Annotated in this window: 46 protein-coding genes and 2 tRNA genes (2 of these 48 cut by a window edge); 20 read left to right on the top strand and 28 right to left on the bottom strand. The window is 69.1% G+C overall.

All coding sequences use genetic code 11. The annotated features are described in order from the left end of the window. Positions 1–497 carry the 3' portion of a DUF5324 family protein gene (locus SRB17_RS19220; protein ID WP_323375936.1) on the top strand. The gene continues 229 nt to the left of window position 1, outside the view, so 497 of the gene's 726 nt are visible here — the last part of the coding sequence; the start codon falls outside the window, past its left edge; its stop codon occupies positions 495–497. 307 nt (positions 498–804) lie between these two features. On the opposite strand, the gene SRB17_RS19215 is transcribed toward SRB17_RS19220, so the two are convergent. Further along, a tRNA-Ala gene (locus SRB17_RS19215) sits at positions 805–877 on the bottom strand. Positions 878–1,061: 184 nt separating this feature from the next. On the opposite strand from SRB17_RS19215, the gene SRB17_RS19210 reads away from it, so the two are divergent. Together SRB17_RS19210 and SRB17_RS19205 are read left to right on the top strand one after the other, a co-directional pair. After that, positions 1,062–1,610: a helix-turn-helix domain-containing protein gene (locus tag SRB17_RS19210; RefSeq protein ID WP_153540311.1), complete on the top strand. Its 549-nt coding sequence runs from the start codon at positions 1,062–1,064 to the stop codon at positions 1,608–1,610. Between the two features lie 247 nt (positions 1,611–1,857). Beyond that, positions 1,858–3,330 (top strand): serine/threonine-protein kinase, encoded by a 1,473-nt coding sequence (locus tag SRB17_RS19205; RefSeq protein WP_153540308.1) that lies wholly within the window; start codon positions 1,858–1,860, stop codon positions 3,328–3,330. A gap of 308 nt (positions 3,331–3,638) precedes the next feature. On the opposite strand, the gene SRB17_RS19200 is transcribed toward SRB17_RS19205, so the two are convergent. Both SRB17_RS19200 and SRB17_RS46400 read right to left on the bottom strand, forming a co-directional pair. Beyond that, positions 3,639–4,928, bottom strand: a complete 1,290-nt coding sequence (locus SRB17_RS19200) for a hypothetical protein (protein WP_323375935.1) — start codon at positions 4,926–4,928, stop codon at positions 3,639–3,641. A gap of 337 nt (positions 4,929–5,265) precedes the next feature. Continuing rightward, positions 5,266–5,394, bottom strand: a complete 129-nt coding sequence (locus SRB17_RS46400; protein ID WP_003999697.1) for a DLW-39 family protein — start codon at positions 5,392–5,394, stop codon at positions 5,266–5,268. A 349-nt stretch (positions 5,395–5,743) separates the two neighbouring features. Here SRB17_RS46400 and SRB17_RS19190 point away from each other — a divergent pair, with 349 nt between their 5' ends. After that, entirely contained in the window at positions 5,744–6,100 is a 357-nt protein-coding gene (locus tag SRB17_RS19190; protein ID WP_153540304.1) for a DUF6344 domain-containing protein, read from the top strand. Between the two features lie 169 nt (positions 6,101–6,269). Next, positions 6,270–7,049, top strand: a complete 780-nt coding sequence (locus SRB17_RS19185; RefSeq protein WP_323375930.1) for a glycosyltransferase family 2 protein — start codon at positions 6,270–6,272, stop codon at positions 7,047–7,049. Between the two features lie 27 nt (positions 7,050–7,076). Here SRB17_RS19185 and SRB17_RS19180 read toward each other — a convergent pair whose 3' ends face one another. Both SRB17_RS19180 and SRB17_RS19175 read right to left on the bottom strand, forming a co-directional pair. After that, the gene (locus tag SRB17_RS19180) at positions 7,077–7,265 is read right to left on the bottom strand and encodes a ferredoxin (RefSeq protein WP_153540299.1); all 189 of its coding nucleotides are present in this window, start codon (positions 7,263–7,265) and stop codon (positions 7,077–7,079) included. Positions 7,266–7,371: 106 nt separating this feature from the next. Next, entirely contained in the window at positions 7,372–7,854 is a 483-nt protein-coding gene (locus tag SRB17_RS19175) for a hypothetical protein (RefSeq protein WP_153540297.1), read from the bottom strand. A 733-nt stretch (positions 7,855–8,587) separates the two neighbouring features. On the opposite strand from SRB17_RS19175, the gene SRB17_RS19170 reads away from it, so the two are divergent. Continuing rightward, the gene (locus SRB17_RS19170; protein WP_153540295.1) at positions 8,588–12,670 is read left to right on the top strand and encodes a WD40 repeat domain-containing protein; all 4,083 of its coding nucleotides are present in this window, start codon (positions 8,588–8,590) and stop codon (positions 12,668–12,670) included. Positions 12,671–12,853: 183 nt separating this feature from the next. On the opposite strand, the gene SRB17_RS19165 is transcribed toward SRB17_RS19170, so the two are convergent. The 9 genes from SRB17_RS19165 to dnaA all read right to left on the bottom strand — a co-directional run bounded on the left by SRB17_RS19165 (position 12,854) and on the right by dnaA (position 25,913). Further along, positions 12,854–12,930 (bottom strand) — tRNA-Ile (locus SRB17_RS19165). Positions 12,931–13,042: 112 nt separating this feature from the next. Continuing rightward, on the bottom strand, positions 13,043–13,777 hold the full coding sequence (locus SRB17_RS19160; protein ID WP_323375928.1) for a DUF3566 domain-containing protein: 735 nt from the start codon (positions 13,775–13,777) through the stop codon (positions 13,043–13,045). A gap of 18 nt (positions 13,778–13,795) precedes the next feature. Next, on the bottom strand, positions 13,796–16,387 hold the full coding sequence (gene gyrA, locus SRB17_RS19155) for a DNA gyrase subunit A (RefSeq protein WP_153540293.1): 2,592 nt from the start codon (positions 16,385–16,387) through the stop codon (positions 13,796–13,798). A 42-nt stretch (positions 16,388–16,429) separates the two neighbouring features. After that, positions 16,430–18,526: a DNA topoisomerase (ATP-hydrolyzing) subunit B gene (gene gyrB, locus SRB17_RS19150; RefSeq protein WP_323375926.1), complete on the bottom strand. Its 2,097-nt coding sequence runs from the start codon at positions 18,524–18,526 to the stop codon at positions 16,430–16,432. A 391-nt stretch (positions 18,527–18,917) separates the two neighbouring features. After that, a complete protein-coding gene (locus tag SRB17_RS19145; protein WP_153540291.1) occupies positions 18,918–19,490 on the bottom strand; it encodes a DUF721 domain-containing protein in 573 nt (190 codons plus the stop codon). After that, positions 19,487–20,608: a DNA replication/repair protein RecF gene (recF, locus tag SRB17_RS19140; protein WP_153540289.1), complete on the bottom strand. Its 1,122-nt coding sequence runs from the start codon at positions 20,606–20,608 to the stop codon at positions 19,487–19,489. Before recF ends, SRB17_RS19145 begins: the two co-directional genes overlap by 4 nt. Positions 20,609–20,712: 104 nt before the next feature. Continuing rightward, complete coding sequence (gene gnd, locus SRB17_RS19135) at positions 20,713–21,588, bottom strand: phosphogluconate dehydrogenase (NAD(+)-dependent, decarboxylating) (protein ID WP_153540287.1); 876 nt, start codon at positions 21,586–21,588, stop codon at positions 20,713–20,715. Positions 21,589–21,809: 221 nt separating this feature from the next. Next, the gene (dnaN, locus tag SRB17_RS19130) at positions 21,810–22,940 is read right to left on the bottom strand and encodes a DNA polymerase III subunit beta (RefSeq protein ID WP_323375925.1); all 1,131 of its coding nucleotides are present in this window, start codon (positions 22,938–22,940) and stop codon (positions 21,810–21,812) included. A gap of 978 nt (positions 22,941–23,918) precedes the next feature. Then, positions 23,919–25,913: a chromosomal replication initiator protein DnaA gene (gene dnaA, locus SRB17_RS19125; protein ID WP_323375923.1), complete on the bottom strand. Its 1,995-nt coding sequence runs from the start codon at positions 25,911–25,913 to the stop codon at positions 23,919–23,921. 396 nt (positions 25,914–26,309) lie between these two features. On the opposite strand from dnaA, the gene rpmH reads away from it, so the two are divergent. The 9 genes from rpmH (at position 26,310) to SRB17_RS19080 (ending at position 33,328) form a co-directional block, all read left to right on the top strand. Next, positions 26,310–26,447: a 50S ribosomal protein L34 gene (gene rpmH, locus SRB17_RS19120; protein ID WP_003956500.1), complete on the top strand. Its 138-nt coding sequence runs from the start codon at positions 26,310–26,312 to the stop codon at positions 26,445–26,447. 21 nt (positions 26,448–26,468) lie between these two features. Beyond that, positions 26,469–26,840 carry a ribonuclease P protein component gene (gene rnpA / locus SRB17_RS19115; protein WP_323375921.1) on the top strand — a complete coding sequence of 124 codons (372 nt, stop codon included), beginning with the start codon at positions 26,469–26,471 and terminating at the stop codon, positions 26,838–26,840. Continuing rightward, positions 26,837–27,211 (top strand): membrane protein insertion efficiency factor YidD, encoded by a 375-nt coding sequence (yidD, locus tag SRB17_RS19110; RefSeq protein WP_153540285.1) that lies wholly within the window; start codon positions 26,837–26,839, stop codon positions 27,209–27,211. The genes rnpA and yidD overlap by 4 nt, the downstream gene beginning before the upstream one ends. A 3-nt stretch (positions 27,212–27,214) precedes the next feature. Then, positions 27,215–28,507 carry a membrane protein insertase YidC gene (gene yidC / locus SRB17_RS19105; protein WP_323375919.1) on the top strand — a complete coding sequence of 431 codons (1,293 nt, stop codon included), beginning with the start codon at positions 27,215–27,217 and terminating at the stop codon, positions 28,505–28,507. 15 nt (positions 28,508–28,522) lie between these two features. Continuing rightward, positions 28,523–29,032, top strand: coding sequence for a protein jag (locus SRB17_RS19100; RefSeq protein WP_323375918.1), 510 nt, complete (start codon positions 28,523–28,525; stop codon positions 29,030–29,032). A 116-nt stretch (positions 29,033–29,148) separates the two neighbouring features. After that, on the top strand, positions 29,149–29,865 hold the full coding sequence (gene rsmG, locus SRB17_RS19095) for a 16S rRNA (guanine(527)-N(7))-methyltransferase RsmG (RefSeq protein WP_323375917.1): 717 nt from the start codon (positions 29,149–29,151) through the stop codon (positions 29,863–29,865). A gap of 356 nt (positions 29,866–30,221) precedes the next feature. Then, the gene (locus SRB17_RS19090; protein ID WP_079071013.1) at positions 30,222–31,295 is read left to right on the top strand and encodes a ParA family protein; all 1,074 of its coding nucleotides are present in this window, start codon (positions 30,222–30,224) and stop codon (positions 31,293–31,295) included. After that, on the top strand, positions 31,292–32,389 hold the full coding sequence (locus SRB17_RS19085; protein ID WP_323375915.1) for a ParB/RepB/Spo0J family partition protein: 1,098 nt from the start codon (positions 31,292–31,294) through the stop codon (positions 32,387–32,389). The genes SRB17_RS19090 and SRB17_RS19085 overlap by 4 nt, the downstream gene beginning before the upstream one ends. A 321-nt stretch (positions 32,390–32,710) precedes the next feature. After that, a complete protein-coding gene (locus SRB17_RS19080) occupies positions 32,711–33,328 on the top strand; it encodes a GNAT family N-acetyltransferase (protein ID WP_153540281.1) in 618 nt (205 codons plus the stop codon). A gap of 128 nt (positions 33,329–33,456) precedes the next feature. Here SRB17_RS19080 and trxA read toward each other — a convergent pair whose 3' ends face one another. From trxA to SRB17_RS19045, 7 genes are all read right to left on the bottom strand, one after another. Next, the gene (trxA, locus tag SRB17_RS19075; protein ID WP_323375914.1) at positions 33,457–33,789 is read right to left on the bottom strand and encodes a thioredoxin; all 333 of its coding nucleotides are present in this window, start codon (positions 33,787–33,789) and stop codon (positions 33,457–33,459) included. Between the two features lie 47 nt (positions 33,790–33,836). Then, the gene (gene trxB / locus SRB17_RS19070) at positions 33,837–34,808 is read right to left on the bottom strand and encodes a thioredoxin-disulfide reductase (RefSeq protein WP_031164347.1); all 972 of its coding nucleotides are present in this window, start codon (positions 34,806–34,808) and stop codon (positions 33,837–33,839) included. A 216-nt stretch (positions 34,809–35,024) separates the two neighbouring features. Beyond that, positions 35,025–35,954 carry a hypothetical protein gene (locus tag SRB17_RS19065; protein ID WP_323375912.1) on the bottom strand — a complete coding sequence of 310 codons (930 nt, stop codon included), beginning with the start codon at positions 35,952–35,954 and terminating at the stop codon, positions 35,025–35,027. After that, complete coding sequence (sigM, locus tag SRB17_RS19060; protein WP_323375911.1) at positions 35,951–36,676, bottom strand: RNA polymerase sigma factor SigM; 726 nt, start codon at positions 36,674–36,676, stop codon at positions 35,951–35,953. The genes SRB17_RS19065 and sigM overlap by 4 nt, the downstream gene beginning before the upstream one ends. A gap of 315 nt (positions 36,677–36,991) precedes the next feature. Beyond that, positions 36,992–38,692 (bottom strand): protein kinase family protein, encoded by a 1,701-nt coding sequence (locus SRB17_RS19055; protein ID WP_323375910.1) that lies wholly within the window; start codon positions 38,690–38,692, stop codon positions 36,992–36,994. Between the two features lie 118 nt (positions 38,693–38,810). Continuing rightward, positions 38,811–41,171 (bottom strand): murein biosynthesis integral membrane protein MurJ, encoded by a 2,361-nt coding sequence (gene murJ / locus SRB17_RS19050; RefSeq protein WP_153540277.1) that lies wholly within the window; start codon positions 41,169–41,171, stop codon positions 38,811–38,813. A 45-nt stretch (positions 41,172–41,216) separates the two neighbouring features. Then, the gene (locus SRB17_RS19045) at positions 41,217–43,598 is read right to left on the bottom strand and encodes a DUF6049 family protein (RefSeq protein ID WP_323375908.1); all 2,382 of its coding nucleotides are present in this window, start codon (positions 43,596–43,598) and stop codon (positions 41,217–41,219) included. A gap of 277 nt (positions 43,599–43,875) precedes the next feature. On the opposite strand from SRB17_RS19045, the gene SRB17_RS19040 reads away from it, so the two are divergent. After that, positions 43,876–45,342 carry a CCA tRNA nucleotidyltransferase gene (locus tag SRB17_RS19040; RefSeq protein ID WP_323375906.1) on the top strand — a complete coding sequence of 489 codons (1,467 nt, stop codon included), beginning with the start codon at positions 43,876–43,878 and terminating at the stop codon, positions 45,340–45,342. Positions 45,343–45,453: 111 nt separating this feature from the next. Here SRB17_RS19040 and SRB17_RS19035 read toward each other — a convergent pair whose 3' ends face one another. The 4 genes from SRB17_RS19035 to SRB17_RS19020 all read right to left on the bottom strand — a co-directional run bounded on the left by SRB17_RS19035 (position 45,454) and on the right by SRB17_RS19020 (position 49,335). After that, complete coding sequence (locus SRB17_RS19035) at positions 45,454–45,795, bottom strand: hypothetical protein (RefSeq protein ID WP_194294057.1); 342 nt, start codon at positions 45,793–45,795, stop codon at positions 45,454–45,456. 277 nt (positions 45,796–46,072) lie between these two features. After that, on the bottom strand, positions 46,073–47,335 hold the full coding sequence (locus tag SRB17_RS19030) for an MFS transporter (protein ID WP_153540275.1): 1,263 nt from the start codon (positions 47,333–47,335) through the stop codon (positions 46,073–46,075). A gap of 196 nt (positions 47,336–47,531) precedes the next feature. Further along, positions 47,532–48,614: an inositol-3-phosphate synthase gene (locus tag SRB17_RS19025; RefSeq protein WP_153540273.1), complete on the bottom strand. Its 1,083-nt coding sequence runs from the start codon at positions 48,612–48,614 to the stop codon at positions 47,532–47,534. A gap of 43 nt (positions 48,615–48,657) precedes the next feature. Then, a complete protein-coding gene (locus tag SRB17_RS19020; protein ID WP_153540270.1) occupies positions 48,658–49,335 on the bottom strand; it encodes a PadR family transcriptional regulator in 678 nt (225 codons plus the stop codon). Between the two features lie 395 nt (positions 49,336–49,730). Between SRB17_RS19020 and SRB17_RS19015 the strand changes: the two genes are divergently transcribed. After that, positions 49,731–52,430, top strand: coding sequence for a transglycosylase domain-containing protein (locus SRB17_RS19015; protein WP_153540268.1), 2,700 nt, complete (start codon positions 49,731–49,733; stop codon positions 52,428–52,430). A gap of 129 nt (positions 52,431–52,559) precedes the next feature. Continuing rightward, positions 52,560–54,104 carry a glycosyltransferase family 87 protein gene (locus SRB17_RS19010; protein ID WP_194294056.1) on the top strand — a complete coding sequence of 515 codons (1,545 nt, stop codon included), beginning with the start codon at positions 52,560–52,562 and terminating at the stop codon, positions 54,102–54,104. Positions 54,105–54,185: 81 nt separating this feature from the next. Here the strand turns inward: SRB17_RS19010 and SRB17_RS19005 are convergent, their stop codons facing one another. From SRB17_RS19005 to SRB17_RS18995, 3 genes are all read right to left on the bottom strand, one after another. Continuing rightward, entirely contained in the window at positions 54,186–55,217 is a 1,032-nt protein-coding gene (locus SRB17_RS19005; RefSeq protein ID WP_153540264.1) for an alanine racemase, read from the bottom strand. Between the two features lie 83 nt (positions 55,218–55,300). Further along, a complete protein-coding gene (gene femX / locus SRB17_RS19000) occupies positions 55,301–56,422 on the bottom strand; it encodes a peptidoglycan bridge formation glycyltransferase FemX (RefSeq protein WP_153540262.1) in 1,122 nt (373 codons plus the stop codon). Between the two features lie 103 nt (positions 56,423–56,525). Continuing rightward, on the bottom strand, positions 56,526–56,837 hold the full coding sequence (locus tag SRB17_RS18995; protein ID WP_153540260.1) for a hypothetical protein: 312 nt from the start codon (positions 56,835–56,837) through the stop codon (positions 56,526–56,528). A gap of 272 nt (positions 56,838–57,109) precedes the next feature. Between SRB17_RS18995 and rpsF the strand changes: the two genes are divergently transcribed. Together rpsF and SRB17_RS18985 are read left to right on the top strand one after the other, a co-directional pair. After that, positions 57,110–57,400: a 30S ribosomal protein S6 gene (gene rpsF, locus SRB17_RS18990; RefSeq protein WP_043502363.1), complete on the top strand. Its 291-nt coding sequence runs from the start codon at positions 57,110–57,112 to the stop codon at positions 57,398–57,400. Positions 57,401–57,478: 78 nt separating this feature from the next. Next, positions 57,479–57,671: the beginning of a single-stranded DNA-binding protein gene (locus SRB17_RS18985; protein WP_153540258.1), read on the top strand. It continues 398 nt past the right edge of the window; 193 of the gene's 591 nt are visible here — the first part of the coding sequence; the start codon lies at positions 57,479–57,481; its stop codon lies beyond the right edge, outside the window.

Below are 57,671 nucleotides of genomic sequence, written 5' to 3'. Positions count from 1 at the left end.
TGCCGCCGAAGGTGGATCTGGCGGCGCAGGAGGCCGCCGTCCGGGCCCGCAAGGCTGCACGGCAGGCCGCCGAGTACTCGCGTCAGGCGGCCGAGTACTCGCGACCGAGGATCGAGCAGGCCGTGGCCGCCACCGCTCCGGTCCGTGAGGAGGCCGCCGCGCGTGGCGCAGCCGCCCTGGCCGCCCTGCGTGGTCAGGTCTCGGCTGAGGAGATCCAGAAGCTGGCCCGCCGGCACGAGCGTCGGTGCAGGGCCGGCCGGGCCGTGAAGGGGCTGGCACTGCTGACTCTGCTGGCCGGCGGTGCCTTCGCCGCCTGGAAGTGGTGGGACAAGCAGGCCAATCCTGACTGGCTGGTCGAACCGCCTGCCGCTACGGAAGTACCGGAGTCGGGCGGCCGGATCAGTTCGGTGGACGGCAGCGGCGCGTCGGCCCTGGACCCCGAGGTCCAGGCGAAGCAGGCCGAGGACGACGCCGCGAACCAGGACGACCAGCAGTAGTACCGGACGCAATCACATCACGTCGGCCGTCAAACAGGCCGTGGGTCAGTCGAGTTGATACTCGTCTGACCCACGGTCTGTTTCACGTGAAACCGCCGCCCGATGGCTGGCAGCCCGTGTGGCAACCGGACTTCGTCCTCGGTGACTCGCTTGTCCGCCGCGGCCGCCGACCCGGATCCTCGGCCGTTCGGGCAGCGGGCCCGCTTCCCGTGTGTCACCGCCTCAACACAGTGAGTACAGTCGGCGGCCCAGAGTTGAAAAAAGCCTCCCAGGCCTGTGTTTCCGCAGGTCGGGAGGCATTTCCGGGTGGAGCCTAGGGGAGTCGAACCCCTGACATCCGCCATGCAAAGACGGCGCTCTACCAACTGAGCTAAGGCCCCGGGATGCAGCGGCCGGCCGGAGATCTCGCGTTCCGGTGGGCGCCGCAGACCAGAGTACCGGGTCACCCCCGGTATCCCGCAAAAAGATTGGGGGTCCCCGTGCATGACCACGCTCCGTAAGATGCTCGACGTGGTTCGCTACAGCGAACCGCGCGGTCTTTAGGGGAAGCGATGGGGAGACGCAATGGACGCCGCACAGCAGGAAGCCACCGCGAGAGCGCGGGAGCTGCAGCGGAACTGGTACGGGGAGCCGTTGGGGGCGCTCTTCCGTAAGCTCATCGACGATCTCGGGCTCAACCAGGCCCGTCTCGCGGCGGTGCTGGGACTGTCCGCTCCGATGCTCTCGCAGCTGATGAGCGGCCAGCGCGCGAAGATCGGCAATCCCGCTGTGGTCCAGCGGGTGCAGCTGCTGCAGGAGCTGGCGGCGCAGGCCGCGGACGGCAGTGTGAGCGCCGCCGAGGCGACCGAGCGCATGGACGAGATCAAGAAGTCGCAGGGGGGCTCTGTGCTCAACAACACCACCCAGACCACGAGCGGTTCGGGGGCGCCGACGGTCAAGCGGGTGGTCCGCGAGATCCAGTCGCTGCTGCGGTCGGTGGCCGCCGCGGGCGACATCATCGACGCTGCGGACAGCCTCGCGCCGGCGCATCCCGAGCTGGCGGAGTTCCTCCGCGTCTACGGCGCCGGCCGCACCTCGGACGCCGTCGCGCACTACCAGTCCCACCAGAACTAGGGTCCACGGCCCGGTCCACGGAGGGGGTCCGGGGGCCGGGCCGGCGCCGAGTCCGGTGCGGGGGGACTGGGCACGAGACGGTCCATGGGGGCGGGCCGGTCCTCGAACGGGGAGCGGGGGCGTATCGCTCGTCACGGGGGAAATCAGTCACTCATCACAGGGGTGACCAGGGGGAGACCGGGGGAACGGGGGGAAGCAAGGGGCTAGGGGACCGGCGCTGGTTCCGGGGGAGGAGCGATGGGCTGCCATGGGTGAGGTGTTCGCCGGCCGGTACGAGCTGGCCGACCCGATCGGACGCGGGGGCGTGGGCGCAGTGTGGCGTGCCTGGGACCACCGCCGACGGCGCTATGTGGCCGCCAAGGTGCTTCAGCAGCGTGACGCCCACTCCCTGCTGCGCTTCGTACGGGAGCAGGCCCTGCGGATCGACCACCCCCATGTCCTCGCGCCGGCCAGCTGGGCCGCCGACGACGACAAGGTGCTCTTCACCATGGACCTGGTCGCCGGGGGCTCCCTGGTCCACCTCGTCGGTGACTACGGCCCGCTGCCGCCGGCGTTCGTGTGCACCCTGCTCGACCAGCTGCTGTCCGGTCTCGCGGCCGTGCACGCCGAGGGTGTCATCCATCGGGACATCAAGCCCGCCAACATCCTGCTCGAGGCGACCGGGACCGGTCGGCCGCGGCTGCGGCTGTCCGACTTCGGCATCGCCATGCGGCTCGGCGAGCCCCGTCTGACGGAGACCAACCTCGTGGTGGGCACGCCGGGTTACCTCGCGCCCGAGCAGATACTCCGCGCCGAACCCGACTTTCCCGCCGACCTGTTCGCCGTGGGCCTGGTCGCGCTGTATCTGCTCGAAGGCGCCAAGCCCGACGCCAAGGCGCTCGTGCAGCACTTCGTGGAGAATGGGACGCCCGGGCCGCCCAAGGGCATCCCGGAACCGCTGTGGCAGGTCGTGGCGACCTTGCTCCAGCCCGACCCGGCCGCGCGCTTCGGCACCGCCACGGGTGCGCGCAAGGCGCTCGCCTCCGCGGCGGAAGTCCTGCCGGAGCCGGAGCCCGACGACGAGCTGATCGAGATCTTCGACCAACTCGGCCGGCTCCCACCGGGGTTCGGTCCCGACGGCCCGCTCAAGCGCGCCTCCGGGATACACGTGCGGGAGGCGCAGTCGGCCACGGACACCGACGGCACGGGGAGCACGGAGAAGCCGGCCGACCCCCGTCTGAGCGGCAACGGGACGCAGCACACCCCGCTTCCCTCGATGTCGGACACCGGTAGTTTCCATCTCCCGCCCCCACAGCCGACCCCGAGTCCCCAGTCGTACGCACAGCAGGCACGGCACGGCTCACACCCCGCCGGGGGGCCGCCCATCCCCACCACAGGGGCCTTTGCCGCCTCTCCGGACGCCCCCGCGCCTCCACGGTCGTCCCCCCAGCAGTACGCTCCCTGGCACCCCGTCCCGGCGACCTCTTCGCTTCCCGCTCCGGAAGCGCCCGGCGGCGATGCCTCCACGGCTTCGTACACCGCTCGGGACCCACAGGTTCCACGATCCGCGCGGGCAATGCCACAGCCGTTTCCACAGCCGGCCCCTCAGCTCCCCGCCCGGCACCGTGCCCGACGCCTCACCCGCCGTCGCCCCGGCCCCCCGGCGCAGGTGGCGATCCCGGTGCTGCTCCTCGCGCTCGCCTGCTACGCGATAGGGATCTGGGCGTTGACCCGCATCTGAGCGCGGCATCGGGGAGACCACGTGCTCCGTCCTCGCCCTCACAGCCCCGCGACGCCGACCGGGACCGCCCCCCGAAGGTGGCGATCCCGGTTCTGGTCATGGCGCGGCTGGGCTTTCCCCGCTCCCCTCGACCCGTACCGAGCGGAAGGAACTCGCGTGCCGCATGAGGTCACCTTGAGGCGGGCCCTGGCGATCCAACGCCCGATGTCGGCCTGAATCCACCAAGCAGACGTATGGCCGCACGCCGTGATGTCGTCCTGACCGGCCCAGTTCGTGAGCGACGAGCAGAAGACGGATCCTTTCGTCACTCACTCCCGTGAACGCCGTCGGGCCGCCACGGTCCACACTCCGAGCGCGCCCAGCAGCACGGTTCCCGCGCCGATCCCAGACACGGCGACAGCCGTCATCACGGTGTCACTGCCGCGGTCACCGCCTGAACCTCCCGCCGCCACCAAGTCCCCTGCCGTGACGTCGAACACGCCCCGCGGCTCGGACGACCCGGCGTACCCGGGTCCTGCCTGCGCCGCACCCCGGACCCGCACGTGCAGCGTCACTCGGCGGGGACCTTGGCCCGCCTCGTCGGCAACCTGCGCGGCGAGATGGACGACCAGGTAGTACGAGCCGGCGAAGCGCATCGTCCTGACCTGTTCGGGGATGGCATAACGGTTGGCGTACCTGACCGGCGGCAGGACGGCGAGGGCGTACGACACCTGGCGGCCGTCATAACCGGTGTTCCTCTCTTGGACGTAACCGCGCACGGGGTTGTAGAGCGTCATGGTCAGCGCACCGCTCACATAGCCGCTCGCGCCGCTCGAACCACCAAGCTCGGCCGTGGCGTACAGCTGCTGTCCCCAGTCGACCGGCACCTTGTAGAAGGCGGTCTGCCCGGGCGTGAGGTCGTCGCGCCATACACCCTGTCCAAGCGGCCGTGCGCTGGCGAACCCGGCCCCGCCCGGGCGTTCCACCGGGTCGCCCGTCATGGGCTGTGGTGAGGCGGAGTCCCAGCCCTCGGGCGCCTTCGGCGCTTCCGCCGACTTCAGGCGGGGCTCAGTGACGACGGCGATCTCGAGGTCCCAGGCGTCGGGGGACGCCGTCGCCGCATCAGCGCGTTCGACGACCAAGTAGTAGGTGCCGGCGCCCTGGCACAACACACTGCCACGCGAGGCCTCGCGCGTCCCCCACGCGGCGACCGGATGCGCGCTGCGGCTCGTTCCGAACCGTGTGGCCTGGACGGAGCACGAGCTGTGGTCGGCGTCCTGCAGCGACACCTTGATGCCGTCGTTGGCGGAAACCTCGGTCCCCGCCCGGGGTATCGCGGTGACGGAGCCGTACGCGTCGGACGTGGCGTCGAGGTCGAGGCGGTAGTACAGCTTGCCGTTCCCGGGAAGGGAGCTGCGGTAGGTCCGGCCGGCCTCCAGCCGCGGGGCGTCGGCTGTGCCTGCCGCGCCCGTGACCGACCGGGCGTCCGGAGCGAAGGCGTACGTCCCCGGTGATGCCCCCGAGGACGCCGCCGCGTTCACCCCCGAGTACGTCCCCTGCTCACCGCCGGCCGCCGTCCCGCCCGGCATGGCGGCCACGGCGCACAGCACGGCGGTCACGACAGCGACCCGGGCTCCGGCACCCGTCGGCCGACCACCCCGCTGCCACCGCGTCGTACGCCCTCGCCTCCGCACCTGCCGCCCCCTCCGCACCCGCGTGTCCGGCCGTGGCCCATCCTGCCCCGAGGGCCCCTGCGCCATCCGGGGAATCCGCGCGGCCGTCCGAAACGCCCGCACCGTCGGATTCATCTGTGGGGCACCGCCGGGAGACGCGTACACCACCTGTCGAAGACCGGCGACACGAGGCCTCGCCGCACGTCTGAACGCGACCCCGGACAACACAAAACCCCGACCGCGAACGGCGGTCGGGGCCTGTTTCAGATTCTGGTATCGGCACTCACGAACCCGTGGGCACGGAGTCAGTCGCCTCCGTCCACAGATCCTGCTCGGCGCGATCCGCCTGGATCTGGCGGTACACGAGGAGCCCGCCGATGGCGGCCAGTGCGACCAGGAGCAGCTTCTTCACCGCGCGACCTCGTCTTTCGTTGACGTAGGGGACCTCTGCCGCCCGACTATACACACCGACCGATATCGATCGGTGACCTGCGCCGGGCCCCAACTCCCGCCCCCGGCAGCGCATTAGGCCAGGTCCGGCGCCATTCCGATCGGAGGGTGATCACATCCCCACGGACGGTTACTTTGCTCCCCCTTCGCTCGCCCTCACCACGTTTTGGGGCTTTCCCGATCCTCTTGCGGCCATCCGGGTGGTGTTCATCGGAACATCGACGCGCCACGGGCGTCGGTCCACCACTTCGCGGCCCACATACACATCATGAACAAAGTACGCAAATCGCCCAACCCGAAAGTGAGGGGCCATGACCCAGAACAAGGTCATGAAGCTGTGGACCGCCATCGTCACCGCCTTCCTCGCGCTGTGCACGGCGCTCGGACTCGTCACCACCACGACCGCCACGACCGCGGCGGCCGCTCCCAAGAACGAGGGCCCCAGCACCGGCACCGCGCACCGGACCATCCCGACGATCCCGATGATCCCGGCGCCACGTCACTGGTCCTGGTCCCACGCCAGCGCCCTGCCCCCCACGATGAAGCAGCGGATCCGGGCCGAGGCCCACGGAAAGTCCCCCAGCTGCCGGCACCGTCCCCTCACCGAGACCCAGGCGGACACCGCGACCACCTCCGATGAGTCCTCGGCGGCCAGGCTCGACTGCTGAGCCCCGCCCGCCGCAGTACCGCAACGTCTCGACACCAGGCGACTTGCGTACGCACCAGTCGACACGAAAAAGACCCCCGGCCGGGTTCGGCCGGGGGTCTCGCGCTGTTGTGGGGGCGTATGACTGGGAGGATGACCGACAACACCCCGGAAAGGTGGTGAGTGCTGCCGTGACCCGGCGCATCACCGTTGTCACCGCTGTGCACGGCCCGTCCGCGCGCTTCCTGCCGGACGCCTACGCGTCCCTGTGCGAGCAGCGGCTTCCCGGTGGCTGGGAGTGGGAGTGGGTGATCCAGCAGGACGGTACGACGGACGAGGTCCGCCCGTACGTCCCGGACGACACGCGCGTGAGCTTCGGCCAGGGCCGGCCGGGCGGGCCCGGAGTCGCCCGCACGATCGCGCTGGCGCGCGCCGGGGGCGCGTATGTGAAGGTGCTGGATGCCGACGACCGGCTCACGCCGGGCGCACTGGCCCGCGACGTGGCCGTGCTGGAGGCGCACCACACCGTCGGCTGGACGACGTCCCGGGCCGTGGACCTGCTGCCGGACGGCTCGACGGTGGGCTTCCCCGGCGATCCGGGCGACGGCCCGCTCGAACGCGGTCTCGTCCTCGATCACTGGAAGCGGAACGACTTCCGCGCACCGGTCCATCCGGCGACCCTGTGCGTCCGGCGGGAGCTGCTCATCGCACTCGGCGGCTGGATGGCCCTGCCGGCGTCCGAGGACACGGGACTGCTGCTGGCGCTGGACGCGGTCAGCCGTGGCTGGTTCTCGGCGGAGGTCGGCCTGCTGTACCGCAAGTGGGAGGGGCAGGTCACGGGCCAGGCGTCCCATGTCGACCCCGTCGAGCGCACGGCCCGGATGGCGGTCGCCGAGGCCCGGGCCCGCGCACTGGCCGACTTCGCGTGGTCCTACCCGGCCGGGCCGGTCACCACGCCGTCCACCGCGTGAGCCACTCCCTGAGTGCCCTCCGGGTTCCTACTCCGTGAGCACGATCGCCTGCGAGGGGCATTTCTCGGCCGCCTCCCGGACCTGCGGGTCGTCCGCGTGCTCGTCCGTGCCGGGCCGTACGACGCCGTAGCCGTCCTCGAACGCGAACACGGCCGGCGCCCGGTGCGCGCACTCGGCAGAGCCGTAGCACAGGGAGCGGTCGACGGAGACCTTCATGTGTCCTCCAGCCCTGGACGGTGGCTTCCTGGACGTCACTGCCCGGCGAACCGCCCATTGAACCGGCCTTGTTCGCGCTACCGCCAGCTGGACCGGCCTGCCCGCGCTACCCCTCCCCGCCCGCGATCGAGAGCCAGTGGGCCACCCGGCGGACCGTGGGTTCGTCGAGCAGGTCGGCCATCGTCCGCACCGCCTCGCCGTCCTCGGCGCTCAGCTCGTACAGGCCCGCCTTGCTCAGACCGGCCATGAGCACCTGGTGCCGGCGGTCCGTCATACGTTCCGCGAGCTTGGCCGGTGCACCGGCGCCGGGCGCGGGCCGACCGGCCGAGGTGGCCGGGGCGGGAGCGGAGGCCGTACCGGCGGCCGTGTCGAAGAGGTGCCAGCCACCGTCCTCGGGCCCCCACAGTGCGACCGTCACCTCCTCGCCGCGCGCTCGTACGGTCTGTGTCATGTCTCCGATGGCGTACAGCACGGGAGCCCGGTCGGGGGATTCGGCGCCGACCGTCCAGGAGCCCTGTGCGGGCTGGTGGAACATCGCGACCCAGCGCGGAGCGCCGGGCGGTCGCGGGCACGGGGGACGCTTGTGCATGACACTCACCCCTTCGGAACGGGACGCTCACCTTCGGGAACAGCCACCGACAGGCACCGTAACTGACGGGCCGTCAGATATCCAGGCCAGGCCCGGACCACAGCCGCGCTTCCAGGAAGCGGCGGCCGGAACAGTCACGGAGGAGACCGAGCGCCACGTCACGCGGTGGCCACGGCCCGCACGGCCGGGTGGCTCGAGGTGCACACGACGGCCAGCTGACACAGAAGCGGAAGCGATGGCAGAGAGAGACACATGGCCGCGCGCGTCCGATATCGCACGGTGTTTCATGGGAGCGGTGTTTCACGTGAAACATCCACCGGCCGGCCCCGAACACCCCACCGCTGCCCTCGCCCGCCCGGCACCGGTCCCTCCCCTCGTGGGGACCGGTACCGAACGGTGCGAGGTGCCCCAACCCGTGCCGCGCCGGCTCGGCACAGGTCGAAGAACGGAGCCGGTCCGGAGGGCTCGTACGGCCTCGCCGAACATCGCTCGCGAGTCTTCGTTGAAGTTGGCCGAGATCCTTCGGCGCCAAGGGCTGTCCGTCCGGGCGCGGGGCCGTGGCCTGTCCGGACGGTGTGTGACGGGACCGCTACCGGGTCCGGATCCTGCCATCTGGAGCCCGCGGCGAGGAGACCATGGCATCCGGTCCGGCTCTTATCCGCAGGTCAGGCGTATAAGGTGGGTTTTCCGGTCCGGACGTCCAGATGCGGGGGGAACGTAAAGGGGTGGGACCTTGAGTTCCGACTCAGGGGCACGCACAGCTTTCGCCGAGCGCCTCGCGCTGCTGTACAAGGAGGCTGGAAATCCTCCCCTCAAGAGCGTCGCCGAGGCGGTCGTACGGCTGCAGCGGGTCGATGAGCGCGGGCGGGCCGTACGGGTGTCCGCCCAGCGGATCAGCGATTGGCGCCGGGCCAAGAACGTGCCGGCCCAGTTCACCGCCCTCGCGGCCGTGCTGCACATCCTGATACCGGAGGCACGACGGCTGCGGCCCGCGCCGGTGTCCACAGGCCTGTACGACCTCGCACACTGGCAGCGGCTGTGGGAGCGCGCGCTGGCCGACCCGGTGGGCGACCGTCCCGCGCCGCCCCCCGAGGAGAACCGGCGGTCTCCCGCTCAGGCCCCGCCCGTCTCCGGAGGCGTCTGCCCCTACCGGGGGCTCGCCCCCTACCGGCAGGAGGACGCCCGGTGGTTCTTCGGCCGGGAACGGAGCACGGGCGCGCTCATCGACCAGCTCCGCGCAGCCGAGCGGACCGGCGGCCTGGTGATGCTGGTGGGCGCCTCGGGAGCGGGGAAGTCCTCCCTGCTGAACGCCGGCCTGGTCCCCGCCGTACGCGGCGGCGCGCTGCGCGACGGACCCGGCACCGGCACACCGCCCACAAGCGCCGCACCACCCCAGGCTCCGCAAGAAACCACCGCCGACTGCGTCCTGCACCTCGTCCCCGGCGCCGACCCCCTCGGTGAGCTGGTTCGCCGTATCCCCGATCTCGGCACGGTCGCCGCCGACGCGCGCCGGGCCGAACAGGAGGCCACGGAGAATCCGGCGGTTCCCGGCTCCGACTCCCCCCTGGTGTCCCGGGCGGCCCGCGAGGCCGTGTCGGAGTGGGCCCGCCGCGAGGGGTCCGCCGAGTGCCGCCCGGTCGTCGTCGTGGACCAGTTCGAGGAAGCATTCACCCTCTGCCCCGACGAGGCGGACCGGCGTGCGTTCATCCAGCTCCTGCACGCCGCCTGCACCCCGCCCGCCGACTCGGACGAGCCGGCGCCGGTGCTCGTCGTCCTCGGCATCCGCGCCGACTTCTACGAGCAGTGCCTCGGCTATCCGGAACTGGCCGACGCGCTCCAGCACCGGCACATGGTCCTCGGCCCGCTGACCAGCACGGAACTGCGCGACGCAGTGACCGGTCCGGCCAAGGCGGTGGGTCTCGAGCTGGAACCGGGACTCGCCGAGCTGATCGTCCGCGAGGTCAGCGCCGACGGACCGCGCGGGGCACATGACGCGGGCGTGCTTCCGCTGCTCTCGCACGCCCTGCTCGCCACCTGGCAGCGCCGCAAGGCGGGACGGCTGACGCTGGCCGGCTACCGGGCGGCGGGCGGGATCCAGGGGGCGGTCGCGGCGACCGCCGAGCGCGCCTGGTCGGGGCTGGACCCCGCGGCCCGTGCGGCGGCCCGGCTGCTCCTGCTGCGCCTGGTCCGGCTGGGCGAGGACACCCAGGCCACGCGGCGGCGGGGCACCCGGCGGCAGCTGGCGGAGGAGTCGGCGGACCCCGGCAAGACGGAGGAATCCCTGGAGGCCCTCGTACGGGCCCGGCTGGTGACGCTGGACTCGGACACCGTGGAGATCACCCATGAGGCGCTGCTGCACGCCTGGCCCCGGCTGCGGCACTGGATCGACGACGACCGCAACGACCATCTCCTGCGTCAGCGGCTGGAGGAGGACGGCCGGGCCTGGGAGGACTCGGGCCGGGACAACTCGCTGCTCTACCGGGGCTCCCGGCTGGAGCAGGCACGCAGCTGGGCGCGGTCGGCCGGGGACACGTATCTGACCCGCAGCGCGGTGGAGTTCCTGGCCGCCGCGGTCCGGCTGCGCAAGCGCACGGTGTGGATCAGCCGGTCCGCGGTGGCGGCGCTGGTGGTGCTGTCCCTCGTCGCGGGCGGCTCGGCGGTGATCGCCTGGCAGCAGCGGGACGACGCCGTCTTCGAGCAGGTCCTCGCCGAGGCCGACCGGGTCGAGCGCACGGATCCGTCCCTGGCCGCCCAGCTCGATCTGGTCGCCCACCATCTGCGCCCGGGCAACGAGGGGACGTACAGCAGGCTCATCTCGATCGTGAACGCGCCGCTGGCCACCCCCCTGACCGGCCATACCGGTGCCGTCTACCTCACCTCCTTCAGTCCCGACGGCAGGACGCTGGCCACCGCCAGCTACGACCGGACCGTCCGGCTGTGGAACGTGGCCGACCCGCACCACCCCAAGCCGCTCGGCAGGCCGCTGACCGGCCACACCAGCTGGGTGAGCAGCGCCGTCTTCAGCCCCGACGGGCACACCCTCGCCAGCGCCGGCGACGACGGGACGATCCGGCTGTGGAACGTCACCGACCCCGCCCGTCCCAAGCCGCTCGGCAGGCCGCTCAGCGGGCACCGAGGCACGATCTACCTGGTCGCCTTCAGCCCCGACGGACGCACGCTGGCCTCGGCCGGCGAGGACCACACGGTACGGCTGTGGAACGTGGCCGACCCGCGCCGCCCGAGCGAGGTCGGCACCGTGCGCGGGTTCAGCGCAGCCGTGCGCAGCGTCGCGTTCAGCCCTGACGGGCGCACCCTCGCGGCGGGCGGTGACGACGACACGATCCGGCTGTGGAACGTGGCCGACCCGCGCCGCGCGAAGCCGTACCCCACCGCGTTGAAGGGCCACACGGACCTCGTGCACTCGGTGGCGTTCAGCCCGGACGGGCACATGCTGGCCAGTGGCAGCGCGGACGACACGATCCGGCTGTGGGACGTCACCGACCCCGCCCACCCGTCCGCGCTCGGCTCGCCACTGGCCGGACACACCGGCCCGATCTGGTCGGTGGCCTTCAGCCCGGACGGCAACCGGCTCGCCGCCGCGAGTGCGGACAGCACCGCCAGCCTGTGGAACGTGACCGATCCGTCGTCCCCCTCGCAGGTCGGGGCGCCGCTCGCGGGCAGCAGCGGGGAGATGTACGCCCTCGGGTTCAGCCCCGACGGGCGGACCCTGGCCACCGGCAGCGGCGACAGCAAGGTGCGCCTGTGGTCGCTGCCGACCTCGGACATCATCGGCCGCACCGGCGCGTTCCGGCCGGACGGGCGGGTGCTGGCCACGGCGGCCCGGGACGGCAGGCTCCGGCTGTGGAACGTGACGGAGCCCGGGCGGCCCGTGCCGCTGGGGAGGCCGTTCATGCAGGCGGACGGCGGCCACCGCGCGCCGATGTTCTCCCCCGACGGCCGCACACTCGCCGTCCTCACCAACAACCAGTCGCTGTATCTGTGGAACGTCAGCGATCCGTCCCACCCGGTCGCCGCCGGCTCACCGATCCACTTGCGGACGCGCTTCGCCGGACCCGGCACGCTCACCTTCAGCCCGGACGGCCGCACCCTGGCCACCGCCTACGACGACACCACCATTCAGCTGTGGAACATCGCCGACCCCGCGCACCCCGTGGCGCTCGGCAGACCGCTGACGGGCCACCGGGGCTACGTCAACGTGCTCGCGTTCAGCCCCGACGGCCACACGCTCGCCTCCGGCAGCGCGGACAGCACGATCCGCCTGTGGAACGTCACCGACCTGTCCCGGCCGACCGGGCTCGGCCGGCTGACGAAGCACTCCGGCCCGGTCAACACGATCGCCTTCAGCCCGGACGGCCAGGTTCTGGCCAGCGGCAGTGACGACGACACCGTCCGGCTGTGGAACGTCCGCAACCCCGCCTCGGCGACCGCGCTGGGCGCGCCGCTCACCGGCCACACCGAGGCGGTCAAGTTGCTGACGTTCAGCCGCGACGGGCATGTTCTGGCCAGCGGCGGCAACGACAACACGGTCCGGCTGTGGAACGTCGGCAACCCTGCCTCGGCGACCCCCATCGGCCAGTCGATGAGCCCCAACGCCAAGTCGGGCACGTTCCTGTCCTTCAGCCCCAAGAGCCGCGTCCTCGGGGTCTCCAGCGGCACGGACACGGTCCGCCTGTGGAGCCTGGACTCTGGCGCGGCGATCGAGCACATCTGCTCGGTCACCCAGGGCGTACTGACCCCACCGAAGTGGCACGAGTACCTGCCCCGCCTCTCCTACGACCCTCCGTGCGAGCACTGATCGGCCAACCTGACTTATTCCCGCCCGACTTCCCCCCGCGAGGCCTCCGGGCTTGTTACCCTTGGCCACAGCCCGATCGCTGGTGCATCCCCCGTCGCCAGCGGTCGGGCCTTTTCTCATACGGCGTTCTTCCGCCGTATACGCCGAAGACCCCCGATCCATCCGGACCGGGGGTCTTCGTGCTGGTGGGGCTAACAGGATTTGAACCTGTGGCCTCATCCTTATCAGGGATGCGCTCTAACCAACTGAGCTATAGCCCCGCCGCGCTGTGCGGTGTGTGTCCCGCGCGCTGACTCCTGAAGATTAGCGCACGACCACGGCAGTCCCAAAATCGGTTGTCGGGGGACCATCACAAGCGTGCCGGTGGACGGGTCACTCGTCCTCGGCCAGGGTCAGTTCGATGCCGCCCACGAAGCCCGCGGAGAGGTTGTAGATGAACGCGCCGAGCGTCGCGAGCGCGGTGGCCAGGACCACGTCGATGACCGCGATGATCGTCGTGAACGTCAGGACGTGGGGGAGCGAAAGGAAGGCCTGGAGGTCGAAGCCGTTCCCCTCGTTCGAGCCGGTCGCCTCCGAGATCGTGCCGCCCACCGTCGAGAACACGCCCATCGCGTCCATGACCATCCACAGCACCGCCGAGGCGACGATCGTGCAGATGCCGAGCGCGATGGAGAGCAGGAAGCTGACCTTCATCACCGACCACGGGTCGGCCTTGGCCACCCGCAGCCGCGCCTTACGGGTGCGCGGAGCCGTACGCGCACCGGTACGGGGCCGTCGTACGGCTCCGGCGGGCGGCTGCGCGGGATAGGCCTGCGGCGGGTGGTACGGCCCGGAGGGCTGCTCCGGGTGCCGCTCACCGGGGAGCGGAGACGACGACTGCGCCTCGCCGGCCGCGGCCGGGCCTCGGGTGTCCGTCACAGTTCCCCCCTGGGATCCAGACGTGCCGGCGGAGTCCTTCGAGGACACCTTCACCGGCTGCAGGTTGGTCGTGTGCGGGTCGGTCGCGCCACCCGCACCCGCCCCGTGCGCGGCGGAGCCACGGCCGCCGCCGTCCGTGTCCGTACCCGTGGGGGTACCGGCCGATCCGGCGCCCGTGGCTCCGCTCACGATGACTCTCTCCTCGTGCTACTCGGCCGAGGGCGCCTCACCCTCGTCCGTGCCGGCGGCCTGAGCACCCTCGGCGGTGTCCACGGCCTCGCCGTCGACCTCCTCCGCCTCGCGCCCCGCCTCGGCGTTACGGGCGATACCGACCACGGCATCGCGCTTGCCCAGGTTGATCAGTTGGACGCCCATGGTGTCACGGCCCGTCTCCCTGACTTCGTTGACTCGCGTACGAATCACACCGCCAGAGAGGGTGATCGCAAGGATCTCGTCAGTCTCCTCGACGACCAGCGCCCCGACGAGCGAACCACGGTCCTCCACGATCTTGGCGGCCTTGATACCGAGGCCACCGCGGCCCTGGACGCGGTACTCGTCGACAGCGGTCCGCTTCGCGTACCCGCCATCGGTGGCAGTGAACACGAACGTACCGGGTCGAACAACATTCATCGACAGAAGTTCATCGCCTTCACGGAAACTCATGCCCTTCACGCCGGAGGTGGCGCGGCCCATCGGGCGCAGGGTCTCGTCGAAGGCGGTGAACCGGATCGACTGTGCCTTCCTGCTGATCAGAAGCAGATCGTCGTCGGCCGAGACCAGCTCGGCACCGATCAGCTCGTCGTCGCTGCCGTCCTCGCGTTCGCGCAGGTTGATCGCGATCACGCCGCCGGAGCGGGGCGAATCGTAATCCTTCAGAGGCGTCTTCTTGACCAGACCGGACTTGGTGGCCAGCACCAGGTACGGCGCCGCCTCGTAGTCACGGATGGCCAGGATCTCGGCGATCGCCTCGTCCGGCTGGAAGGCCAGCAGGTTCGCCACATGCTGGCCGCGCGCGTCCCGGCCGGCCTCGGGCAGCTCGTACGCCTTCGCCCGGTACACCCGGCCCTTGTTGGTGAAGAACAGCAGCCAGTGGTGGGTGGTGGAGACGAAGAAGTGGTCGACGATGTCGTCTTCCTTCAGCTTCGTGCCGCGCACGCCCTTGCCGCCGCGCTTCTGCGCCCGGTAGTCGTCCGTCTTGGTCCGCTTGACGTAGCCGCCGCGCGTGACCGTGACGACGATGTCCTCCTCGGCGATCAGGTCCTCGATGGACATGTCGCCCTCGTACGGGATCAGCTTGGTCTGGCGGTCGTCGCCGTACTTCTCGACGATCGCGGTCAGCTCCTCGCTGACGATCCCGCGCTGACGGACCGGGGAGGCGAGGATCTCGTTGTACTCGCTGATCTTCGCCTGGAGTTCGTCGTGCTCCTGGACGATCTTCTGCCGCTCCAGGGCCGCCAGGCGCCGCAGCTGCATCTCGAGGATCGCGTTGGCCTGGATCTCGTCGATCTCCAGCAGGCCCATCAGGCCCGTGCGCGCGACATCGACGGTCTCGCTGCGCCGGATCAGCGCGATGACCTCGTCGATCGCGTCCAGGGCCTTCAGCAGACCGCGCAGGATGTGCGCCCGCTCCTCGGCCTTGCGCAGCCGGAAGCGCGTACGGCGGACGATGACCTCGATCTGGTGCGTCACCCAGTGACGGATGAACGCGTCCAGCGACAGCGTGCGCGGCACACCGTCGACCAGCGCCAGCATGTTGGCGCCGAAGTTCGTCTGCAGGTCGGTGTGCTTGTACAGGTTGTTCAGCACGACCTTGGCGACCGCGTCCCGCTTCAGGACGATGACGAGGCGCTGGCCGGTACGGGAGCTGGTCTCGTCCCGGACGTCCGCGATGCCGCCGATCTTGCCGTCCTTCACCAGGTCGGCGATCTTCTGTGCCAGGTTGTCCGGATTGACCTGGTACGGCAGCTCGGTCACCACCAGGCACTGCCGGCCCTGGATCTCCTCGACCTCGACCACCGCGCGCATCGTGATGGAGCCGCGCCCGGTGCGGTACGCCTCCTCGATGCCCTTGCGGCCCACCACCAGGGCGCCGGTCGGGAAGTCCGGGCCCTTGATGCGCTCCATGAGCGCGTCCAGCAGCTCCTCGTGCGAGACGTCCGGGTTCTCCAGGTACCACTGGGCACCGGCCGCGACCTCGCGCAGGTTGTGCGGCGGGATGTTGGTCGCCATGCCGACCGCGATACCGGCCGAACCGTTGATCAGCAGGTTCGGGAAGCGGGCCGGCAGGACGGTCGGCTCCTGGGACCGGCCGTCGTAGTTGCCCGTGAAGTCGACGGTCTCCTCGTCGATGTCGCGGACCATCTCCATCGACAGCGGCGCCATCTTGCACTCGGTGTACCGCATGGCGGCCGCCGGGTCGTTGCCGGGCGAGCCGAAGTTGCCGTTGGAGTCCACCAGCGGCATCCGCATCGACCACGGCTGCGCGAGGCGCACCAGGGCGTCGTAGATCGAACTGTCGCCGTGCGGGTGGTAGTTGCCCATGACGTCACCGACGACACGGGCGCACTTGTAGAAGCCGCGGTCGGGGCGGTAACCGCCGTCGTACATCGCGTACAGCACGCGCCGGTGGACGGGCTTGAGGCCGTCCCGGACGTCGGGCAGCGCACGGGACACGATGACGGACATCGCGTAGTCCAGGTACGAACGCTGCATCTCCGTCTCGAGCCCGACGGGCTCGACGCGCATCGCGAGCTCGCCGCCCTCGGTCTCAGGAGTCTGAGGAGTGTTCTCGTCGGCCATTGCTGGTGAAGATCCTTCCTGGTGCGGTCAGCCGAGACCGACTCAGATGTCGAGGAAGCGGACGTCCTTGGCGTTGCGCTGGATGAACTGGCGACGCGCCTCGACGTCCTCGCCCATCAGGACCGAGAACAGGTCGTCGGCCTGGGCGGCGTCGTCCAGGGTGACCTGGCCGAGGACCCGGTGCTCCTGGTCCATCGTGGTCACGCGCAGCTCCTCGGCGTTCATCTCGCCGAGGCCCTTGAAGCGCTGGATCGAGTCCTCGCGTACGCGCTTGCCGCGCTGGCGGCCCAACTCGATCAGGGCGTCGCGCTCGCGGTCGGAGTAGGCGTACTCCACGTCGTCCCGGCCCCACTTGATCTTGTACAGCGGAGGACGGGACAGGTACACGTGCCCGGCCTCGACCAGCGGCCGCATGAAACGGAACAGGAAGGTCAGCAGCAGGGTGCTGATGTGCTGACCGTCGACGTCGGCGTCCGCCATCAGGATGATCTTGTGATAGCGGAGCTTCTCGATGTCGAAGTCCTCGTGCACACCCGTGCCGAAGGCCGAGATCAGCGCCTGGATCTCCTGGTTCTGCAGGATCTTGTCGATCCTGGCCTTCTCCACGTTGAGGATCTTGCCGCGGATCGGGAGGATCGCCTGGTACTGCGGGTTCCGGCCGGACTTGGCCGAGCCGCCGGCGGAGTCACCCTCGACGATGAAGATCTCGCACTTGGTGGGGTCGTTCGACTGGCAGTCGGAGAGCTTGCCCGGCAGGGACGCCGACTCCAGCAGGCCCTTGCGGCGGGTCAGGTCGCGGGCCTTGCGGGCCGCCACGCGCGCGGTGGCCGCCTGGATGCCCTTGCGGATGATGTCGGCCGCCTCGACCGGGTTGCGGTCCAGCCAGTCGTTGAGGTGTTCGTAGACCGCCTTCTGCACGAAGGTCTTGGCCTCCGTGTTGCCCAGCTTGGTCTTGGTCTGGCCCTCGAACTGCGGCTCGCTCAGCTTGACCGAGATGATCGCGGTCAGACCCTCGCGGATGTCGTCACCGGTGAGGTTGTCGTCCTTCTCCCGGAGCAGCTTCTTGTCGCGCGCGTACTTGTTGATCAGCGACGTCAGCGCGGCCCGGAAGCCCTCTTCGTGCGTACCGCCCTCGTGGGTGTGGATGATGTTGGCGAAGGAGTACACGCCCTCGCTGTAGCCGCTGTTCCACTGCATCGCGACCTCGAGGGACAGACTCTTGTCCTTGTCCTCCGCCTCCAGGTCGATGACGGTGGGGTGGACCACATCTCCCTTGCGGGAGTTGAGGTACTTCACGAAGTCGACGATGCCGCCCTCGTAGTAGTACGTGACGGTCTTGACCTCGGCCTTCTCGTCCGCACCCGCCTCGTCCGCACCGCTGGTGGCCTTCGCCGACTCACGCTCGTCGGTGAGCTTGATCGTCAGGCCCTTGTTGAGGAACGCCATCTCCTGGAAACGCCGCGACAGCGTCTCGAAGGAGTACTCGGTGGTCTCGAAGATCTCCGGGTCGGCCCAGAAGGTGACCGACGTACCCGTCTCCTCGGTCGCCTCGTGCTGGACGAGCGGGGCGGTCGGGACGCCCATCTTGTAGTCCTGCGTCCACCGGTGGCCGTCGGTCCTGACCTCGACGGAGACCTTCGTGGACAGCGCGTTCACGACGGACACGCCCACACCGTGCAGACCGCCGGAGACGGCGTAACCGCCGCCGCCGAACTTGCCGCCCGCGTGCAGCACGGTCAGCACGACCTCGAGCGCCGGCTTGCCCTCGGAGGGCACGATGCCCACCGGGATGCCACGGCCGTTGTCGACGACCCGGACGCCGCCGTCGGCGAGGATCGTGACGTCGATCGTGTCCGCGTACCCGGCCAGCGCCTCGTCGACCGAGTTGTCGACGACCTCGTACACCAGGTGGTGCAGACCGCGCTCGCCCGTGGAACCGATGTACATGCCGGGCCGCTTGCGGACCGCGTCCAGCCCTTCGAGCACGGTGATGGCGCTGGCGTCGTAGGAGGCAGAAGCTGCGGCCTCGCTGTTCACGGGGGCCTCGGCGGGCTCGCCGTTCACGCCGGCGTCGGTGGACGGGATGTTCTCGTTGGGGTTGCCGGAATCGGCCACGAAGCGCCCTTTCTGGCACAGCACGAGCCGGGCTCCTGGGGTTACCCCCTCTGAAGGAGGGTTGCCGGAGCGGCTGCGGCATGTTGCGGTGGTAAGCCTTGATCAGCGTTGCTCAGCTTTTCCCGGGCGGTCCCCACAGTGGGGCGGGATTGACTTCCAGTCTACCGGTAGGTCTGACATCGATGGGGGTTTGCCGGTACCTGAGTCCTCATGTGCCGCCCTGAACCAGCCTCTACCGGGTCCCGATATATGGATGGGGGCTCCGAGGGGCTCACAGCGGCACTCAGCGCTTCGAGCCGTCAACCCTTGGCTACTGGGGGGTCAGATGACGCTCCGCCGGTGCCGCGGCGGCCCTCCGCACCCGTGATACGGCGCCCCGCCGACGGCGCGGCCCCACCCTTCGACGTGATGTACGTCACCCGTACGTATCGCCGGGCCCGGAGCTCCCCGGAGCCCGCAGCGGGCCGTAGCGCCGGGCCGGACCGCCCGGATTGAGCACCTTGATCAACCGTACGGTGCCGTGCCCCAGGTCCTCGTTGAGGCGGGCGACCAGCGCGGGCGCGAGGTGGCGCAGCTGGGTCGCCCAGGCCGTCGAGTCGCAGCTCACGACCAGCACGCGCTCGTCCTCGTCGTACCGCTGCGGCACGCAGTGTTTGGCCAGGTCCTCACCGACGATCTGCGGCCAGCGGCCCATCACCCCACCCACCGCCGCAGGGGTCTCCCAGCCGCGCTCGGTCAGCAGCCGGTTGATCGCGGCGCCCAGCGCCATCGGGTCGCGGCCGTCGGCGCGCGCGCCGGAGCGCAGTCCGCCCCCGCGCCGGGCCTGCTTCTTCTGCCGCGCCGCGTCACCACGCGCGCGTGCCTGTTCCTTCGCCGCACGCAACGCCACGCGCGCGAGGTCGACACCGGAGGGTTCGTCGCCGGTCTTCTGCGAGTTCTGCGGGTTCTGCTTCTTCGGGTTCTGCGGGGTGGGCTCGACGGTGCTCATACGCGTTCCACCGTCCCGCCGGACACGGCGTACCGCGCCCCCGCAAGTACATCCGGTACGTCGTCGTCCACGGCGGCGGTGACCAGCACCTGCTCGCCGGGCGCGACCAACTCGGCCAGCCGCTCCCGCCGGCGCGTGTCCAGCTCGGCGAAGACGTCGTCCAGGACCAGCACCGGCTCGTTGCCCTCGGCCCGCAGCAGGTCGTAGGAGGCCAGGCGCAGGGCAAGGGCATAGGACCAGGACTCGCCGTGGGAGGCGTAGCCCTTGGCGGGCAGCTGACCGAGTTTGAGAACCAAATCGTCCCGATGGGGACCTACGAGGGTGACACCGCGCTCGATCTCCTGCTTACGCGCCTCCGCCAGCGCCGCCATCATCTGGGCGCAGAGATCCTCGCGCGCGTGGGCCTCGCCGGGCGCGGACGGCTTGTACTCCAGCGCCAGCGGCCCGCCGCCGGGGGCCAGCTGCTCGTACGCCTTGTCGGCCAGTGGCTGCAGCGCGGCGATCAGGTCCAGCCGCTGGGCGAGCAACTCGGCGCCCGCGCGCGCGAGATGCTGGTCCCAGACGTCGAGCGTGGACAGATCCATGGACCGCCCGCCGTGCCGGCGCGCGAGAGCCGCCGTCTTGAGAAGCGTGTTGCGCTGCTTGAGAACCCGCTCGTAGTCGGAACGCACCCCGGCCATGCGCGGCGACCGGGCCGTGATCAGCTCGTCGAGGAACCGTCGCCGTTCGCCCGGGTCGCCCTTGACGAGGGCGAGATCCTCGGGCGCGAACAGCACAGTCCGTACGATCCCCAGCACGTCCCTCGGTCTGACCTGCGAGGACCGGTTGATGCGGGCGCGATTGGCCTTGCCGGGGTTCAGCTCCAGCTCGACCAGCTGCTGCCGCTCACCCTGCCGGACCTGCGCCCGGATGACGGCCCGCTCGGCGCCCATGCGCACGAGGGGGGCGTCGGAGGCGACCCGGTGGCTGCCTAGCGTGGCAAGGTATCCGACCGCTTCCACCAGGTTGGTCTTGCCCTGCCCGTTGGGGCCGACGAAGGCGGTGACGCCCGGGTCGAGCGGAACCTCGGCCCGGGCGTACGAGCGGAAGTCGGCCAGCGAAAGATGCGTGACGTGCATGGTCGTTTCGCCGGCCTTCCCCAGAGTGCTGATGGACTGTGGATCGGGAGGCTCGCGGGGGCGAGCCCTGCGGATCCCTGTGGATCCCCGCGGATCCCTGTGGATTACTTCTTCTCTACGGCGTGCCCGCCGAACTGGTTCCGCAGCGCGGCGATCATCTTCATCTGCGGCGAGTCCTCCTGGCGCGAGGAGAACCGCGCGAACAGCGACGCGGTGATCGCCGGCAGCGGCACCGCGTTGTCGATCGCGGCCTCCACAGTCCAGCGTCCCTCACCGGAGTCCTGTGCATGACCGCGCAGGCCCTCCAGGTGCTCGTCGTCGTCCAGCGCGTTGACCGCGAGGTCGAGCAGCCAGGAGCGGATGACGGTGCCCTCCTGCCAGGAGCGGAAGACCTCGCGGACGTTCTCCACGGAGTCGACCTTCTCCAGCAGCTCCCAGCCCTCGGCGTAGGCCTGCATCATCGCGTACTCGATGCCGTTGTGGACCATCTTCGCGAAGTGGCCCGCACCGACCTTGCCCGCGTGCACCGAACCGAAGTCGCCCTCCGGCTTCAGCGCGTCGAAGATCGGCTGCACCTTGGCGACGTTCTCGACGTCGCCGCCGTACATCAGCGCGTACCCGTTCTCCAGGCCCCAGACGCCGCCGGAGACGCCGCAGTCGACGAAGCCTATGCCCTTGGCAGCCAGCTCCGCGGCGTGCTTCTCGTCGTCCGTCCAGCGGGAGTTGCCGCCGTCCACGACCACGTCACCGGCCTCCAGCAGCTCCGCCAGCTGGTCGATGGTCGTCTGGGTGGGCTCGCCGGCCGGGACCATCACCCAGACCACGCGCGGACCGCTGAGCTTGCCCACCAGCTCTTCCAGGCTGTGGACATCCGCGAGGTCCGCGTTGCGGTCGTATCCGATGACGGTGTGGCCCGCGCGGCGGATCCGCTCGCGCATGTTGCCGCCCATCTTGCCGAGGCCGACGAGACCGAGCTCCATCAGTTGTGTTCCTTAAGGTCGCTGTGGCGTGAGAGGCACGAGGTGCCGAAGGCGAGCCTAAACCCGCCCCGTCACGCACAGTTGTGGGCATACGCGCTCATGCGTTGGGCCCCTGACCTGCGGATTTCGCAGCTGTGGACAGTCTCGCGGACCGCCGCCCTGCAACAGCACCGGGCACCCACAACAGATACCCGGCACTGTCAACAGCTGTGGACAACCGGTCAGCCGCTGAGCCGCACCGGCATGATCAGGTACTTGTACGCGTCGTCGGCCTCGGCATCCACCGCCGGCTTCCCGCTGAGCAGCGCCGGCTTCGTGGACGTCGTGAACGACAGCTGAGCCACCGGGGAATCGATCGCGCTCAGACCGTCCAGCAGGAACGTCGGGTTGAAGGCGATGGAGATGTCGTCGCCGTCCAGCTGGGCGTCGACCCTTTCCACAGCCTGTGCGTCGTCGCTGGACCCGGCCTCCAGGATCAGCACGCCCTGCTCGAAGCTCAGCCGCACCGGAGTGTTCCGCTCGGCCACCAGCGCCACACGCTTGACGGCCTCCACGAAGGGCGCGGTCTCGATCACGGCGACGGAGTTGAACTCGGTCGGGAACAGCGTGCGGTACTTCGGCAGGTCACCCTCGAGCAGCCGCGTGGTCGTACGACGCCCCGCGCCCTCGAAACCGATCAGGCCCTCGCCCGCGCCCGACCCGGACAGCGCCAGCGTCACGCTGTCACCGGCACCGAGCGACTTGGCGGTGTCCAGGAGCGTCTTGGCAGGCACCAGGGCGACCGCGGAGGCGTCCGGGTTCTCCGGCTTCCACAGGAACTCGCGGACGGCGAAGCGGTAGCGGTCGGTGGACGCCAGGGTGACCGTGTCGCCCTCGATCTCGATGCGCACACCGGTGAGCACGGGCAGCGTGTCGTCCCGGCCGGCGGCGATGGCCACCTGGGACGCGGCGGCCGCGAAGACCTCGCCGGGGACGGTGCCGGTGGCGTTCGGCATCTGCGGCAGCGCCGGGTACTCCTCCACCGGCAGGGTGTGCAGGGTGAACCGGGAGGATCCACAGACCACGGTCGCCCGTACACCGTCTGTGGAAATCTCCACCGGCCGGTTGGGGAGAGCGCGCGAGATGTCGGCGAGCAGCCGGCCGGAGACGAGGACGGTGCCCTCCTCCTCGACCTCGGCTTCCACCGACACGCGCGCGGAGACCTCGTAATCGAAGCTCGACAGGCTCAGCTGGCCGTCCTCGGCCTTGAGCAGAAGGCCGGCGAGGACAGGCGCCGGCGGACGGGCCGGGAGGCTGCGTGCCGCCCACGCCACTGCCTCCGCGAGTACGTCGCGTTCCACCCGGATCTTCACCGTAAGCCGCCTCCTGCTGTTGCTACTGAGTCCTCCGACTCGGTGTCACCGCCCACTGCGAAGGGAAGGACACCGGGGACCAGTCTGACGCACCGCACTGACAGTAGGTGCCCGTCGGGGTCAAGTCGCTCCGGGAGGCAGCCGGGCACGAGAGAGCGAGTTGTGCACAGGCCCCGCTTCAAAGCTATTCCCGAACTCTCTCTAGTCGGGAGTAGTAGTAGGGCCTGTGGATACCGTGGATAACCTCGTTTGCCCAGCTCAGAGCCAAGATTTTGTCCACTGGCCCTGTGGGTGGCGGCGGTGGACAACCGGGGTCATCTGTGGAGAACGGAAAGTTCTGCACACGCCGCCCACAGCCCGAGGGCAGTTCTCCCCAGCTGCGTCCCCAGGTTTACCCACGTTTCCCACACCCCAATCCGGCACCTTCGTGTGACGCCTTTCACTCGACGCGGTGAGCGGGTGCGTCGCGTTGCCGAACAGTGGACAGCCATGTGGAGAAGCTGGAGATCACTGGGGACAACCGGCTCCAGTCTGTGGGTGGTCAGTGGACAACTCCGTGCACAGCCTGTGGATCTTTTCCTTCTCCACAGCCTGTGGAGATCGTTCGTCCACGATTCCACAGCCAGCTGAGCTGGGCGAACGCCCTATGGGCAGGCTCCCTGTGGACGCCGTTCGGGACAACTTCACAGTCCCCAGGATGTGGACGGAAGAAAGTCGGCGAATCTGTGGAGGATGGCCGTAACCAGGCAGGAAATCGAACACCCGATGGCGAGCGGGGAAGCTCCACCGCCGGCGCACAGGCGGGCGTGGCGGCATCTCGCCGGCGTCAGTGAGTGACCTGACCTCCGCGCAGCCACCAGCACCGGTCGCCCGGCCCCGGCACCCGCCGCCGCGGGCAGCGACCATGCCGAAGGGCGCCCCCAGGAGTGGTATCCCGAAGACGCCCTCGACGTCGGCGCAGGCCAGGCGCAGCTGCCGTCAGCCGTTCTTGATCCGGTTCGTCAGCTCGGTCACCTGGTTGTAGATCGACCGCCGCTCGGCCATCAAGGCGCGGATCTTGCGATCGGCATGCATCACGGTCGTATGGTCACGCCCACCGAACTGCGCCCCGATCTTCGGCAGCGACAGATCGGTCAGCTCCCGGCACAGATACATGGCGATCTGCCGCGCGGTGACCAGCGCGCGGCCGCGCGACGTGCCGCACAGGTCCTCCACCGTCAGCCCGAAGTAGTCCGCGGTGGCCGCCATGATGGCGGTCGCCGTGATCTCGGGCGCGGAGTCCTCCCCACCCGGGATCAGGTCCTTCAGCACGATCTCGGTCAGGCCGAGGTCCACCGGCTGCCGGTTGAGCGAGGCGAACGCCGTCACCCGGATCAGCGCACCCTCCAGCTCACGGATGTTCCGCGAGATCCGGGAGGCGATGAACTCCAGCACCTCCGGCGGCGCGTTGAGCTGCTCCTGCACCGCCTTCTTGCGCAGGATCGCGATACGCGTCTCCAGCTCGGGCGGCTGGACGTCGGTGATCAGCCCCCACTCGAAACGGTTCCGCAGCCGGTCCTCGAGCGTGACCAGCTGCTTCGGCGGCCGGTCGGAGGACAGCACGATCTGCTTGTTCGCGTTGTGGAGCGTGTTGAAGGTGTGGAAGAACTCCTCCTGCGTCGACTCCTTGTCCGCGAGGAACTGGATGTCGTCGACGAGCAGGATGTCCATCTCGCGGTAGCGCTTGCGGAAGCTGTCGCCCTTGCCGTCGCGGATGGAGTTGATGAACTCGTTGGTGAACTCCTCCGAGCTCACGTAGCGCACGCGCGTGCCCGGGTACAGGCTGCGCGCGTAGTGCCCGATGGCGTGCAGCAGATGCGTCTTGCCGAGCCCCGACTCTCCATAGATGAACAGGGGGTTGTACGCCTTCGCCGGTGCTTCGGCGACGGCGACCGCAGCCGCGTGCGCGAACCGGTTGGAGGCGCCGATGACGAACGTGTCGAAGAGGTACTTCGGGTTCAGCCGTGCCGTCGGCTCGCCGGGACCGCTCGCCGGCGCGGGCTGCGCGGCCAGCGGTCCGGGGGCGCCGGTCGTGGGCAGGTCCGGTCGGCCGTGCCCGCCGCGGTGCGCGGGGCCGCCGCCCGTCGGCTGCTCGGGCAGCTCACGGCGGACGGGGTCGCGCTGGTCGTATTCGGTGCGGGACGGGTCGTACTCGGGGCGTGCGGAGTCGTAGTCCGGGCGCCCCGAGTCGTAGTCGGCGCGCGGTTTGTCGTAGTTGCCGCGCTGGTCGTACGACGGCCGGTCCCTACCTTGCGAGCGGTAGTCCGAGGACGGCGAGCCGTAGGCGTCCTGGGACGACGGCGACGCGTAGGGGTCGCGCTCGGGGAAGCCGAGCCGCGGCTGCTGCCAGCCGTACTCGTCCTGCGTGGGCCGCGGCCAGGTGCCGGGCTCGCGGCGCTGGTACTCGGAGGGATACGCGGGGCGTACGACGGGGAGTTGGTCCGCGCGGCTGGTGGGCGGCTGGTCGGGGCGGGGCTGCGGCTCGGTCGGCGGCTGGTCGGCGGCGCGGTGACGACCGTAGCCCTCATACGACCGCTCTTCGTACGGCCGCTCCTCGTACGGCCGCTCCTCGTACGACGGGCCGGACGGCAGTTCCGGCTCCTCGTAGCGCGGCTTGGGCGGCTGCTGCACCGGCGCCGCGGGGGCCGGCGGCTCGCCCGCGGAGTCGTCCACGGTGATCGCGATACGGATGGGGCGGCCGCACTCTCGGCTCAGCGTCTCGCTGACGACCGGTGCGAGACGGCCCTCCAGTACGCCCTTCGCGAATTCGTTCGGTACGGCGAGCAGGGCGGTGTCCGCGACCAGCGCGAGCGGCTGGCAGCGCCGGATCCAGTGTTCGTCCTTCGCCTCGACACCCTGTCCGCGGCCCTCTCCGAGGAGCTGCTCCAGTACTCGCGGCCACACTGCGGCAAGATCGGCGGGTACGTCAGCCACAGGGCACGCTCTCTCACAGGTCCCACGAACGTGTGATCGCGGAACGGGTCGGGGGGTACTTCGGGTGTTCGGTGGGTCAAACCCGCCGGGGCGGGGGACAAAAGAACGAATCGGAGTTCAGCCACGGTAGTCAGCGCGGCGGGTGCGGTTCAAGTTGTTGTCCCCAGCCTGTGGATAGTGTCTCTCTGTGACCCCCGGTTTGACCGGATGGCGCCGCCCCGCGTACCGTAACCAGGTCGAGTTGTCGATGGCTGCTGCCGCCTGCCTCCGATGGGCACAGATCACGTCAGGTGATCGGGAAGCGGTGCACTCGGGCGTGACGCGAGCTACTCGTGGGCGCACGGTGACAGCCAAGACGGCACCCCGCCACTACCGATATCTTTCTGGAGCCCCCGAGTGAGCAAGCGCACCTTCCAGCCGAACAACCGTCGTCGCGCGAAGACCCACGGCTTCCGGCTGCGTATGCGCACCCGTGCCGGCCGCGCGATTCTCGCGTCCCGCCGTAGCAAGGGTCGCGCCCGCCTGTCCGCCTGATTCCGATCAGGTCATGACGTCGTGCTGCCCACCGAGAACCGGCTGAGGCGGCGCGAGGACTTCGCGACCGCGGTCCGACGAGGTCGCCGGGCAGGACGCCCGAGCCTCGTCGTCCACCTTCGTAGCGGTGCCACGGACCCGCACGCGCCTGGGGAGAGCGCTCCCCCGACGCGTGCGGGTTTCGTCGTGAGCAAGGCCGTGGGTGGTGCGGTCGTGCGCAACAAAGTGAAGCGCAGACTGCGTCATCTGATGCGTGACCGAGTCGACCTGTTTCCCCCCGGTAGCCTGGTAGTCGTACGAGCGCTGCCCGGAGCGGGCGACGCAGACCACGCACAGCTGGCCCGAGACCTGGATGCCGCCGTTCAGCGGCTGCTGGGAGGGGGCGCGCGATGAAGTACCCGCTGCTGGCTCTGATCAAGCTGTACCAGTGGACGATCAGTCCACTGCTGGGGCCGGTGTGCAAGTACTACCCGTCGTGCTCCCACTACGGCTACACGGCCATCGACCGGCACGGTGCGATCAAGGGAACGGCGCTCACCGCCTGGCGCATCCTCCGGTGCAATCCGTGGTCGCTGGGTGGTGTGGACCACGTTCCGCCGCGCAAGCGCCCGCGGTGGCACGAAATGCTGCGCGACGCCTGGCGCGCACGCAAGGCGGGGCCCTCCGCCGCCGAACCGGCCACCGAAGCGAAGCCTGAGAGTCCTTCTTCCGAGCTTCCTCCGAGCCCGGCCGCAGAGACCTCGTCCCATGCCCAAGGAGCATGATTAGTGGACACGATTGCCAGCCTTTTCAGCTTCATCACGACACCCGTTTCATGGGTCATCGTCCAGTTCCACAAGATGTACGGCGCGCTCTTCGGCGCCGACACCGGGTGGGCCTGGGGCCTGTCCATCGTGTCCCTGGTGATCCTGATCCGCATCTGCCTGATCCCGCTCTTCGTGAAGCAGATCAAGTCGACGCGCGCGATGCAGACGCTCCAGCCGGAGATGAAGAAGATCCAGGAGCGCTACAAGAACGACAAGCAGCGTCAGTCCGAAGAGATGATGAAGCTGTACAAGGAGACGGGCACCAACCCGCTCTCCTCGTGCCTTCCCATCCTGGCGCAGTCCCCGTTCTTCTTCGCTCTGTACCACGTGCTCAACGGCATCGCGTCGGGCAAGACCATCGGCGTCATCAACGACTCGCTGCTGGCCAGCGCGCGTAAGGCGCACATCTTCGGGGCCCCGCTCGCGGCGAAGTTCAAGGACGGCTCCGCCACAGTCCACGCCCTGGGTGCCACGGTCACCGATGTGCGGGTCGTCACCGCGCTCATGATCGTCCTGATGTCGGCGTCGCAGTTCTACACGCAGCGCCAGCTGATGACGAAGAACGTCGACACCACGGTGAAGACGCCGTTCATGCAGCAGCAGAAGATGCTGATGTACGTCTTCCCGCTGATGTTCGCCGTCTTCGGCATCAACTTCCCGGTCGGTGTCCTCGTCTACTGGCTGACCACCAACGTGTGGACCATGGGTCAGCAGATGTACGTCATCCGCAACAACCCGACCCCGGGTTCCAAGGCCCAGGCCGCCTACCTGGAGCGCCTGACCAAGCACGTCACGCACGCCGGCAAGGTCAGCCGTCGCAGCGAGAAGACCATCGTCAAGGCGATCGTCGCCAAGGGCCGTGACCGTAACGAGTTCGAGCGCAAGTTCGTCAACGCGCTGAACAAGGCCGGTCTCGCCGCCCAGGCCGACGGCACCGTGGTGCAGAGCACGGCCCAGGCCGCGGCGCAGACCGCGAACGGTGCGGAGACCACCACGGCGGCCGGTACCGATGCCGGTGCCGGTACAGCGGCCCGGCGCCAGCAGCCCAAGCGCCAGTCCAAGGCCCAGCGTCAGTCCGGCGGGGCCAAGCCGGCGGGTGGGTCGACCTCGCTGGAGAAGTCCGACGAGCCGCAGGACGCCAAGCCCGCCGCTGCCCAGCAGGCCTCGAAGCCCGGCTCCGGCACCCGTAGCAAGGCCCAGTCCGGCCAGCGCAAGGGTGGCCCGCAGCGGCCCAAGTCCCCGTCCAAGAAGTAAGAAGGAGCCCATCCCGTGACGGAAGGCACCACCTCCGCTGCCGAGGGTGCAGACGCCCTGACCCGCCTGGAGCAGGAGGGTGAGATCGCGGCGGACTACCTGGAGGGTCTGCTGGACATCGCCGACCTCGACGGCGACATCGACATGGACGTCGAGGCCGACCGCGCCTCCGTGTCGATCATCAGCGACACCGGCGGCCGCGATCTGCAGAAGCTGGTCGGCCGGGACGGCGAGGTGCTGGAGGCACTGCAGGAGCTGACGCGCCTGGCCGTGCACCGGGAGACCGGTGACCGCAGCCGGCTGATGCTGGACGTCGCGGGTTACCGGGCGAAGAAGCGGGCCGAGCTGTCCGAGATCGGCGCCAAGGCCGCCACCGAGGCGAAGAACACCGGTGAGCCCGTCAGGCTCAAGCCGATGACCCCGTTCGAGCGCAAGGTCGTGCACGATGCGGTCAAGGCCGCGGGGCTGCGCAGCGAGTCCGAGGGCGAGGAGCCGCAGCGCTTCGTCGTCGTGCTGCCCGCCTGATCGGCCCCACGTTTCACCGGCCCCGTCTGTTGAGCAGACGGGGCCGAACTTTGTCAGCCTGGTAGTTCTGGTGGCCGGTGCGCGAAGCGCCGGCGCTGTACGGAAGGACGGTCCCCGTGACGGAGGCAGCGGAGCTTCCCCCCGCGCCCGAGCAGGCGCGGGAAGTGTTTGGTGATCGCTTCGCCGATGCGGTCCGCTACGCGGAGCTGCTCGCCGAGGCGGGCGTGCAGCGTGGCCTGATCGGCCCGCGGGAGGTGCCCCGCCTGTGGGAGCGGCACCTGCTCAACTGCGCGGTGCTCTCCGAGGCCGTCCCCGAGGGAGTGACGGTCTGCGATGTCGGCTCCGGTGCCGGGCTGCCCGGCATCCCGCTGGCCCTGGTCCGGGATGACCTGAACATCACCCTGCTGGAGCCGTTGCTGCGGCGCACCAACTTCCTCACCGAGGTCGTCGAGCTGCTCGGTCTGCATCACGTCACGGTGGTGCGGGGCCGTGCCGAGGAGGTTCTGGGGAAGCTGCCGCCGGTCCATGTGGTGACCGCACGGGCCGTGGCCCCGCTGGACCGACTGGCCGCCTGGGGCATCCCGCTGCTGCGTCCCTACGGCGAGATGCTCGCCCTGAAGGGTGACACCGCCGAGGAGGAGCTGAAGGCCGCGGCCACGGCACTCAGCAAGCTCGGCGCGGTGGAGACGTCGATCCTGCATGTGGGTGAGGGCATCGTGGACCCGATGTCCACCGTGGTGCGGGTCGAGGTCGGGGAGAGCCCGGGCGGTGTGCGATTCGCGGCCAAACGTGCCAAGGCGGCCCGGACGGGCCGTGTCCGCCGTCGCCGTTGAGTACGGGCAGGGGTGGGAGCAGGGGCGTCCCTGATCCGTCCTGACGACGAGACGTACTCCACACAAGCTGCCAAACCTACGCAGGCCGGAGTGTCGCAAAGGTTCGGCAGCCGCCGCTGTGCATCGTGTTTCACGTGAAACGTCGCTCACTGCTCCACGGCATCATCAGTCGAGGCCGGGCTGCGGCCGAACCTCGTGACCGCAAGCCCCTCGGATCCCTGGGAGAGGATCCCGTCTCCCAGAGCACTCCATCCCTGCCACAGGGCATTCCGTCCCTCTCCAGGGTCACGGAGTTGTCCACAGAGGTGGATTTCTCCACAGAACACCAGGCCTCACTGGTTCACGACCCCGAAGACATGGGAGGCTCTGTTCATTGCGAGCCTGAAGTCGAGGAGAGTGAATCCTTGCGGTCCGACGCCAACATCGCGGGACCGATGACCGATCCGGTCCCCGGTCCCCGTACCGAGTCGATGGGGGCGGATGTTTCACGTGAAACACCGCCTCCGATGGACGACACTCCGATCGGTCGTGCGGCCCAACTGGCGGTAGAGGCTTTGGGCCGCGCCGGCGAAGGCCTGCCACGGCCGGAGCAGACCAGAGTCATCGTGGTCGCCAATCAGAAGGGCGGCGTGGGCAAGACGACGACCACCGTCAACCTTGCTGCTTCGCTCGCACTGCATGGTGGCCGGGTCCTGGTGATCGACCTCGACCCGCAGGGCAACGCGTCCACCGCCCTCGGGATCGACCACCACGCCGAAGTCCCTTCCATCTATGACGTGTTGGTGGAGAGCAAGCCTCTCGCCGAGGTCGTCCAGCCGGTCCCCGACGTAGAGGGTCTCTTCTGTGCCCCCGCCACTATCGATCTCGCCGGTGCGGAGATCGAGTTGGTGTCCCTGGTGGCCCGTGAGAGCCGTCTGCAGCGGGCGATCCAGGCCTATGAGCAGCCGCTGGACTACATCCTCATCGACTGCCCGCCCTCGCTTGGCCTGTTGACGGTCAACGCGCTGGTGGCGGGCCAGGAGGTCCTGATCCCGATCCAGTGCGAGTACTACGCACTCGAGGGCCTGGGACAGCTGCTGCGCAACGTCGACCTGGTGCGGGGGCACCTCAACCCCACGCTGCATGTGTCGACCATCCTGCTCACCATGTACGACGGCCGGACGCGTCTCGCCTCCCAGGTCGCGGAAGAGGTGCGCACCCACTTCGGCGACGAGGTGCTGCGAACGAGCATTCCCCGCTCGGTCCGTATCTCCGAGGCGCCGAGTTACGGGCAGACGGTATTGACTTACGATCCTGGATCGAGCGGTGCCCTCTCGTATCTTGAGGCGGCCCGAGAAATCGCGCTGAAGGGCATCGGCATCAGCTATGACGCGAGCCAGGCCCACATCGGCGCCCAGAACGACCCGAGCATGGTGGAGGGGATCCAGTGAGCGAGCGACGGAGGGGGTTGGGCCGTGGTCTTGGCGCACTGATCCCCGCTGCCCCGACGGAGAAGAACCCGGCCCCGGCCGCGCTGGGGGGAGGCGCCTCCGCCTCCCCTGCAGCCGTCCCGGTGCTGACGACAGACCGCGGGGTGGCCGCGGCGAAGGTGGCCACGCTGCCGCCTGTTTCACATGAAACCGAGGAGGCCCCTGCAGGCTCCGGTATGGAGACGCCGGCTCCCCCGATGGGCGCGCATTTCGCGGAGATCCCTCTCGACGCCATCTCGCCCAACCCGCGCCAGCCGCGTGATGTCTTCGACGAGGATGCGCTGCACGAGCTGGTCACCTCCATCAAGGAGGTCGGTCTCCTCCAGCCGGTCGTCGTACGGCAGCTGGGGCCTGCCCGCTATGAGCTCATTATGGGCGAGCGCCGCTGGCGGGCCTGCCGCGAGGCCGGTCTGGAGGCCATCCCGGCGATCGTTCGGGCCACGGAGGACGAGAAGCTCCTCCTGGACGCGCTGCTGGAGAACCTGCACCGCGCGCAGCTGAACCCGCTGGAAGAGGCGGCCGCCTACGACCAGCTGCTGAAGGACTTCAACTGCACGCACGACCAGCTGGCCGACCGGATCGGGCGCTCCCGGCCTCAGGTCTCCAACACGCTGCGTCTGCTGAAGCTGTCCCCGGCCGTCCAGAAGCGGGTGGCTGCCGGTGTCCTCTCCGCAGGGCATGCTCGGGCACTGTTGTCCATCGAGGACTCGGAGGAACAGGACCGGCTGGCTCACCGCATCGTGGCCGAGGGGCTGTCGGTACGAGCCGTCGAGGAGATCGTGACCCTCATGGGCTCGCGACCCCAGAAGCCTCAGCGTCCTAAGGGGCCGCGCGCCGGCTCCCGGCTCTCCCCGGCCCTGAACGAGCTGGCGACCCGTCTGTCGGACCGCTTCGAGACACGGGTGAAGGTCGACCTCGGCCAGAAGAAGGGCAAGATCACCGTCGAGTTCGCCTCGGTGGACGATCTTCAGCGGATCCTGAGCTCGCTCGCTCCGGGCGAAGGTCCAGTGCTGCACCAGGAGCTGCAGAACGAGGCGCAGGACGAAGACGACTGATCGCGGTCCGCCCACTGGGCCGTCTACAAAGCGGGCCGTGTCCGGTGTGTACCGGAACACGGCCCGCTCTTTGCTTTGGGTCGGTATCGAGCGAATCACATCGTGGATACGATGCGAACGGGTATGGCGCATCCACCGGACAGCATCTGCATCTCTGAGTGGGGAGACGGGGGCCATGCGATCGATGAGCCGCAGCGGACTGGTGAGCGCGGGCCTGAGCCTTGGAGCGGTCGGCGGATTCGTCGGCAGCCTGCTCAGGGAACGGAGCGCTCTGACAGCCGCGCGTGATGCGGCGGGCGAAGGAAGCGAGGAACAGCCTTCATGGGGCGTCGGCTGGTGCCGCTCACGCTGGACAACCTTCAGGACCTCCCCCCACGGTGTCGGTCGTGTGTCTTCTGGGAGCTGGACCCCGTCAGCGGTGAAGCGGCGGTAAGGGCAGGGACCTCGGCACTGGAGAAGGAAGCCTGGATCTCCGCCGTCCTGCTGGACTGGGGTTCGTGCGGCCGGGTGGTGTACGTCGACGACGTACCGGTGGGTTTCGTTCTCTACGCCCCTCCGGCCTATGTCCCGCGCTCGACGGCCTTCCCCACGAGTCCCGTCTCGCCGGACGCCGTGCAGCTGATGACGGCGTTCGTCATGCCCGGCTATCAGGGGCAGGGGCTGGGCCGGGTGCTTGTGCAGACGGTCGCCAAGGATCTACTGCGCCGAGGCTTCAAAGCGATCGAGGTCTTCGGTGACGCTCGCTGGAAGGAGCCCGCCTGCCTGCTTCCGGCGGATCATCTCCTGGCCGTCGGCTTCAAGACGGTCCGGCAGCATCCCACGCATCCCCGACTGCGGCTGGAGTTGCGGTCTACGCTCTCCTGGAAGGAAGACGTGGAGATGGCGCTCGACCGGCTTCTCGGAGCGGTCCAGAAGGAACCGGCCCTGAGGCCGCTGTAGCAGCACCGTCGCAGGAGCTGACATCGGCTGGGGGCTGCACGCGAATGGGCCAGCCCGCGGGGGCTGACCCATTCGTGTTTCACGTGAAACATGCACCGTCGCCCGGACGGCACCGCTCGGTTCTCGCCTTACTCGGCGATGAACTCGTCGAGGTCGCGAACGATCGCGGCCTTCGGCTTGGCGCCGACGATGGTCTTGGCGACCTCGCCACCCTGGTAGACGTTCAGGGTGGGGATGGACATGACGCCGTACTTGGCGGCCGTACCCGGGTTCTCGTCGATGTTCAGCTTGACGACCTCGATCTTGTCGCCGTATTCGGCAGCGATCGCCTCCAGAGACGGAGCGATCTGGCGGCACGGCCCGCACCAGGCGGCCCAGAAGTCCACCAGGACGGGCTTGTCGCTCTTGAGGACGTCCTGCTCGAAGGAATCGTCGGTCACATTCTTCAGGCTGCCGGCCACGGCGGGCTCCTTAGTCGATCGTGCGGTGGGGCGGGGGAAGGGGTAGGTCAGACGGCGGCGGACTTCTCGGGCTCCGCCTTGTCCTCGTCCGCGAGGGCGGAGAGGAAGCGCTCGGCGTCCAGAGCGGCGGAGCAGCCGGTGCCGGCCGCGGTGATCGCCTGGCGGTAGGTGTGATCGACCACGTCACCGGCGGCGAAGACACCGGTCACATTGGTGCGGGTGGACGGGGAGGCGACCTTCAGGTAGCCCTCCTCGTCCAGGTCCAGCTGACCCTTGAACAGCTCGGTGCGCGGGTCGTGGCCGATCGCGATGAACAGACCGGTCACGGGCAGCTCGGACAGTTCGCCGGTCTTGACGTTGCGCAGCTTGAGACCGGAGAGCTTCTGCTCGCCCTGGATCTCCGCGACCTCGCTGTCCCAGACGAACTTGATCTTCGGGTCGCCGAAGGCGCGCTCCTGCATCGCCTTCGAGGCGCGCAGCGTGTCCCGGCGGTGGACGATCGTCACGGACTTGGCGAACCGCGAGAGGAAGGTGGCCTCCTCCATGGCGGTGTCACCGCCGCCGATCACAGCGATGTCCTGGTCCTTGAAGAAGAAGCCGTCGCAGGTGGCGCACCAGGAGACACCGCGACCGGACAGGGCGTCCTCGTTCGGCAGGCCCAGCTTGCGGTGCTGGGAACCAGTGGTGACGATGACGGCCTTCGCCTGGTGGACCGTGCCTGCGGTGTCGGTCACGGTCTTGATCTCACCGCTGAGGTCGACGGAGACGATGTCGTCCGGAACGAGCTCGGCGCCGAAGCGCTCGGCCTGCGCCCGCATGTTGTCCATGAGGTCGGGGCCCATGATGCCGTCGCGGAAGCCCGGGAAGTTCTCCACCTCGGTGGTGTTCATGAGCGCGCCACCGGCGGTGACGGCACCCTCGAACACCAGGGGCTTCAGCGACGCGCGCGCGGTGTAGAGCGCCGCCGTGTAGCCTGCGGGCCCGGAGCCGATGATGATCACGTTACGGACGTCGCTCACGGGTTGATTCCTCGTCTCTGGTCTGCGTCAGTCGACCGGTGGGAGACCCTTTCAGGACTCTCACCCCACCCAACGGATCCTACGGGGCGCGCATTCCCGGTGTGCCGGGGCACACGCATGCGTCGGGTGACAGCGGGAGCGGCCCGGCAGACGCACCGGTGGGCGGATTCAGAGACTGGCGGACTCAGAGACGGACCAGGCTCAGGGGAGAGCAGCTCAGGGACGTGCGAAGGAATGCTTCAGAAGAACCGTGCCGACCGAGCCGGGCTGCTGCCGGATGCAGGCCGAGTCGACGATGTAGACCGTGACGCGTGCGCTGTCGTCGGCATCGGGCACCACGACCAGATAGGCGGACTTCCCGGCGTACGTCCCCGTCTTGGCACCCAGGACATCGTCGCCCCGGTGGAGCGCCGCCCGGACGCAGTCGGGGACGGCGATGTTGGTCTGGATCAGGGTGTTCGCGCTCTCGGTCGAGCGGGGGGTGTTCTGCTCGGACTCGAGGCCCGACCGAGGCCGCTGGCCCTGCTGCGAGTTCTTCTTATTGGTGAGCAGATCCTTCACCTGGCTCTGGACACTCGCACCGGCGAAGGGCCCGACGGAAGGCGTCGGCTTTCCGTGGGCGGTGGTGGTGTTGGAGGAGTGATCGCCCAGCGTCTGCAGCACCAGTGCCCCGACCCCCAGGAAGGCTGCGGTCAGGACAGCGCCCAGGGCCACACTCCTCCGGCTCCGGCCTCGCTCGCGCCCCTTGCGTCCCGGACCGGTCGCCGCCTGAGGGCGCCCTGCGGGCCGGTCCGAGGGAAGCGATGTTTCACGTGAAACATGACCCTGGCCGCCCCCGTGTCCCAGCTGGGTCTCCGCAGAGACCTGGACGCTCAGCGGTTCCGCTGCGGAGGAGCTGAGCAGTGCCTCGGCGGCCAACGCAGCATCAATGCGCTCGGCCACGTCGGCCGGCATGCGCTCCGCTCCCGATACGGACCCCAGCAGCCCCCGAATCTCCTCCAGCGACGCACGGACATCCGCGCACAGCTCACAGGTGTCCAGATGGTGTCGCACGTCCGCGCTGCGGTCCGGTGGGAGAAGGCCTTCGGTGAGGTCGGAGATCTCCGCGACGTCCGGGTGCCCGGCCGTGTCTGTCGTCGAAGTCACGCTCGCCCACCTCCGCCCTTCACTACGGCTGAATCGCTCGGTCCCGTGTCCTCGGGTTTCTCGCTCGGAGTCCCCGTTGCCGGTGGGACGGATGTCCCCTCCACCCGGTTCCGTCCCGCGCCGGGTTCTTTACCGCTTCCGGAGCCTTCGGGCCGTAGATGAGTGAGGAGCGGCAGCAGCCGGGCTCTGCCTCGGGCACATCGGCTCTTCACCGTGCCTGTCGGCACATCGAGGATCCGGGCCGCTTCGGCCACGGGATACCCCTGCATGTCCACCAGAACCAGGGCGGCCCGCTGGTCGCGCGGAAGGGTGCCGAGAGCCTCCAGGAGCTGGCGGTGCACATCGTTGCGCTCGGCCGGCGCCGAGGCCGACTCGTGCGGCTCCAGAAGCTGTTCCAGCCGCTCGGTGTCATCGACCGGTGAGGTCTTGCGCGATGCCGCCTTGCGGGCGCGGTCCAGACAGGCGTTCACCGTGATGCGGTGCAGCCACGTTGTGACGGCCGACTGGCCCCGGAAGGTATGGGCGGCCCGGTAGGCCGACACCAGGGCGTCCTGGACCGCGTCGGCGGCCTCCTCGCGGTCCCCCAGTGTCCGCAGCGCAACCGCCCAGAGCCGATCCCGGTGCCGCCGTACGATCTCACCGAAGGCGTCGGGGTCGCCTTCCACATGGCGGGCGAGCAGGTCCGCATCCGTTACCCCGGCGTCGATGTGATCACCCCTCACCCCGCGACCGTGCCGTCACGGACACAGTTTTTGTCCTGCCGGGGAGCGAGTCAAGGTCTCCGATTCACGCCCCGTCAATTGAAGTTGATGGCAAGATCCACTTGATTTTAGGGTCTTCTTGGTTCCGCTTGGTTCATCTGTATGCGGGCTGAGGTGCGAGTTTCTTGCGGGATTATGAGGGCGGTATCTCTCGGTGCCGCAGCAGTATTGGCGAGTGCGCACATTATGACCACGGCCTGAACGGAGGCCCGCTGACCTCCTGACAAAGCGTGGGGGTTCCCTTAACTGAGGGAACCCCCACCCTTTGTGCGTAGCTCAGCTGGTCACCTTGACCTCTGCCATTCTGCCTCGCCAGTGGCCTCCCCCGTCCGAGGGCAGCTTGGTCAGCCATACCAGGAGGTACTGGGTCCTGAGGGACTTGTTGGGCTTGAGTGTCACCGTCGTGCCCGAGCCGCTGGCAGCCTTGGTGTAGGCGTCGAAGGACGTCGGTTCCGACCCCGCATCCGCCCCGGCGGCACGTAGTTCGACGGAGGTCTCTCCCACGAAGCTGACGGTCACCGTTCCGACCTGCTGGACCTTGCCGAGATCGAGAATCATGCCGACGCCCGGCTTCAGATTGCCGAACTCCGGGCTCAGGTAGAAGCTCGTCTCCCAGTTGGTGGCCGGGTTGTTGTCGAAGGCCTTTGTTACGTCCTCGGGGTTTTCGGAGTGGTCGTCGCTGTACGGGTCGAAGTCCCGCGCGCCCTTGATGGGAATGGGGCGGCCGGAAGCAGGCTTCGCGCCGCCCTTGTCACCGTCGTCCGTCTGCTGGCTCTTGTTGGTGTCGTCGGACTTGCCGCCCTGGTCCATCAAAGCGTCCGCCAACTGCCAGCTGCCCAGGCCGAGGGCCGCGATGAGGAGGGCGGAAACCGCCCACTTCAGCACCTTGCCGGTACGGCTCTGCAGCGGGGGCGGCGGGGTGGTGATGGGCTGGGTGGCACCAGGGCGCGGCGCCGGGCGGCCGTACGTGCCCTGCTGATAGGTCGTGCGCTGGTACTCCGGAGGGGCCGTGAACGCCGGCTCCGGCGGCCGGATGCGCGGCATCTCGCCGATCGCCTTCACCAGCTCCTCCGGCGTGGTGCACGGGGCCTCGTGACGGGAGGCGGTGGCTCCGTCGTTGGCGAGTGCGCGCATGGAGAGTTCGGACAGGCCCCGGTGAACACCGGCCCGCACCTGGTCCGGTGCGATGAGGCCGACGCCCTTGGGCAGCCCTGACAGGCCGTAGGCGTCGCTCTCGTACGGCCAGCGCTGGGTCAGCGCCGCGTACAGCAGGGCGCCGATCGCCTCGGTGTCGGCGCGCTGCGGGGTGTCGGTGCTGATGCCGCGCAGCGCGGCGTTCACGGCGAGGCCCCGGATGCGCCACTGGCCGCTCGAGGTACGCAGGACAGCGTTGGGGTTGAGCCGGAGATGGGCGAGGCCCTCACGGTGCGCCGCGGCCATGGCGGAGCCGATCTGGCTGACCATCTGGTAGGCGTCGTGCGGTTCCAGTGGGCCGTTCGTGAGAAGCGTGGTCAGCTCGGTGGCGTCGGGCAGCCATTCGTGCACGACGTAGACGAGGTCGTTCTCCTCGACGGCGTCGAGGACCTGGACGAAACGCGGGTCGCCGAGCAGCGCCGAGGAACGGGCGGCGGCCAGGACGGAACGGGCCCGCACATGCTGTGCGGGCAGGATGTGGACGCCGACGGCACGACGGAGCTTCTCGTCGACCGCACGCCAGCTGCTGAATCCGTCCAGACGGGTGACGCACTCCTCCAGCCGGTAGCGTCTGGCCAGCTTGTGACCGCTGTGCAGTTCGGGCGGCGAGGCCTTCTTTCCGGAACCCTCGGTCCCGCCGCTCCCCTGTGCCTCGTCGCTGTCCGTGTCCCGCTCCGGGTTCTTGGCCACCCCGTCGGCCGTGGACTGGTCCGCCTTGGCGGTCAGCGGCTGCTCACCGCTGTTGTCTGCCACGTCGACGGCAGCCGTGCTCCGTTCCGCCACCGTCGTCCCTGCCTCCCCATCCGTTGCACGCTGTCCGACGCCGAAACCAATTGTGCCCACAGTCCGCCGCTATGCACGACACACGGCGGCGGACGATGGTTGTGCGCCTACCCCCGCCTCAGCGGCCCAGACGCCCGCGGACCATGCCCACGAGCGAGTTGAGTTCCTCGATGCGCATCCGGCGGGCGGCGACGAAGAAGATGCCGAGCAGAACGGCCCCGCCGGCGATCAGCGCCGCGAAGGAGCCGATGACGCCCTGACCGAGGGTGTGCCCGATGCCGTAGCAGGCCGCGCCGCTGAGCAGGGCCGCCGGTACCGAGGCGATGCACAGGCGCGCGTACGTCCGCATCACCCGAACGCCGTCCAGGTCACCGCCGAGCCGCTTGCGCAGCCGTCGCCAGGCGACGCCCACACCGATCGCGTAGGCCAGGCCGTACGCGGCCGCCATGCCGGCCACCGCCCAGCGGGCCGGCAGCAGAAAGAAGCAGAGCGCCGAGGCGCCCGCGTTGACCGCGGCGACGATGACGGTGTTGTAGAAGGGGGTGCGAGTGTCTTCGTACGCGTAGAAGGCGCGCAGGACGACGTACTGCACCGAGTACGGGACCAGGCCGAGACCGAAGGCCATCAGCATGTAGCCCATGTTGGTGGCCTCGCCGATGCCCGAGGAGCCGAAGATCAGCGTGCACATCGGGATGCCCAGCGACAGGAAGCCGAAGGCGATCGGCACGATGGCGACCGCTGTGGTCCGCAGGCCTTGGGAGATGTCGTCGCGGACCGCGCCGCCGTCGCCCTCGGCGGCCGAGCGCGAGATGCGCGGCAGCAGGGCGGCCATGAGGGACACCGTGATGATGGCCTGCGGCAGGCCCCAGATCAGCTGGGCGTTGGCGTAGGCGGCGAAGCCGGTGCCCGCGACGCCGGATTCCTTGCCTGCCGTTGTGGACAGCTGGGTGACGATCATGGCGCCGGCCTGGTTGGCCAGGACGAACAGGACCGTCCATTTGGCGAGCATCGCGGCCTTGCCCAGGCCGTGGCCGCGCCAGTCGAACCGCGGCCGGATCCGGAAGCCCGTCTCACGCAGGTACGGGATCATCGCCAGCGCCTGGACGACCAGACCGAGCAGCACACCGATGCCGAGCAGGCGCTGGCCCTCGGGCGGGATGTTCGTGACCTTCATGTGGGAGTTCGCGGCGGTGCCGTAGACCCAGATGAACATGCCGAGCGTCACGATGATGACGATGTTGTTCAGGACCGGCGTCCACATCATCGCGCCGAACTTCCCGCGGGCGTTGAGGATCTGACCCATCACCACATGGACGCCCATGAAGAAGATCGAGGGCAGGAAGTAGCGGGTGAAAGTGACCGCCACGTCGTTGGCCGCGGGGTTGGAGGCGACCGAGTTGGACAGCAGGCGCACCAGCAGCGGCGCCCCGAACATCGCGAGAGCGGTCAGCGCGGCCAGGGCCACCATCACCAGGGTCAGCAGGCGGTTGGCGAAGGCCTCGCCGCCGTCGTCGTCCTCCTTCATCGCCCGCACCAGCTGCGGCACGAAGACCGAGTTGAGACCACCGCCGACGGTGAGGATGTAGATCATCGTCGGCAGCTGGTAGGCGACCTGGAAGGAGTCGCCGAGGAAGCCGAGGCCGAGCGCCGAGACGATCAGCGCCGAGCGGACGAAGCCGGTGAGGCGGGAGACCATCGTGCCCGCCGCCATCACGGCGCTGGACTTCAGCAGCCCGCCGGCCTTGCCGCCCTTCTTCGCGGGTGCGGCGGGCGCTGTGGGAGCCGCCGCCGGCTCGGGCTCCGCCTCCCGGTACGGACCGGCGGGATCCGGCGCGGCGGCCGGGGCGGGCACGGGCGGCTGCGCCGGGTTCCCCGGGGCGGCCGGGTAGGCGGCAGCGGTGTACGGGTTGCCCTGCTGGGGGCCCTGGCCGGGTGCCGCCGGGAACTGGCCGGCGGGACCGTACGCGGTGCCCGCAGGGGCGGTCGGCTGGGAGTAGCCAGGCGGATCCATGGGCCCCTGCCCGCCGCCCTGCTGCTGGTCCTTGAAGAGATGCGCGAAGGCGTCCGGCTCGTGGTACTCCTCGCCCGAGTGCGTGACCAGATCGTCCACGCCCACGTACTGGGTCGTGCGCGGATCGTCGCCGTACGGCAGGTGCGGGGCCTTACCGTCCGGCTCCGGCGCGGGCGTCTGCGCCCAGACCTGCGGGTCGGGCGCGTACGGCGACTGGGCGGGCTGTCCATAGAGCGGCTGCTGTCCGTAGCCGCCCTGAGGGGGCGGCGGGTGCGCGGCGCGGTCGTAGAGCGCCTCGGCGACCGGGTCCTGGGCGGCGAGGTCGTGCCCCCGGTAGGGGTCCTGGTCGTAGGCGTCCTGGAGGTACATGTCCGCCTGCTGCGGCGGTACCTGGCCGGGCTCCGGCGTCTCGGGGTAGCCCGAGCCGGCCGCGCCCTGGCCGCGATCACCGTCGTACGGCGCGTTCATGCTTACCCCACCTCATCGTCCCTGGCCCAGCGGCCACGACATCGCTCAACGGTCCACTCTCTCACCCGTCCCGGACGGGTCGGGGCTTTCCGGTGCGGTGTCCGGCGCGGGGTCACTCGGGTGCTCCGGGTCGTCTGCCCCGGTCGGAGAGCCGGAATCCTCCGGTTCCTCCGGGAGACGGTCTGCGGGGGTGTCGGGGTTCCCGGGCTCCTCGGCTGCCTGCTCCTCCGCGTCGGGGCCGTTCTCCTCCTCCTGGCGGGCGGAGGCGCGCTTGCGCTGGGTGTACATCCGGAAACCGGCGAGGACGAGGAGGAGCACACCGCCGCCGATGACCAGCATGACAGTGGGCGTGATCTCGGTGACCTTCACATCGAAGCTGACCGGGTCGCCGTATTTCTGGCCGTCCTCGGTGTACAGCTGGGCGATCACCGTGACCCGGCCGTTGGCGTTGGCCGACGTGGTGAACTTCACGGACTGACTGTGTCCGCCGGAGATCTCCACCGGCTGCTCGAAGTAGGGCTTGCCGCCGATCTTCAGACGGGTCGGCATGGTCGAGGTGAGGCGCAGGACCAGATGGCCGACCGGCTGGACGAGGTTGTTCTGGACGGTCACCGGGATGGTGGCGCTGCGCCCGGAGAGCTTGGTCTCCGACTTGTCGATCAGCTTGACCTGGTCGGCGAGCTCGTCCAGCCACTGCTCCACGCCGTCCCGGTAGCTCTCGGCCGCACCGCTCCTGCCGCTCCACGACGTGGACATCTCACGGTTTATGGCCCGCCCGAACGGCGTGACGACGCGGGACTGGTCGGAGAGGATCACCTGGAAGCTGTCGAGCTTGTCCTGGGTGCGCGCGATCTGCTCGAAGGCCGTTCGCGGCAGTTCCTGCGAGCGCAGCGAGGAGGGGTAGGCGGAACCCGACGGGATACGCGTGGTGGCGTTCGGGTCCGGCTTGTCCTTGGCCGCTGCGGAGAGGTCCTGGGACTGGGACCAGTTCCCGCCTTGGACCGCCTTCAGCGCCGCCGCCATCGCCTGTGCCTGGCTCGCAGTGGGCATGCGCTGCGGGGCGACCACGATGCTGCGCTGCTTGTCGGTCTGCGCGTTCACCTCGAGGCTCTGCGCCAGGAACTCCTGCACGGCGAGCGTGGCCGAGTCCGCCTTCGTCAGGTCACCCTCGAAGGCCGTGGACAGCCGGGCGTCGGAGACCACCGCCGTGGTGCCGCCGCCGACCGGTCGGGCGGCGGAGGGCGTGTACGGCAGCCCGGCGGTCTCCTGGAGGCTGTCGCTGCGGGCGATCACGCGGTCGGCCCCGGCGGAGGTCGCGACCTTCATGATCGCCGGGTCCACGGCGCCCTCCACCGGCCAGGCGAAGTCGGTGCTCGGCGTGACGTGGAGCACGGTCTTGACGGTGGTGGCGGCGACGTCGGTGGCGTCCTTGAGATGGCTGAGCGAGCCGGTGACGCTGGTGCCGTTGTGCGCGAGAGATGCCAGGTCCGGGTCGGCGAAGGGCAGCGCGACGACCTCCTTGCCGGTCACCGCCTTCTGCAGGTTCGCCAGCCACTGCTTGGCGAGCGCCTGGTGCTCCTTCGGGCCCGGCGTGGTGGTGCCCCCGCCTCCCGGCAGCCGGTAGTTACCGGTCGCCATCGCGTCCACCGAGGCCAGCAGGTCCGGGTCGATCACCCAGGTGACGTCCAGGTCCTTGCCCAGGTCCACCATCTGGGCCAGTCGGCCGCCCGGCGCGAGTTCCTTGGCCAGGTCGTCGTTGCGGAACACCGGCGTCTGGAGCTCGCCGGCGCCCGTCTTGGCCGTCATGTGGACCGTGGAGATCAACGGCCACAGGTACGTCGTCTTCGTCTTGGTGTCGGCCTCGGACGGCTGCCACGGCAGGAACGTCCGCTGGATGCCGAGCATCTGGTCCCAGGGCTGGGCGGCGGTCTGGCCGGAGAGGGAGACACCGAACGCGTAGACGCCGTCGTTGCCGAGGTCGAGCTTGTCCACGGGGACGGAGATGCTGAAGTGCTCCGCGACGCCCGGAGACAGCTTCGCGAACTTCTCCTCGTACGAGCCGCCGACCTCGGAGCCGGTTTCGCCCACCAGGTCGTCGGAGTGCTGGACGACGGAGTCGATCCCCGAGCGGGTGGTCAGCATGGGGCCCACCCGCAGGTCCACGTGCGCGCCGGTGACCGTCTGCTTGCCGTTGTTGGTCACGGTGCCGGACACGGTCAGCGTGTCGCCGTCCGTGGGGGCGCTGGGGGTCAGCGAGTCCAGGGAGACGGACACCGTGCCCGAGGAGGCGGCCTGGGCGGGCGCCGCGGCGGGCAACTGGAGCAGCCCGGCCAGCAGCGGCGCACCAGCGAGCAGCGCGCCGGCGCGTCGCAGCCACCGGCGGGCAGGTGAGGCACCAATCCCCTGGAATTCAGCCGCCTCGGCCACGCGCTCGCCCGTCCCTCGTCGTCAGTGGTCGTCGGAATGTGCGTCCACGCATGGTAACGATGCGCGCTGAGGGGAAGTGCCGCGGTCTACGTCACAAGATCGAAGAACACCGGCGTCCCGTCCTCTATATCCAGTATCGAGTGGAGAGCTTCCGTACGCCGCGAGGGCAGTGCTTACGGGGGGTATGAAGGGAGCTGTCCAGGGCCGGTGCCGGCGGGCCGCCCCTCGGCCAAATGGAGGGCGCCCCTGGTCGCCGGGGCACGTACCCTGTTCTGTTGTGCCGAACCCCAACGAAGACACTCCCTCCGCCCTGAGTCAGGCGCAGCACCGCGCGGTCGCCGAGCTGCTGCGGGTGGCCCCCGTCGCCGACGATCTTGCCCGTCGATTCCAGGAGGCAGGATTCTCCCTTGCCCTGGTCGGCGGGTCGGTGCGGGATGCGCTGCTCGGCCGGCTCGGCAACGACCTGGACTTCACGACCGACGCCCGCCCCGAGGACGTACTGAAGATCGTCCGTCCCTGGGCGGACGCCGTCTGGGAGGTCGGCATCGCCTTCGGCACCGTCGGCGCGCAGAAGGCTGCCCGTGTCGGAGGCACTGACTGGCAGTTCCAGATCGAGATCACCACCTACCGGTCGGAGGCCTACGACCGCACCTCGCGCAAGCCCGAGGTGTCGTACGGCGACTCCATCGAGGAGGATCTTGTCCGCCGGGACTTCACGGTCAACGCGATGGCCGTGGCGCTGCCGGAGAAGGAGTTCATCGACCCGCACGGTGGCCTGGAGGATCTCGCGGCGCGCGTGCTGCGGACGCCGGGCACGCCCGAGGAGTCCTTTTCGGACGACCCGCTGCGGATGATGCGGGCCGCCCGGTTCGCCGCCCAGCTGGACTTCGTGGTCGCCCCCGAGGTCGTCACCGCGATGACGGAGATGGCCGGACGTATCGAGATCGTCTCGGCCGAGCGGGTCCGGGACGAACTGAACAAGCTGATCCTTTCCGCGCACCCGCGCGAGGGGCTGGCCCTGCTCGTCGAGACCGGACTCGCCGACCATGTGCTGCCCGAGCTGCCGGCGCTGCGCCTGGAGCGGGACGAGCACCACCGGCACAAGGACGTCTACGACCACACACTGATCGTCCTGGAGCAGGCGATCGCGCTGGAGCAGGAGGGCCCCGACCTCACGCTGCGGCTGGCCGCGCTGCTGCATGACATCGGCAAGCCGCGCACGCGTCGCTTCGAGAAGGACGGCCGGGTCTCGTTCCACCACCACGAGGTGGTCGGCGCCAAGATGACCAAGAAGCGCATGACCGCCTTGAAGTACTCCAACGAGCTGGTGAAGGACGTCTCACGGCTGGTCGAACTGCATCTGCGCTTCCACGGCTACGGCACCGGGGAGTGGACGGACTCGGCGGTGCGTCGCTATGTCCGTGACGCGGGCCCGCTGCTGGATCGCCTGCACAAGCTGACCCGCTCGGACTGCACCACCCGCAACAAGCGCAAGGCGGCCGCGCTGTCCCGGGCCTACGACGGCCTGGAACAGCGCATTGCCCAGCTGCAGGAGCAGGAGGAGCTGGACGCCATCCGCCCGGACCTCGACGGCAACCAGATCATGGAGATCCTGGGGGTCCGCCCGGGACCCGTCGTCGGCAAGGCGTACAAACACATGCTGGAGCTGCGTCTGGAGAACGGGCCGATGGAGCATGACGCGGCGGTGAAGGCTCTTCAGGACTGGTGGGCCGAGCAGAGCTGATCTCTGCTGGGCGGGTTCGCCGATGTTTCACGTGAAACACCGGCCCGGACCGAGCGCACCGGAGGGGGTGATGTTTCACGTGAAACATCACCCCCTCCGCATACTCAAGCGCTACTTGTTGTCTCCCAGGCAGAGGACGAACGAGTCGCTGTCTTCTTTCCACTCGATGGCCGCGGTCGTTCCCTTGACCGACTGGCACGCGAGCTGGGCGATGCTGGTGCTGCCGTCCTTCTTGAGCACCTTGTAGTCCGCCTTCGCGTCGCCGCAGTCCAGTTGCTCGATCTTCGGGTCGCTGTCGGATCCCTTGTTCGTCAGGCAGTCACCGACAGCCAACTTCTTGGTGTCGTCAGGGCGGTTGAAGTACCAGCCGCCGGCTATGACGATGAGGCCGACGACGACACCGGCTATGCGCAGGTACTGCCGGACGCTGCGCTTCGGCCGCTGAGGAGGCACCGGCGCATACGCTGGGGTGCCCTGCTGGGGAAACCCGGGCTGGCCCGGCTGCTGCGGGTAACCGCCCTGCGGAGGGTACGGAGCCGTCGGATGGCCGTACGCCTGCTGGCCCTGTGCAAATGGGTTCTGGCCCTGGGGCGGCGGAGTCGTCACTTGGGGGTCCCCCTAGGAGAGTTGGTGAGCAGCGCACATAAGCGGCGCGTAAGACGCACGTAAATTACCGGGCTCTCCTGGCACTCCTGTAGCTCAGGGGGACTCTGTGGCTTTGATGTGACACTCACCGGCGTGCAAAGCGGGCCATAGCCCCAGCAACTGCGCCGTAGATGATGGCGACGGAGACGACCAGCGTCGCCGAGCGCCCGTCCGGCGGCAGCATCAAGGCCGCCACTCCGGCCGCCCCGACGAAGGCCACGTTGAACAGCACGTCGTACACGGAGAAGATCCGGCCGCGGAAGCCGTCGTCGACGGTGGCCTGGACGATCGTGTCCGTGGAGATCTTTGCTCCCTGGGTGATCAGCCCCAGGACGAAGGCCGCGACCAAGAGGGGCCCGGTGGCGAACGGGAGGCCGAGGGCGGGCTCCAGCACGGCGGCGGCGCCGGAGCACACCACGATCCAGCGCCCCGGGCCGAGGCGTCCCGCCGCCCACGGCGTCACCGCGGCCGCCGCGAAGAATCCCGCACCCGACAGTGCCAGCGCGAGGCCGAGCAGCCGGAGCCCGCCTTCGGGGCTCGCGGAGAGGGCGTACCGGCACAGCATCAGCAGAAGGACCAGGAGCGCGCCGTAGCAGAAACGCATCAGTGTCATCGCGGCCAGCGCCCACGCCGCTTCCCTGCGTCGCGGTGCAGCGAGATGACGGACGGCTGCCGTGAGCTCGCGTGCCGTCTCGGTGAGGGCGGTGGCCATGCGCGGCCGTGTCGGCTGCCGGTCGGGACCGAGGAGCGCAGGAGGCATGGTCAGGGATGTCAGAGCGGCGCACAGATAGAGGAAGGCGCCGAGGAGTACCACCGCGGCGTCGGAGCCGGACGCCACGAGCCGTACGGCGAAGGCGAGACCGCCGCCCGCGGTCGCGGCGAGTGTTCCGGCCGTCGGGGACAGGGAGTTGGCGAGCACCAGACGCTCGGGGTCCACCACACGCGGCAGGCAGGCGGACAGCCCGGCGAGGACGAAACGGTTGACGGCCGTGACGCACAGCGCCGAGACGTAGAAGAGCCAGCTCGGGACCTGGCTGACCATCAGCACGGCGGTGACCGCGGCCAGCAGAGCACGCAGCAGATTGCCGTGGACGAAGACCTGCCGCCGTCGCCAGCGGTCCAGCAGCACGCCCGCGAACGGGCCGACCAGCGAATAGGGGAGCAGCAGGACCGCCATCGCCGAGGCGACGGCGGTGGCCGAGGTCTGTTTCTCCGGGGAGAACACGACGTACGCGGCGAGCGCGACCTGGTAGACGCCGTCGGCGCCCTGGGACAGGAGGCGGATGGAGAGCAGGCGTCGGAAGTACCGCAGACGCAACAGGACGCGCAGGTCACGGACGACGGGCATGGGGCACAGCCTCACACATGCGGAAGGTCCCCGGGTCAGGGAACCCGGGGACCTTCACAGCCCTGGCAGGAGCGTTCTCGTGCGAGCGATCGCCATCAGGCGTCGTGGCGCGCAGTGCCTCGGCGAACTGGCGCGCCACGCCTTGTCGAACTGGCGCGCCACGCCTTGCCGAGCTAGCGCGCCAGGCCTTGTCGAGCTAGCGCTCGACGTCGCCGCGGATGAACTTCTCGACGTTCTCGCGGGCCTCGTCGTCGAAGTACTGCACCGGCGGGGACTTCATGAAGTAGGAGGACGCCGACAGGATCGGGCCGCCGATGCCGCGGTCCTTGGCGATCTTCGCGGCGCGCAGGGCGTCGATGATGACACCCGCGGAGTTCGGGGAGTCCCAGACCTCGAGCTTGTACTCCAGGTTCAGCGGGACGTCACCGAAGGCGCGGCCCTCGAGGCGCACGTAGGCCCACTTGCGGTCGTCCAGCCAGGCGACGTAGTCGGACGGGCCGATGTGGACGTTCTTCTCGCCGAGGTCCCGGTCGGGGATCTGGGAGGTGACGGCCTGCGTCTTGGAGATCTTCTTGGACTCCAGGCGCTCGCGCTCGAGCATGTTCTTGAAGTCCATGTTGCCGCCGACGTTCAGCTGCATCGTGCGGTCGAGGATGACACCGCGGTCCTCGAACAGCTTCGCCATGACGCGGTGCGTGATGGTGGCGCCGACCTGGGACTTGATGTCGTCACCGACGATCGGGACGCCCGCCGCGGTGAACTTGTCCGCCCACTCCTTGGTGCCGGCGATGAAGACCGGGAGGGCGTTGACGAAGGCGACCTTGGCGTCGATGGCGCACTGGGCGTAGAACTTCGCCGCGTCCTCGGAGCCGACCGGCAGGTAGCAGACCAGGACGTCGACCTGCTTGTCCTTCAGGATCTGGACGACGTCGACCGGCTCGGCGTCGGACTCCTCAATCGTCTGGCGGTAGTACTTGCCGAGGCCGTCGAGGGTGTGGCCGCGCTGCACGGTGACACCGGTGCTGGGCACGTCGCAGATCTTGATCGTGTTGTTCTCGGAGGCGCCGATCGCGTCCGCGAGGTCGAGGCCGACCTTCTTGGCGTCGACGTCGAACGCGGCGACGAACTCGACGTCGCGCACGTGGTAGTCACCGAACTGCACGTGCATCAGGCCGGGGACCTTCGACGCCGGGTCGGCGTCCTTGTAGTACTCGACTCCCTGCACCAGCGACGCGGCGCAGTTGCCCACGCCGACGATGGCTACGCGAACCGAACCCATTCCGGTTGCTCCCTGTGTGTACGAGTGAGGCCCTGAGTGGGTCTCACGTGGCGGTGTCGCCGGGCGGATCCGTCCGGGGGGTGTCCCCGCGACGGGGCAGGCCGCCCGTCGATCCAGTGGTGGTGTCCTGCTGAGCGGACCCCCCGGACGCGGAACCCTTCAGATCCCGCCCGGCCCGCTCGCTCTCGATGAGCTCGTTCAGCCAGCGCACTTCGCGCTCCACGGACTCCATTCCGTGGCGCTGGAGCTCGAGTGTGTAGTCGTCGAGGCGCTCCCGCGTGCGCGCCAGGGAGGCCCGCATCTTCTCCAGGCGCTCCTCGAGGCGGCTGCGCCGGCCCTCCAGCACGCGCATACGCACATCGCGCGACGTCTGCCCGAAAAAGGCGAAGCGTGCGGCGAAGTGCTCGTCCTCGTACGCGTCGGGGCCGGTCTGCGAGAGCAGCTGCTCGAAGTGCTCCTTACCATCTGCCGTCAATCGATACACGATCTTCGCTCGGCGTCCGGCGAGCGGAGCGGGGTCCTCATGGGTGCTGCCCGGTTCCTCGATCAACCAGCCGTTGGCGACCAGCGTCTTCAGGCAGGGATACAGCGTTCCGTAGCTGAACGCCCGGAACACACCCAGGGACGTGTTGAGTCGTTTGCGCAGCTCATAGCCGTGCATCGGGGACTCGCGCAGCAGGCCGAGCACGGCGAACTCGAGGATGCCGGAACGTCGGCTCATCGTCGCCTCCTCTCGGTCCCGCTGATCGCTCATGCGGGTCTCGCAGTGCCTCTCAGCGTCTTTATCTCGCGCTGATGTATCGACTCGATACATCACGACGATAGAACGACCGTCCGCGGGCGACAAGAGGGACGGTGGTGAACGGGATCACATCACCGATTCACACGGTGCGGGTTGCCTGTTTTGGGGTGAACTTCGGGCTCGGCGGGTTTTGGCGGTGCGTAGTCTGTGCGGCATGCAATCCACCGGGAACCGAGTGACGCCCGGGGAGCGTCATCGTCCCCGGTGCAGTACGGGTGAATGCAGGACCGACCACATCCGTACTTCGGGGGGACCGGAAACCAGCCGCCGTTCCAGGCGCGCACGGATGCGCCTGCCCGAGGAGTAGTCGTTCGATGAGCGAGCACCGTCGCAAACCGCCGCAGCCGCAGGGAGGCGGACGTGCCGCGGCCCGACGCGGCCAGTCCGGTTCGTCCTCCGGTCGCCGTGCGGCACCGCGAGGCGCCACCGGGTCTCCAGCCGACTCCTATGGGTCCAGTTCCTATAGGTCGGGTGCCAGCGGTCCGGGAGGTGAGGAGCGTCCCTACGGCGGCCGAGCCGAGGCCCGCCGGGCGGCGCAGAAAGGCAGCCGCCGCAGAGGCGCAGACAACGCGGGCCCGGGTGGTCGGCGAGGCGGCCCGACCGGGCCCGGGCGCGGCAGAGGACGCGCGACGACGGCACCCGGCAGAAAGCGGATCATCGACTACCCCAGGGCCGACAAGTACGGCTGGCAGCGCTGGGTCCCGTCCTGGAAGCTCGTGTCGGGTCTGTTCATCGGCTTCATCGGAAGCCTGGTGGCCGTGGCGGGCATCGGGTACGCGATGGTCAGCGTGCCCGACATAGCGAAGACGGCGACGGCGCAGAACAACGTCTTCTATTGGTCCGACGGTTCGGTGATGGTCGCCACCGGCGGTGAGGTCAACCGCCAGATCATCAACTACGCGGACATCCCCAAGGAGATGCGCTACGCCGTCATCTCGCAGGAGAACAAGACCTTCGAGACCGACAGCGGCGTGGACCCGAACGGGATCGCGCGCGCCCTCTTCAACATGGCCCGGGGCGGTCAGACCCAGGGTGGCTCGACGATCACCCAGCAGTACGTCAAGAACGCCATGCTGGACGACCAGTCCCAGACCATCACCCGCAAGTTCAAGGAGATCTTCGTCGCGATCAAGGTCGGCGCCACGGTCCCGAAGGACCAGATCATGGCCGGCTACCTGAACTCGGCGTACTTCGGCCGGGGCGCCTACGGTATCGAGGCGGCCTCCCGCGCCTACTTCAACAAGGACGCCAAGGACCTGAACCCGGGCGAGTGCGCCTTCCTGGCGGCGATGCTGAAGGGTGCCACGTACTACGACCCGGCGGGCGCGACCTCGCTCGACCCGTCTGCCACTCCGGATGCGAACAAGAAGCGTGCCCTGGCGCAGATGCAGGACACCCTCGACAAGATGGTCAAGTACGGCCATCTGAGCGCCGCGGACCGGGCCCAGTACACCACTCTCCCGCAGGTGCAGAACCCGCGCTCGAACAGCCGGCTGAGCGGCCAGATCGGCTACCTGGTCGACCTCGCCAAGTCCTACCTGGTCAACAACAGCGACAAAACCGGGATCACAGCGGACAAGCTCCAGCAGGGCGGTTACCGGATCTACACGACCTTCGACAAGAAGAAGGTCAAGGAGCTCGAGACCGCGGTCACGAACGTCCAGAAGGCGAACATCAAGCCCAAGCAGCGACCGAAGACCGACACACACGTCCAGTTCGGCGGTGCCTCGGTGGACCCGTCGTCGGGTGCCATCAAGGCCATCTACGGCGGTGAGGACGCGACCAGGCACTTCACCGACAACGCCGACGCGACCGGCGCCCAGGTGGGTTCGACCTTCAAGCCGTTCGTGCTGGCGGCGGCCATGAAGTGGGGCGTGCGGAATCCGGATGGGCCCAAGGAGCAGGCTCAGGACGAGCGCACCCAGGTCTCCCCCAAGAGCATCTACAGCGGTAAGAACAAGCTCAAGATCAAGGAGTACGACGGGTCGGTCTGGACGGACAAGGACGGCAAGGAGTGGCTCCAGACGAACGACGGCAACGAGTCCGTCAATCCGCCCAGCTACAAGATCGACCTTCGTGAGGCCATGCGGCTCTCGGTCAACTCCGCGTACGTCCAGCTGGGCATGGACGTCGGCCTGGACAAGGTCGAGCAGACGGCGCTGGACGCGGGCCTCCTCAAGGGCAGCCTCGCCAGCTCCCACTTCCCGTCGTTCTCGATCGGTACCTCCGACCCGAGCGCGATCCGCATGGCCGGTGCCTATGCCACCTTCGCGGCCAGTGGCCAGCAGAACGACCCCTACTCGGTCGAAAGGGTCGAGAGCAAGGATGGGCAGGTCTTCAAGCACGAGGCAGCGCCCAAGGACGCCTTCACCCCGCTGGTGGCGGACAACGTCACCGACGTGCTGAAGACGGTGGTCGACAAGGGAACCGGTACCAACGCGCAGCTTCCGGGCCGTGAGGTGGCCGGTAAGACCGGTACCACGGACGGCAACAAGTCCGCCTGGTTCGTGGGCTACACCCCGCAGTTGTCCACCGCGATCAGCATGTTCCGCCTGGACGACAACGCGAACAACAAGCAGCGGAAGTTCCTGGAGATGTACGGGACCGGTGGCCAGGAGAAGATCCATGGTGCCTCGTTCCCGGCCGAGATCTGGCACGACTACATGGCCGAGGCGCTGCAGGGCGAGCCGGTGAAGAATTTCCCGCCTCCGCAGCCCATCGGCAAGGTGATCAACGCCGACCCGAGCCCGACGCCGAGCCCTTCGGTCACTCAGAGTCAGACGCAGAGTCCGTCGCCGAGCCCCTCGGCCAGCGAGCCGTCCACATCGCCCTCGCCGTCGGCGAGCCAGACGTGCAACGGCTGGAGCTGGAAGTGCGACACCACCGGGGGCACGAACACGGGCGGCACTGACGGAGGCACCTCCCCGTCGCCCTCCGTCACGGATACGTCCGGGACCGGAGGCAACACCCGGGGTAACGGCAACGGAGGCATCTTCGCCGGTCCGACCGGTTAGCCACCGAGCCTGACCGGTTGGCGGCCATATGGCCCGCCAAGGGTGTTTCACGTGAAACATGGGCCGCCGCACCTACCAGGTGCGGCGGCCCTCGGCGTTTTCCTAGGCGGGTACGGCAGGATGTGGCCCATGCCCAGTGCAGAGATGACGCCCGCGAGCATGCACGAGCCCGAGCCCGTGCGGCCCGCCACGGCAGAGCCGGTGCGGCCGACCAGTGAGGACGAGATCGCCCGGGCCGGCAGTGAGCTGATCGGCGGTCCCCTGGGGCGGCGCGCCCTCCTCGGGACCTCCTGGTGGACGCCCGTCCGGGTGGTCGCGCTCGTGGCCATCGGAATGTTCGCCCTCGGCCTGGTCCAGAAGGCGCCCTGCTACCACAGCGCCTGGTTCTTCGGCGCGAGCAGTCAGTACACGAAGGCCTGCTACTCGGACATCCCGCACCTCTACCAGGGTCGCGGGTTCGCCGACCATCTCGTGCCGTACTTCGACAGACTCCCGGACGACATGTCCGGCGGCATGGGCTACCTCGAATACCCCGTGCTGACCGGCGTGTTCATGGAGGTGGCGTCCTGGCTGACCCCGCACAGCGGCTCCATCCAGCACCAGGAGCAGTGGTACTGGTTCGTCAACGCCGGGATGCTGATGGTGTGCGCGGCCGTCATCGCCGTCTGCGTGGCCCGCACCCACCGCCGGCGCCCCTGGGACGGCCTGCTGGTCGCCCTGGCGCCCGCCCTCGTGCTCACCGCGACGATCAACTGGGACCTGTTGGCGGTGGCACTCACGGCCGCTGCGATGCTGATGTGGTCCCGGAGTCGTCCCGTCGCCTTCGGTGTCCTCCTGGGCCTCGCCACGGCCGCCAAGCTCTATCCCGTGTTCCTGCTGGGCCCGTTGCTCGTGCTGTGCTGGCGGGCCGGCAAGTGGCGGGAGTTCACCCAGGCCGTGGGCGGCGCGCTGATCGCCTGGCTCGTGGTGAACCTGCCGGTGATGCTCTTCGCCTTCCAGGGCTGGTCGAAGTTCTACACGTTCAGCCAGGAACGGGGCGTCGACTTCGGCTCGTTCTGGCTGATCTGGGCGCAGAACTCCACCAACCCGCCCAGCACGGGCTTTGTGAACACCGTCGCAATGGTGCTGGTGGTGCTGTGCTTCCTCGGGATCGCCGCGCTGGCGTTCACCGCGCCGCGCCGGCCGCGCTTCGCCCAGCTGGCCTTCCTGATCGTGGCGGCCTTCATCGTCACCAACAAGGTCTACTCACCGCAGTACGTCCTGTGGCTGGTGCCGCTCGCGGTCCTTGCCCGGCCCAAGTGGCGCGACTTCCTGATCTGGCAGGCCTGTGAGGTGGCGTACTTCCTGGGCATCTGGATGTACCTCGCCTACACGACCAGCGGCGACGCCCACAAGGGCCTGCCGACGCAGGGCTACCACTGGGCGATCGTGCTGCACCTGGTGGGCACGCTCTACCTGTGTGCCGTCGTCGTACGGGACATTCTCATGCCGGAGCGCGACGTGGTGCGACGGTCGGGCGACGACGACCCCTCGGGCGGGGTGCTCGACGGCGCGCAGGACGTCTTCGTGCTCGGCGCAGCAGCCCATCCGCCGCGGCACGCCGCCCACTTCGAGGGACCTCAGGTGGACTGGGGGAGACCGGAACCGCCGTCCCTCGAGGACCGTTCGCTCTGAGCGAACGCACCGTCGGAAGGCCATGAAGAAGGCCGTACACGCGGGGTGCGTGTACGGCCTTCGCGCTGTCATGGGCCTGACTCAGTGGTCCACGAGCCGGTCGAACTGCGTGGTGGTGTGCCGCAGATGGGCGACCAGTTCGTCGCCGACCTTCGGCTCCGGCGCGTCCGAGGGGACGAACAGGATCGACACCTGCATGTGCGGCGGCTCGGCGAACCAGCGCTGCTTGCCGCCCCAGACGAACGGAGAAAGGTTCCGGTTGACCGTGGCGAGGCCGGCCCGTGCGACGCCCTTGGCGCGCGGCATGACGCCGTGGAGGGCCTTCGGGGCCTCCAGGCCCACCCCGTGCGACGTACCGCCCGCCACGACCACTAGGAAGCCGTCGGAGGCCGCCCTCTGCTGCCGGTAGCCGAACCGGTCGCCCTTGGCGACACGCGTGACGTCCAGGACGGCACCGCGGTACTCGGTGGCCTCGTGGTCCCCCAGCCAGAGCCGGGTGCCGATGCGGGCGCGGAACCGGGTCTGCGGGAACTGCTGCTGGAGCCGGGTGAGGTCGTCGGCCTTGAGGTGGCTGACGAACATCGTGTGCAGCGGCAGCCGGGCCGCGCGCAGCCGGTCCATCCAGCCGATGACCTCCTCGACGGCGTCCGAGCCGTCGGTACGGTCCAGCGGCAGATGGATGGCGAAGCCCTCCAGCCGGACGTTCTCTATGGCCTGGTGCAGCTGCGGCAGGTCCTGCTCGCTGATGCCGTGCCGCTTCATCGAGGACATCACCTCGATGACGACGCGTGCGCCGACGAGGCCGTACACGCCGTCGACCGACGACACCGAACGCACCACCCGGTCGGGCAGCGGCACGGGCTCCTCGCCGCGCCGGTACGGCGTCAGCACCAGCAGGTCACCACCGAAGAAGTCCTTGGTGCGCGCGGCCTCGTAGGTCGTGCCGACGGCGAGCAGGTCCGAGCCCAGCCGCGTGGCCTCCTCCGCCAGCCGCTCGTGCCCGAAGCCGTAGCCGTTGCCCTTGCAGACCGGGACGAGGCCCGGGAACTGCTCCTGCACGTGCTTGTGGTGCGCCCGCCAGCGCGCGGTGTCGACGTAGAGCGTGAGCGCCATGGCCGGACCCGGAACCTTTCTCGTGGCTGCGGTGTATCAGAGGTGCGAAAGCTGTGAACCCTATGGAACCAAACGCCCGTGGCTCAGCGGCGCGACATGTAGATGTCGAGTGCCTTGTGGAGCAGCTTGTTGAGCGGGAAGTCCCATTCACCGAGGTATTCGGCGGCCTGACCGCCGGTGCCGACCTTGAACTGGATCAGGCCGAAGAGGTGGTCCGTCTCGTCCAGCGAGTCGGAGATGCCGCGCAGGTCGTAGACGGTGGCGCCGAGCGCGTAGGCGTCGCGCAGCATCCGCCACTGCATCGCGTTCGAGGGCCGGACCTCACGGCCGATGTTGTCCGAGGCGCCGTAGGAGTACCAGACGTGCCCGCCGACGATCAGCATCGTCGCCGCGGACAGGTTCACGCCGTTGTGCCGCGCGAAGTACAGCCGCATCCGGTTCGGGTCCTCGGTGTTGAGGGCCGTCCACATGCGCTGGAAGTACGACAGCGGGCGGGGCCGGAAGTGGTCGCGCACAGCGGTGATCTCGTACAGCCGCTGCCACTCGGCCAGGTCCTGGTAGCCGCCCTGGACGACCTCGACGCCGGCCTTCTCGGCCTTCTTGATGTTGCGTCGCCACAGCTGGTTGAAGTTCTTGTGGACCTCTTCCAGGGAGCGGTTGGCGAGCGGCACCTGGTAGACGTAGCGGGGCTGTACGTCGCCGAAGCCGGCGCCGCCGTCCTCGCCCTGCTGCCAGCCCATACGGCGCAGCTTGTCGGCCACCTCGAAGGCGCGCGGCTCGATGAGGTCGGCCTCCAGGTCGCGCAGACGCTTGACGTCCTGGTCCTGGATGCCCTTCTTGATCGTCTCGGCGTTCCAGCGCCGGATGATCACCGGCGGGCCCATCTTCACGGAAAAGGCGCCCTGCTGCTTCAGGTGCGCCAGCATCGGCTGGATCCAGTCGTCCAGATTCGGCGCGTACCAGTTGATGACCGGGCCCTCGGGGAGGTAGGCGAGGTAGCGCTTGATCTTGGGCAGCTGACGGTAGAGGACCAGGCCCACACCGACCAGTTCGCCGGTGCGGTCGTCGAACCAGCCGAGGTTCTCCGAGCGCCACTCCGCCTTCACATCGGCCCAGGCCGGAACCTGCATGTGGCTCGCCGCCGGCAGGCTCTGGATGTAGGCCAGATGTTGCTCGCGGCTGATGGTCCTCAGGGTCAGGCTCATGTCGGGGCGCTCCTCGGGCTGGTGTGTCCCCATGGGTACAGGGGCTCCGGCTCTCGCGCCGAAGCCTACTGCGCCGTGCGAGCGCCCCGACTGGGCGTACGGCTTAGAAGAGGCCGCCGAACAATCCGCCGTTCGCCATGCTGATGAGGAAACCGACCCCGGAGGCGCCCATACCGACCACCAGCCCGAAGCGCTCTCGCGTGGTCACCGAGATCCACTGTCCGTAGATGCCGACGAGCAGCCCCACCAGCCCCGTCCACGACGACAGCAGGTGCAGGCCGGCGAAGAAGGACGTGATGAAGGACAGGACGCCGAGCATGAGCGTGCCCCCCATCAGGGCGTCCTGCAGCGGACGGCGCTTGCCGTCCGTGGCGAAGAGGGAACCGGCGACGTTGGGATGCAATGCCTGTGCCATGGGCACCTCCTGCGGAAGACGGCGCACAGTAGCGCCGTACACACCCGACGTATACAGGGTGACGGTCCTCGCGGGCGGATTTCAACCGGAAGCGGGTGTGCGGGTAGTCTGTACCGTCTGCACTGGTGTCTGCCCACCCCTGTCCAGGTAACACTGCGGGATCCCTCAGAGGATCCCGATTGTCAGTGGCGGCCGATACCGTTGCGTACGCATCACAACCCTCCTGCCACGGAACGACCGTGGCCGCTGAGTCCAAAGGAGGTGGGTTCCACATGCGTCACTACGAGGTGATGGTCATCCTCGACCCCGATCTCGAGGAGCGTGCTGTCTCCCCGCTGATCGAGAACTTCCTGTCCGTCGTCCGTGACGGTGGCGGCAAGGTTGAGAAGGTCGACACCTGGGGCCGTCGTCGTCTCGCCTACGAGATCAAGAAGAAGCCCGAGGGTATCTACTCGGTCATCGACCTGCAGGCCGAGCCTGCGGTCGTCAAGGAGCTCGACCGCCAGATGAACCTGAACGAGTCGGTCCTCCGGACCAAGGTCCTCCGCCCCGAGATGCACTGAGCCTTCGCGCTCAGCTGATCTCGGGATTCGAGTAGCAGCACCAAGCAGCCAGCAGCAAACCCGCCGAGAGGTTCCCCCATGGCAGGCGAGACCGTCATCACGGTCATCGGCAATCTTGTCGACGACCCCGAGCTGCGCTTCACCCCGTCCGGTGCGGCGGTCGCGAAGTTCCGTGTCGCGTCCACTCCCCGCACCTTCGACCGTCAGACGAACGAGTGGAAGGACGGCGAGAGCCTGTTCCTGACCTGCTCGGTCTGGCGTCAGGCGGCGG

This window comes from Streptomyces sp. RB17 (genome assembly GCF_009604455.1).
In the GTDB taxonomy this organism is placed as follows: domain Bacteria; phylum Actinomycetota; class Actinomycetes; order Streptomycetales; family Streptomycetaceae; genus Streptomyces.
The sequence above is the reverse complement of the archived record's forward strand: the minus strand, read 5'-3'. Positions and strand labels throughout refer to the sequence as shown.

What these genes read in the sequence shown, in the direction of transcription:
- SRB17_RS19005 (WP_153540264.1), bottom strand. Translation starts at nt 55,217, where the DNA reads ATGGCGCTCACGCTCTACGTCGACACCGCGCGCTGGCGGGCGCACCAC.
- SRB17_RS19010 (WP_194294056.1), top strand. Translation starts at nt 52,560, where the DNA reads ATGCCCAGTGCAGAGATGACGCCCGCGAGCATGCACGAGCCCGAGCCC.
- SRB17_RS19145 (WP_153540291.1), bottom strand. Translation starts at nt 19,490, where the DNA reads ATGAGCACCGTCGAGCCCACCCCGCAGAACCCGAAGAAGCAGAACCCG.
- SRB17_RS19210 (WP_153540311.1), top strand. Translation starts at nt 1,062, where the DNA reads ATGGACGCCGCACAGCAGGAAGCCACCGCGAGAGCGCGGGAGCTGCAG.
- SRB17_RS18995 (WP_153540260.1), bottom strand. Translation starts at nt 56,837, where the DNA reads ATGGCACAGGCATTGCATCCCAACGTCGCCGGTTCCCTCTTCGCCACG.
- yidD (WP_153540285.1), top strand. Translation starts at nt 26,837, where the DNA reads ATGAAGTACCCGCTGCTGGCTCTGATCAAGCTGTACCAGTGGACGATC.
- SRB17_RS19090 (WP_079071013.1), top strand. Translation starts at nt 30,222, where the DNA reads ATGGGAGGCTCTGTTCATTGCGAGCCTGAAGTCGAGGAGAGTGAATCC.
- gnd (WP_153540287.1), bottom strand. Translation starts at nt 21,588, where the DNA reads ATGGAGCTCGGTCTCGTCGGCCTCGGCAAGATGGGCGGCAACATGCGC.
- SRB17_RS19080 (WP_153540281.1), top strand. Translation starts at nt 32,711, where the DNA reads ATGGGGCGTCGGCTGGTGCCGCTCACGCTGGACAACCTTCAGGACCTC.
- murJ (WP_153540277.1), bottom strand. Translation starts at nt 41,171, where the DNA reads ATGAACGCGCCGTACGACGGTGATCGCGGCCAGGGCGCGGCCGGCTCG.
- SRB17_RS19180 (WP_153540299.1), bottom strand. Translation starts at nt 7,265, where the DNA reads ATGAAGGTCTCCGTCGACCGCTCCCTGTGCTACGGCTCTGCCGAGTGC.
- SRB17_RS19015 (WP_153540268.1), top strand. Translation starts at nt 49,731, where the DNA reads ATGAGCGAGCACCGTCGCAAACCGCCGCAGCCGCAGGGAGGCGGACGT.
- SRB17_RS19205 (WP_153540308.1), top strand. Translation starts at nt 1,858, where the DNA reads ATGGGTGAGGTGTTCGCCGGCCGGTACGAGCTGGCCGACCCGATCGGA.
- gyrA (WP_153540293.1), bottom strand. Translation starts at nt 16,387, where the DNA reads ATGGCCGACGAGAACACTCCTCAGACTCCTGAGACCGAGGGCGGCGAG.
- SRB17_RS19190 (WP_153540304.1), top strand. Translation starts at nt 5,744, where the DNA reads ATGACCCAGAACAAGGTCATGAAGCTGTGGACCGCCATCGTCACCGCC.
- SRB17_RS19175 (WP_153540297.1), bottom strand. Translation starts at nt 7,854, where the DNA reads ATGCACAAGCGTCCCCCGTGCCCGCGACCGCCCGGCGCTCCGCGCTGG.
- recF (WP_153540289.1), bottom strand. Translation starts at nt 20,608, where the DNA reads ATGCACGTCACGCATCTTTCGCTGGCCGACTTCCGCTCGTACGCCCGG.
- rpsF (WP_043502363.1), top strand. Translation starts at nt 57,110, where the DNA reads ATGCGTCACTACGAGGTGATGGTCATCCTCGACCCCGATCTCGAGGAG.
- SRB17_RS19020 (WP_153540270.1), bottom strand. Translation starts at nt 49,335, where the DNA reads ATGAGCCGACGTTCCGGCATCCTCGAGTTCGCCGTGCTCGGCCTGCTG.
- femX (WP_153540262.1), bottom strand. Translation starts at nt 56,422, where the DNA reads ATGAGCCTGACCCTGAGGACCATCAGCCGCGAGCAACATCTGGCCTAC.
- SRB17_RS19030 (WP_153540275.1), bottom strand. Translation starts at nt 47,335, where the DNA reads ATGCCCGTCGTCCGTGACCTGCGCGTCCTGTTGCGTCTGCGGTACTTC.
- SRB17_RS19025 (WP_153540273.1), bottom strand. Translation starts at nt 48,614, where the DNA reads ATGGGTTCGGTTCGCGTAGCCATCGTCGGCGTGGGCAACTGCGCCGCG.